This window comes from Sphingomonas sp. CFBP 8760 (assembly GCF_014841615.1).
Classification (GTDB): Bacteria; Pseudomonadota; Alphaproteobacteria; order Sphingomonadales; family Sphingomonadaceae; genus Sphingomonas.
On record NZ_JACYUG010000017.1, the window covers coordinates 1 to 56,781 of the forward strand.

The window sequence follows — 56,781 nt, forward strand, 5'->3', positions numbered from 1 at the left end:
CACGCGATCAGTGGCACTCAATACCAGCACGTCCGCCTGACGACCAACCATCCACGCCTCCCGCCTGCGCAAGAGAGAATACAATGCAGCCTACTTCAGTTCCAGCTGACTAGCGGTCCCCTTCTATCGACCATCCTGTCTCCCCGACCATCGATCGTCGAGTGGATCGTTTCGCCTGCTGATGGCCGTACGATCGATATGCCCCTGCCCCCCCGGTCGCGGGCTTCCATATCGATCCGGGCAGGTATCGCCCCTGTTGCATGGGCTGGCCCGACTGTTGCGGGACACCTCGGCGTGTCGATGCGTTGATGTCGGTCATTCCGGAGAAGCCGATGTCTCATTCCCCGCCCGTTCCGCCTGCCAATCAATCCCCTTATCCGCGGGTCGAACCGCCGCACGAGCATCATGACTCGCCCGTCGCTCCGTCGCCGACGGTCGACCGCGCATCGTCCGAACGTCGGATGCGGACCGGCATCGCCGCCGCCTTGGGCATTGGGGCGATCGCCGCATTGGTGGCCGGTATCGTGGCCGCCAGCCGACAGTCCCCGACGCCACCCGTCCGCAAGCGGAAGCCGAAGGGATCGGGCAAGAAGAAGCGCTGATGATCGCGGCACGGCAGCAGAGGATACCGACATGACCGAACCGACTTCGTCCCGCCCGGACGACCCCCGGGATGACGGTGCCCGGCCGCAGCCGGCCAACGCCTTCGACCGGGATACCGGCTACAGCGGACAGGGTTACCAACGTGATCGCGAAGCGGCGGAAGGTGCCGTGCGACCGAGCGGCCATCCGCTGACCGGCGACCCGGCCACGGTGACGCCACCGGCGGCCGATCCGGAGGAGCGCAACATTCCACCTGAGAATGGTCGGCGTGGCTGGATCGACCCCGCCACCGGCGAGGTCCATGGCAGCGGTAGCGGTGCCGGTGGCGGCAACCCCGGCGAGAATTTCGACGACGAAAGTCCCGCCGGCGGCTGACCGCGATCAGGCGGTGGCGTCACGCATCAGGGGTGCGTGACGATCCACCAGAACCGCGCTCGCCTGGTTCAGGCCGACCACCTCCACGGCGATGCCGTGCCGCCGCATCGCCGCCACGACCTCTTCCAGCGCGCCGACCGCCGTGACATCCCACAGATGCGCGGCGGTCAGGTCGATCCGCACGTGACGGGCATCGTCGCGAAGGTCGAACCGATCAGCGAACATCTCGGCACTGGCGAAGAACACCTGTCCCGACACGATGTAGGTCCGGGTATCGCTGTCCACGTCATGCTCGACCCGGACGGCCATCAGCCGGCTGACCTTGAACGCGAAGAACACGCCGCTCAGCAACACCCCGACCGCGACGCCCATCGACAGGTCGTGCGTCGCCACCGTCACCACCACGGTGGCGAGCATGACGATACCGGATACCCGCGGATGCCGGCGCAGATCGCGCAACGACCCCCAGGAGAAGGTGCTGATCGACACCATCACCATGATCGCCACCAGCGCCGCTACCGGCACCTGCGCGACCCATGGCCGCAGCGGCACCATCACGATCAACAGGAAGACGCCCGCCACCAGCGTCGACAGCCGGCCCCGCCCGCCATAGCGGACATTGCCGACCGTCTGCCCGATCATCCCGCACCCGGCGATGCCGCCGAACAGGCCCGCCGCGACATTGGCCAGACCCAGCCCGGTACACTCGCGCGCCTTGGGACTGGTGGTTTCGGTCAGGTCGTCGACCACCCGCGCGGTCATCATCGATTCCAGCAACCCCACCGCCGCCATCGCCAGCGCATAGGGGGCGACGATCGCCAGCGTCGCCCAGTCGAACGGGATGGCGGGCAGCGCGAAGCCGGGCAGAGCATCCGGCAACCGTCCCAGATCGGCCACCGTCCGCAGCGGCATCGGCACCCATGCGGCGATCGCGGTCAGCGCGACGATGCAGATCAGGGGCGACGGGATCGCGGTCGTCAGCCGTGGCAGCAGATAGATGATCGCCAGGCCCAGCGCGATCATCGCATGGGTATGCCACGTCACCCCCAGCATCTGCGGCACCTGCGCCGAAAAGATGAGGATCGCCAGCGCGTTGACGAAGCCGGTACGCACCGACCGCGACACGAAGCGCATCAGCATGTCGAGCCGCGCCAGCCCGAAAGCGATCTGGAAGATGCCGGCCAGCACCGTCGCCGCCAGCAGATAGGAAAGCCCGTGCGCCTGCACGAGCGCGGCGGCCACCAGCGCCACCGAGCCTGCCGCGCCGGAGATCATCGCCGGGCGCCCCCCGGCAAAGGCGATCACGATGCCGATCACGAACGAGGCGAACAGCCCCACTTCGGGATCGATGCCCGCCACGAAGGCGAAGGCGATCACCTCGGGAATCAGGGCGAAGGTGCCGACCATGCCGGCCAGCACGTCGCGCCGCGCGGCGGCGGGGCCGCTGTACCATTCGGCACGGTAACGGGAAAAGGATGATAGGGTCATGTCGATCGTCCGCAATCATCGCATCGATGCGGCGCCCACCCGGCGATCGGGCGGACGGTGTCAGGGATGCGGTCTGCGTTGTCCGGCGGATCGGCGGCCGGAATAGCCACCCGGAATTGCACCGGGTCCATGCGAATGCCGCCCGCTACCGCCGAACGCGTCGCGATGCAAGTTCGGCGGGGAACACCCCCTCGCCTCATTCGTCCACCAGACGAACCATCAAGGGACCGATATCATGACGATCTTCAACAAGGACATGGTCGACCTGGCGAGCCGCAACGAGCTTTGGCAGAAGGAAGTTTATCGCGACAGCAAGGTCCAAATCGTGCTGATGAGCATCCCGACCGGCGAGGAGATCGGGATGGAGACGCATCCCGCCGACCAGACCACCTTCATCGTCGCGGGCGATGCGCAGGTGGTGATCGACGGCCATTCGACCAAGGCCAGCCCCAACCACCTCGTCGTCGTGCCCAAGGGCTCGCAGCACAACATCATCAACAAGGGCAGCGGCGATCTGAAGCTGTTCTCCGTCTATGCCCCGCCGGCAGAACCCGAAGGCGCCGCCTTCCGGACCAAGGCGGAAGCGGAGGAAGCGGAAAAGGGCCTGCTGGCCAAGGCGGCGGACGCGGTGAAGGAGGCGATCGGGCGATGAGCAGTCACGCCACCCGCGTCGTCATTACCGGCGCATCGAGCGGGATCGGGGCCGCGACGGCGATCGCCTTCGCCCGGACCGGCGCCCGTCTGGTGCTGGGCGCGCGCGGCGAGGCCGGGTTGCAGGACATCGCCCGGCGCTGCCGCGAGGTCGGCGGCATCGCCGATATCCAGGTCGTCGACACGACCGACGCGGCGGCGGTCGCATCGTTCGCGGCATCGGCGCGCGACCTGCTGGGCGAAATCGACCTGTGGTTCAGCTGCGTCGGCGTCGGCGTGGTCGGCCGGTATCACGAGGTGCCGATCGCCGACCATGCCCGCGTGATCGACACCAATCTGCTCAGCCACATGAACGATGCCCATGCCGTGTTGCCGATCTTCCTCGCGCAGGATCGCGGGACGTGGGTCAATATGATCTCGGTCGGCGGCTTCTTCGCCACACCTTATGCCGCCGCCTATGCCGCCAGCAAGTTCGGCCTGCGCGGGTTCAGTGAGGCATTGCGCGGCGAGGTGTCGAAGCGGCCGCATATCCATGTCTGCGACGTCTATCCCACCTTCGTCGACACGCCGGGGATCGATCATGCCGGCAACTACACGGGCGCGAAGCTGTCGCTGCCACCCGGCTCGCTGGCGCCCGAAACGGTGGCGAAGGCGGTGGTGCGGCTCGCGCGGCATCCGCGCAACACGACCGTCGTCGGCGCGCCGGCGATCGCGCTGAAGGTCGGCCAGTTCGCCGCCCCCAATCTGGGCGCGGCGATGATGAACGGCTTCATGGACATATGGTCAGACCGGGCGGAGCCGGGCGAGGACACGCCGGGCACGTTGTTCGCCGCCCCCGGAACGGCGAGTGGCCCGGATGGCGGCCGGCGTCACCCGGAACACCGCCGCAAGGCGACGGTGGCGGCCGGTGCCATCACCGCGGCCGGCATCGCCGGCATCGGTGCGTGGTGGTGGCGGCAGCGGCGGTGAACCCACCCCCGGTCACGCCCGACGGCCGCTACATCGTCGTGCGTGGCCGGCTGTGGCGGCGGGCCGATCCGGCGCTGCCCGATGACGAGCGGCAGCGACTGGTCGACCGCCTGATGGACGCCCGCCGTGCCGTCGCCCGGGCGTTGCGGACGAAAGACGACGCGGCGCTGGCGGCGGCACGTGCCGCCGTCGACGACGCGAAGGTCGCGCTGGGAGAGCGTGGCCCGGTATGGTGGCACGACGGCGACCCCGACCTCAACCGCCGGATGGCGCGCAATACCGTCTATGCGGACTGGTTCGCCGCCATCGGTTGATCGGGCGACTGATCGGGTACCGTCGTACCGATCGCCGCGGCGGCGAGGCCACGCACATCGACCCGCGCCTTCAGCCGCGCGGCCAGCAACGCGGTGCCGCTTACCTTGCGCTGCACGAACAACGTCTCGACGTGCGGGACATGCCAAGTCGTGCGGTCGGCGACCAACGCGCGCGCCTCTTCGCGTACCACCGGCACGAAGGCACGGTCCCCGAAATCGAACGGGCCGGGTCGCGCCATCGCATCGTCGACGGCGGCGATGATCCGGTCGACCGCCGGCCGATGCGCCAGCGCCGCCTGCTCGCCGAGAAAGCCGTTCGCCACCGCCAGATCGCGGATACGATCGCGATCATGCACCAGCCCCGCCTCGATCAGCCCGCGATACGACGCCGCGGTCGCCGCCGGTACGCTGCGGGTCGCCCCGAAATCGAGCAGCACGAGCCGGCCGGTATCCGGTTGCCAGCGGTAATTGGCGAAGTTCGGGTCGGTCTGCATCATGCCGAACGCGAACAGTTCGCGCAGCACCAGATCGACCAGCGCGGTCATGGCGCGGTCGCGGACGTCCTGCGGTTCGTCCGCCAGCGTTTCCACCGGCCGCCCTTCCACGAAGCTCATCGCCAGGACGCGATCGGTGGTCAGCGCGGGATCGAGCGTCGGCACCAGATAGCGCGGATCGTCGCCAAGCCGTTCGCCATAGGCGCGCATCTGTTCGCCCTCGCGCCGGTAATCGGCTTCCTCGGCCAGCTGGCGTTTCGCCTCCGCCAGCAGCGGCGCGATATCCACCGTCGCGGGCAGCAGGTTCGATACGCGCAGCAGGGTCGCGACGTTGTCGACATCGGCGTCGATGCTCTCGCGCACCCCCGGATACTGCACCTTGATCGCCAAGAGACGCCCGTCGGGCAGGGTCGCGCGGTGAACCTGCCCGATCGAGGCGGCGGCGATCGGCGACGCCTCGAAATGCCTGAACCGGCGTCGCCAGTCGCGGCCCCATTCCGCCTTCAGCACGCCGTCGAGCTGCTGGGGCGGCATCCGATAGGCCTGGTTGCGCATCCGCGCCATGATGGTGGACAGTTCGGGCGGCAACAAATCCCCCGCGTCCATCGAGATCATCTGTCCCAGCTTCATCGCCGCGCCGCGCAGATGCGACAGCCGGTCGGCGATCCGCGTCGCGTTCGCCGGGGTCAGCATCATGTTGCCCATCGTCGGGCGCTCACCGGCGGCCAGCCGCCGCGCGCCCTCCGCGAGCATCCCGCCCGCCACACCGCCGGCTAGCCGGCCGAAGGTGCCGAGCCGGGCAATCCGGCCACTGGGTACGGCACGGCCGCGCGGGGCCGGGAGATTGTCGTCGTCATGATCGGGCATGACGGCACAGCGCCCGGCGACCGGCGCCGGTTCCGGCGGGTATGATGGTACGGGATGAAGGTTGACCCATCCTGGTTGCACCGGGCAGCATGACGCCGTAAGCAGCGCGGATCGTCAGGGGCAATGCCTTGGGTATGCACGCCGATCCGGTTCGCCAACCATGCCGGAATTCCTGAAAGGGAGACGGACAGCCGGGTCTAGCGGGATGACCGATGGTGCATAGCCTATGGAAATTGCTGGCGATCGTTTTCCTGATGGTCGCCGCGCCGGCATGGGCGAACGGAATTTCCCTGCGTGACGACGTCTGCACCGCGCCGACCGCATCGGATGCTACCCTCCGCGCGGTGCGCCGGGCCGATTATGTCTGCGGCGATGCGGCACCGCGGGCGGCGAAAGGCTGGCTCTGGCTGAAACTGGATACCGCGCGGCTGTCCTCGCTGCCGCCGGGCTGGCGACTGCTGGTCGATCAGACCCGTTTCGCGCGGATCGCGCTGCTGGTCGATACGGATGCGGGCGCCAGACGGACGATGCTGTCGGCCAGCGAACTGGCCGGATACGGGGCGCCGGGCGGCGTCCTGCGTTTCGAGATACCGGTGGCGGGACACGAGATCCGCGGCCTGTATCTCGGCTTCGACGGGATCGACGACCTGTCGCTGATGCGCAAGCTGCGCGCGATGACCCCGGCCCAGCAGATGGCCGATGCGACCGCGTGGCTCGTCCTGATGGGGATGTTCGCCGGTATCCTGCTGTCCGCGCTGATCTACAACGTCGTCATCCATGCGGGACAGCGATCGGCGTTCCAGCGCTGGTACCTGCTGTGGGTCATGGTCGCCTTCACCTATGGCATGACGTGGACGAACATGGCGGCGCTGCTCGACCCCGCTCTGGTCGGCCCCCTGGCGGTCCGGATCGACTATGTGCTGATCGGCTTGATGGTCGCGGCGGGCGGCAGGTTCTTCCTGACCGTGATCGAGGCGGGGATGATACCGCGTGCGCTGGCGGCAGCGATACGGTGGCTGACCATGCTCGGTGCCGCGGCCGGCGTGGCGGCAGCGGCGGACGGGGTGTTGCCGGTCATGCTCTTCGACCGGGCGTTGACCTTCATGGTCGCCACGTCGTTCGTCGTCCTGGGTGCCGGCTGGGTCACGGCGATGATGCGGGGCAGCCGGGTGGTTTGGCCGTACCTGATCGGCTGGGCGCCGGTGGTCGGCGTGTTCGTGGCGCGGTTGCTGCGCAATCTAGGTGTCATGGGACAGAGCGATGCGATCGACCGCGCCACCTTCGGCGCCTTGGCGTTCGAGGCGCTGGTGTTCTCACTCATCATCGCGAGCCGGTTCCGCCGCCTGCGACGGGAACTGTATCACGCCACCCGTCGAAGCGAGATCGAGCTGGCCGAAACCGGGGCGCTGCGCCGCGCCGCCGAAACCGATTTCCTGACCGGACTGGGCAACCGTGCCTCATACCAGCGCACGGCACAGGGGCTGGTCGAGCGGGGCGACGCGTTCTCGCTGTTTCTGATCGACATCGATCATTTGAAGCTGGTCAACGACCGGCTGGGCCATGCGGGGGGCGATGCGCTGATCGTCGCGCTCGGCGACGCGCTTCGCTCGCTGGACGCGGGCGATGGCTTTCATGTCGCCCGGATCGGCGGCGACGAATTCGCGGTGCTCATGCCCGGCGATGCGATGGCGGAGGCGCGGCTGCTCGACCGGATCGATGCGATGCAGGAACGGCCATGGCAGTTTGCGGGTGGACGGCGAACGCTGTCGGCCAGCATCGGCGTCGCCAGCTTTCCCGGCGATGCCGCCGATATCGACGCATTGTACCAGAACGCCGACATGGCGCTTTATGGCGCCAAGGAAACGGGGCGTGGCCGCCATCGACGCTACGATCCGCTGCTGCGCATCCTGCGCGATCTGCAGACCGATTTTTCCCGTGACGCGGAAAACGCGCTGGCTCGCGGCGAGTTCGTGCTGCATTTCCAGCCGATCGTCACCCTGCCGGACGGTGATTGCCAAGGGTACGAGGCGCTGCTGCGCTGGAACCATCCCGAGCATGGCCTGATGCTGCCCGATCGCTTCGCGAACCTGCTGGTGGCGGATCGGCTCGGTCTGCGGATACAGGATCATGTCCTCGACATGGCGCTCGGCTGGATGCAGCGCCGGCGCGACGTCGCCATGGTCTGCGTCAACGCCACCGCCGCGCAGCTGGGCGATCCGGGTACCGCGCGCCATATCCTCGACCGGCTCAACACCCGTGACATCGCGCCGGACAGGCTGTGCATCGAGGTGACGGAGGCGGCGATGCTCGACCGGGCCGCCGATGCGATCCTCGCCACGCTGACGACCCTGCATCAGGCGGGGGTCGTGATCGCGATCGACGATTTCGGCACCGGCCTCGCCTCGATCGTTCATCTGCGCCGGATGCCGGTCGACCGAATCAAGATCGACCGCTCGTTCATCGCCGGGCTGGACGAGGAGGGTAGCAACGCGACCGCGATCGTGCGCGCGATCGTCGCGCTGGGCGATGGCATGGGCAAGACGATCGTGGCGGAGGGGATCGAAACGGAGGCACAGGCGCGGTTGCTGGCCGACATGGGATGCCCCCTCGGCCAGGGCTTCCTGTACGGCGTGGCGACCGCGGATGGCGAGGCGGTCCGGCATCCCCCGGCCCCGCCGCACCCCGTCTAGGCGCAAGTCGCCCCACGGGATCGACAATCGGCGACGCCGCTGTACGATCTGGTCCGACAAGATCACCGCCGGGAGAGTGAACAATGGACGAGATGCAGCCGAGCCGCCGCCGGGTGCTGGCATCGGGCATCGCCGGGGCGACCGCCGCGATGGTGCGGCCGTCGACGGCGGGGGCGGCGCCGACGGGCGGGCTGCTCGCACCGCGGCCGCCGATGGGCTGGAACAGCTGGAACAGCTTCGCGACCACCATCACCGAAGCGCAGGCCCGCGAAACCGCCGCGATCATGCGCGAAAAGCTGCTGCCGTTCGGCTATGATATCTTCACTGTCGATATCCAGTGGTACGAGCCCGAGGCATCGAGCTACGAATATAACGGCAATCCGGTGCCGGCGATGGACGGTTACGGCCGGCTGATCCCCGCCCCCAACCGCTTTCCGTCGAGTGCCGACGGGTCCGGCTTCACCACGCTGGCCGCCGATGTCCACCGGATGGGGATGAAGTTCGGCATCCATCTGATGCGCGGCATCCCCCGGCTGGCGGTGAAGCGGAACCTGCCGATCCTCGGCACCCGTTACCGCGCCGCCGATATCGCCGACACGGGCAGCATCTGTTCGTGGAACCCCGACATGTACGGCGTCGACATGACGAAACCGGGCGCGCAGGCCTATTATGACAGCGTGTTCCGGCTGTACGCCGGCTGGGGCGTCGACTTCGTCAAGATGGACGATATGAGCCGCCCCTACGACGCCCACGCGCCCGAGATCGAGGGCGCCCACCATGCCATCGCCAACAGCGGCCGCCCGATGTTGCTCAGTCTGTCGCCCGGCGAGACACCGGTGATCCGGGGGGAGCATGTCCGCCGCCATGCGCAGATGTGGCGGATCAGCGACGATTTCTGGGACAATTGGGAGATGCTGGAGGCGCAGTTCACCCGGCTGGAGAACTGGAACCCGTGGCGCCGGGCGGGGGCGTGGCCGGATGCGGACATGCTGCCGCTGGGCCGGCTGGCGCTGGGCAAGCGCGATACGAAATTCACCCCCGACGAACAGCGCACGCTGATGACATTGTGGTCGATCGCGCGATCGCCGCTCATCATGGGCGGCGATCTGCGCCATCTCGATGCGCCGACCCTGGCGCTGCTGACCAATCGCGAGGTTCTTGCCGTCAATCAGGCGAGCACCGACAACCAGCCGCATTTCGTCGACGACGGCGCCCGCCTCTGGTCCGCCCGGCCGGAGGGCAGTCAGGATCGCTACCTCGCGCTGTTCAATCCGACGGACAAGCCACGGCCGGTCGGCATCCCGCTGCGCGATCTGGGCAAGGCGGGCACGGTGCGGGTACGCGATCTTTGGTCGGGGCAGGCGATCGGTGCCGCCACCGACCGCGTCGTCCGCACCATTCCCGCGCACGGCGCCGAACTGCTCCGGCTGAGCTGATCCTTCGCCTTGCCTCCCGCCCTTCAGCGGGCGGGAGGATGCAGGGCGAGGAAGACGGTGCTCCAGAGCTGGGCCGCATTGGATTCGTCGGCATCGCCGCTGGATGCGCCGAACGGTGCGACGCGGTATCGGCCGTCCGCATAGGTCCACGACCAGAGTTCCGACGTGCGGACCTCTCCCGCCGCGTCGATCGCCCGCCACAGGCGGCTGCGCAGGGCCAGCAACGCCGCGCGGGTGGCGGCGGGCAGATCGCCCCGCGCCAGTTGCCGGTCCAGCCCCGCGGCTAGGATCGCCTGCTGCCATGACCAGACCACCGTGCCGTGATAGGCGTTGGCGCCGAACCGCGCCCTTGTTTCCGCGGGAGCGTAGGCGGGATTGGCGACCAGCAGGCCGACATCCGTCATCAGCCCCGCCGGAAACGGTCGCGCGATCGCCGCCACCGAGCGGTCGAGGGCGGCCGGACCGGGGTCGGTGAACAACAGGGCGAAGCCATCGTCGGAATGGATCACCGGCACCGCCCGCCCCCGCGCATCGAGCGACAGCGCATTGAACGACAGCGGCGCCTCGCCGAGCGCCGCCAGTGCCGGGGCGTCTGGTACGCCAACCGCCCGGGCATAATCGGCGACAGCCGTTCGCGCACGCGCGTTGGGCAGCGTCAGCGCGAACAGGCCGGGCGCGCGGTCCCGCCACACCCGCGCCTGCGCCGCCGCGCGGGCGATCGCCGCCCGCTCCGCCGGGGTCCCGTATCGATCGATCAGCGGTGCGAGATCGGCGATCGCCGCCAGCGCGGCGGGCACCCAGACGGCATTCACGTCATAGGCGTAGACGCCCCTGCCCAGCCCCTCCTCGCTGTCGCGCCACTGGCCGGTAAGCCGGCCATCCTTGATCGCGACCAGCCGTTCGTAGCCCGGCGCGGTGGCGAAGGCGGCGGTCCGCTCCACCACCCAGGCGAAGTTGCGCGCCAGCAGGTCACCGCGCCGCGCGCCACCGATGCGACCGCCGAGGAATGCCGATGCACGGCCGCGTCCCCGCTCCAGCAGCCACGCCCGGACCACGGCGGGGAACATGAAATCGTCGTCGACCATCGCGTAATCGTAGATCGGCGTGGCGACGCGGCCACGGCCTTCCTTCGCGTTGCGCAGGACGGCGAACTCGCCGATATCCTCCTCATGGGCGACCTGCCCGTCGGGGGCCAACCGCACGAGCACCGCGCCCAGCCCGTCCTCGACCGCCGCCGGTTGCAGCACCGGCATCAGCAGCCGCAACGACATCAGCGTATCGCGCCCGAAATAGGTATCGAACCGCCACGATCCGGCGAGATATTTCTCCCGGTACGACAGGAATTGCAGCGCGTGGCGCGCGCGGGCATCCGTCCCCGCCGCCCCGGTCAGCAGGGCATCCTCGGCCAGCGGCGTCAGCGGCACCTCTCCCGTGGCGGCCTTGATGGTCAGGCGGATGCGGCCGGACGGCCCGGCGGAAACGCTCCGCTCGGTCATCACCGTGTCGCCCACCGCGCCGACCGACAGCCGGTAACCGGCCGCACCGTCCAGCCGGTCTCGCGCCCATGTCAGCACGGCATCGCCATACATGGGCATGGTCGACACCTCCGGCGGCGCGGTTCGCAGCAATTCGTAATCGCGAAGCACGCGGATCGACGACAGTACCCCCTGCCCGAATGTCAGCGTCCGGGCGTCGATGCTCACCGTGGCGGTGATGCCGTTCAGGCGCCGCCCCTTCGCATCGGTCGTCCGCCACGGTTCGGGCGGCCGGTCGAGCGTCCACGCCACCGGCTGCGCCGTCTTCGCGAACCACAGGGCGACGCCGCTGTTCCCCGCCGGAAAGCCGATCAGGATGCGCGGATCGGTACCCGATCGCAGCAACAGGTGCGCCGCCACCGGCCCCTGCCGCACGAAGGCGTTGATGTTGCGCCCCTCGTCGATGCGGAAGGCGAGCGGTGGCAGGGTCCGCTGCGCGGAACCGGCGGCACCCGCACCGGCCAGCAGGACGAACGCGGCGGCAAGACGGATCATGCAGGCTCCCATGATGACAGGAAGGCGGGGCGTGACCGGCACGCCCCGCCCCGGATCAGAAATCGAACCGCAGCGATGCGACCGCATTGGTGCCGTTGATCGGCCGGGCGAAGTAGAAGTTCGATCCCGTATTCTCGACGAAGCCGCCGCGCGGATTGCCCTCGGTCAGGCCGATCGCGTTGCCGATATTCTCGACACTGGCGTTGAACGTCACGCCCGGCGCGACCCGCAACAGCACCCCGGCGGAAAAGACGCTGTAGCCGGGCAGTTCCAGCGAGTTGGAGATATCCGCATAGATCTTTCCGATCCGCTTCCAGTTGCCGTAGATTTCGCCCAGATCGCCCGGCAGCACGATCGCCGGGGTGACGTTGACGTTGACCGAGGGGGTGCGTTCCGGCCGGTTCCCGTCGAAGGTGTTGACGAGCGCGACGTCGCTGGCGCTCGGCGTCTGCGACACGCCGTTCAGCGCGGCGCCGACGCGGTTCACGTTGATGTTCGAATCCTGGATCACGCCCGACGCCTGCACGCGGAACCATGATACCGGCCTGACCGTCACGTCGAACTCGCCGCCATAGACGTCGATGTTCGAGAACGCCTGCACCTCCACGCCGGTGGCATTCTGGCGGGAGAAGATGAAATCCTTGAACTTGGTGTAGAAGCCGGTCAGCGACGCCTGCAGGAATCCCGACGAATAACGGACGCCGCCCTCGGCGAATTCCAGGTCGGTCGGTGCGTTCTGCTCCTGCGCCTGGAAGCCGGTGGCATAGCGGCCATAGACCGCAAGGCGCGGCGTGATGAGGTAGTTGGCGCCGATCGTATAGGCCAGCTTGTTGAACTCGCGCCGCTGCGACGTGTAGGTGCCGGCGAAGCTGTTGCCGCCGAACTGCGCGATATAGTTGTTGGCGATGATGGTGTCGTTGTCCTGCACGATCGTGCCGTTGACGAAGGTGCCCGCCCCCGCGACCGGGGTCCGACCCACGGTGTCGCCGCCCCGCCGGTTGAACACGAAATGCTCGAACCGGACGCCGCCGTCGATGCGCAGCGCATCCCACAGCGTCAGCTGATCGGTGGCATAGCCGGAGATCGAGGTGAACTTCGCCCGGCTCGGCCCCTCGCCGAAGGTGCCGTAGTTGAGAAAGCCGTTCTCGGTCAGCGATCCGACCACCCCGCCCGCGGCGTTGAGCGCGACCACGTCGACACGCCGCGCCCGGTCCTGCACGTCGGTCAGGAAGGTCGAGGCACCGATCGCGTCGTTGTACCGGCTCGACCGCGTGAACAGGCCGCCGACCGTCAGCGAGTTGCCGGCCGTCTGCCAGGTGATGCCGGTATCGCTGTTGAACTCCTTCACCCGCGCCTTGTTGTCGCCGATCACGCTCTCCGCGATCAGGCCGTTGCCGTTCAGCGCGTTGAGCGCGGCGGTGCCCGCGACGATCTGGCCGGTATCGACGTAGCGCAGCCCGAGCGAGCCGGCGCCGCGCGGCGCGAAGGTCTGCAGCGCCAGCACGCTGGTCGCATTGGGGTTGGCGCCGACCGTGTTGAGCCGTTCCGACGCCAGTTGCAGCGCCGAATTGTCATAGGAGAAGATCGAATTGAAGTTCGTCTTGAACCGCGTGTACCGGCCCCGCGCGAAGAAATTCACCTCCTCGCCGAAATCCTGCGTCAGGTCGTAGCCATAGGCCTGCGCGCGGGTGTGCACGCCGTCCTCCAGATCGATGTCCTCGAACGAGCGCCCGGTGGTGGGCGAGGTACGGGTGCGGATCAGCGAGAAATCGCGGCTCTGCAACAGGCCGTGCGTCGCCGACAGGCCGGGGATCGACTGCGGATCGCCGACACCGGTCACCGGGATCGGCACGTAGAAGGTGTTGTGGTCGTCCACCACCTTGGCCGACAGCGTCAGCTTGCCGGTGTTCCATCGCTGCGCCACCGCGCCGCGGAAGATGAAGCCGTGATTGGCGTCATAGCCCGGATCGCGGATGCCCTCGTCCCGGCGGTAGAAACCGCCCAGCGAGATCGCGGTGTTCTCGCCGATCGGCCGCGTCATGAACGCATCGACCCGCGCGGTGGCGAAGGACGAGGTGGTCAGCTGGAACGTGCCGCCCGCCTTGTCGAAATCGGGCTTGCGGGTGATGAAGTTGATCGTCGCGCCCGCGCCGTTGACGGTCAGGATGCCCGACGAGCCGGAGCGCACCGCCTCCAGCCGGTCGATCGACACCTCTTGCTTCAGCAGCGTGTCCGACAGCGCGTTGATGTAGAAGATCGGCAGGCCGTCTTCCTGCAACTGCACGAACTGCTGCCCGCCCCCGGCGAGACCCCGGACCGAGAAGTTGTTCGACACCTCGCCGCCCGAACCCTCGACATAGATGCCCGGGATCAGTTCCAGCGCCTGCGCGGTCGATCGCGGCGCCTTGCGATCGAGATCCTCGCGGGTGGCGACGGTGATCGCGGACGAGGAGGTCAGCACCGTCGCGCCGCGGGCGCGGGTGCCAGTGACGATGATCTCGTCCAGTTCGTTGTTGGCCTGTTCGGTCGGCGCCTCGCCCGGCTGGTTGACGTTGTCCGTCTGCGGGGCGGCGGGGTTCGCGGCAGGATCGGCCGCCTGCCCCTGCTGCGGCCTGACCGCGAGCGACAGGGGGCGGACCGGCATGGAGCCGGCGGCGAGCACGGCGGTGCGCCCGTCGAACGACACGACCCGCAGCCCCGCCATCGCGGTCAGCCGGCGCAGGCCATCGGCGATCCGCATCGTGCCCCGCAGGTCCGCCGTCCGCCGGCCCCGGGTCGCCGCCTCCGGCGCGATGATCTGGATGCCGGCCTGGCGCGCGAACGCGACGATGCCGGTGGCGGCCGGCTGCGCCGCCACGTCGAAGCTGCGAGACTGGGCATAGGCGGCGGCGGGACTGGCGGTGACCATCGCGACGATGGAGGCCGTGACGAGCGAGGCTTGAAGGCGCATGATTTCGTTCTCCCCAATGATCGGGCACGTCTTCGGCGTGCCTTGCGATCAGGAGATACGCGGCGATGGTTTTTCCGTCGCGATCCGGCCCGATTTATTCGACGATGCGGATCGCATCCCCGTCGCGCTCGATCCGGGCGCCCGTCATCGTCGCGGCGGAGCGGGCGAAGCCCTCCACGTCGTCGGTGCGGAACCAGCCGACGATACGCCGTTCGGCCAGCGGTGCCTCCACCGCCAGCTGGCGCGTGTTGTAGCGGTTGAACTCGGCGGCGGCGTCGCCCAGCGTCATCCCCTCCAGCACGATCTCGCCCCGCCGCCAGGCCAGCGCATCGGCCACGCCACCGTCGGTCACCGCCGCGCGGCCGACGCCCGCCTGTTCCGGCACGGACGCCCGTCGCCCGGCATCGACGAACAGGAACCGGGCGGGATCGGCGGTCGACCACACCCGGACGCGGCCCGCCGTCACCAGCACCTCCGCCAGCCCGGCGCGACGACGGACGGCAAAGGCGGTGCCCACCGCCTCGACCCGTATCGCCCCGGCCACGACCACGAACGGCCGCCGACGGTTGTGGGCGACATCGAACCACGCCTCGCCCCGGTCGAGCATCACCTGACGGTGCGCCGGGGTGTAGGCGATGCGCGACCGGGTGTCGGTGTTGAGCAGCATCGTCGACCCGTCGGCCAGTCGTGCCCGGCGCTGTTCGCCATGCGCGGTCGCCACCGCCTGATCGCGCTCGCCGTCCAGCCACCACGCGGTGCCTGCCGTGGCAATCGCGGCCAGCCCGGCGGCGGCCAGCCATCGTCGCCGCGCCGGGCTGGCCGGCGCATCGTCCGCGATCACCGCCGGCACCGCCACCACGTCGAGCGCGGCCCATGCCGCCTGTGCCCGGATCAGCGCACCGTGTCGCCGCGGGTCCTCCGCCAGCCACGCGTCGAGCGCCGCCTGCATGGCGTCATCGCGCGGCGCCCCTTCCAGCCGCACCGCCCACATCGCGGCGGCATCCATGGTTGTATCCGTCGCCATGTCAGCGGGGGGTGCCAGGACGGCGGGCAGGATCGACCCTGCCGTTGCCGGTGCCGGCGGGTCGGGTCCGGGCGGGACGAAGCGGCAATTCGTCGCGCTCGCCGTCGCTGAGACCGGCCAGCAACGCCCGCAGCCCGCGCGACAGATCGTTCTCCACCACCGCCTCGCTCACCCCCAGCCGCTCGGCGATCTGCCGCTGCGACAGGCCGTCCAGCTTGCGCAGCCGGATCGCGGTGCGGGCCCGTTCCGGCAACCCGGCGAGCAGCACGTCGACATGGGCGAGCAGCCAGCGACCGCCCACGATCCGGTCGGGCGACAGTTCGTCCGCCGCCAGCACCCCCTCCAGATCGGCGGCGGACCCCGCCGCCTCGATCCGCACGACGCGGGCGCGCCGCAATTCGGCCAGCACGACGTTGCGCGCGGTCTGGAACACGTACCGGCGCGGGTCGTCGATCCGGTCGAAATCGGTCATGCCCGCGATCCGGCAATAGGTTTCCTGCACCACGTCATCGACATCGCATCCCGGAAAGGCACGACGAAGCCACCGTCGCAGACCGGGTTCGGCCGGCAACACATGCCGCGCCACCCACGCCACCAGGCTGGTCATCGTCGCCATCGCATCCCCTGTCTCCCATGCCTTGATGCATGGCGCCAGCGGTTCCGTCCGGCGTCCTATCCGTCGGCCATCGCGTCCATCGCCACCGGCCGTGTCGCAGCGGGCAGGCGCAGCGTCAGCCGGTCCTGGTCGATCGTCAGTTCGCCGCCCAGTTCCGCGGCCAGATTGCGCGCCAGCCGCAGCGTGAAGCCGATGCCCAGCAATGGCGCGCCCTCGCCGCCGTCATCTGCCAGCGCGTCGGCTACGCCGTCCAGCGTGAACAGCGGTTCGCCCGGCATGGTGGCGATCGCGCGCGGCCGGGTGCTGGTCACCACCACGTGCCGACCGGCGGTGTGGACCGCCACGTCGATCCGCTCCCCCGCCTCGGCCGCCGCGATCAGGGCGGCGAGCAACCGGTTGACCAGCCGGTCCGCCGCGCGGTCGTCCACCACCGCCACCGCGTCGCCCGATGCGGCCAGTTCCACGCCCCGCGCCCGTGCCAGCGGCGTCAGGTCGGTCACCGCCCGGCCGATCAGCGCGCCCAGCGGCACCTCCGCCGGGCGCAGGTCGAGCGCCCCGCCCTCGATCCGTGCCGCCACGTCGAGATCGTCGATCGCCGCGAGCAGGCTGGCGGCCTGCACCCGGATCACATGCGCCCGCTCGCGATACGGATCGGAGACGGGGCCCAGCAACTGGGTTTCGATCAGTTCGGCAAAGCCCATCACCGCATTGGCGGGGGTACGCAGTTCGTGGACCAACTGGCGCAGGCCATCCGACATCGCCGCCCGTGTGCCGGTGGCGGGCGCCGGTTCGCGGGCGGCAGGTCGCTGGCCGGTGCCGGCATAGCCGATGAAGCGCCCCGTCGCCGGATCGAAGCGCGGCACGGCGCCGATCCGCCACGATCCCGCCGCATTGGACAGCCCCTCCACCTCCAGCCGGATATCGGCGAAGCGGGCGCGACGGCGAAGCGCCGCCGCCGCTCCGGCATCGATCCGCACCAGCCCCTGCGGCCCCGGCATCGCCAGCGACGCACCCACCAGCGCAGCACGGCCGACCCCGTCGACCCACCGGATCGTGCCCGCGGGATCGGTCACGAACCGGAACCCGCCGGTGGTGGCGGGCGGCGGATCGCGGAACCGCTCGCTCCAGCCGTGGCGATAGGCGTCGATCCGGGCGATCAGGTCGGCGATCGGAAACGTGATGCCGACTGGGCCGGCGAATCGGGGGGCATCCCCGAATGGTGCCGCCGTGGCCGGTTGGGGTGGGGGGCAGGCCGCACCGTCATCGGCATCGGCATCGACCGCCACCGGCGGATCGGTTGCCGTGATCGGCGCGGCGATCGCCCGGTCAACGCTGCCCAGGCTATCGAGACCCCGCCGCACCACCGCCGGCAGGTCGTTGCGCCGCCGCAATATCCCACGGCTTGCCGGCCCCAGTCGCGGCAACAGCCCCAGCCAGCCGGTCGCCGCCAGTCGCACCCCGCCCAGGACGGGTTCCGCCACCGCAGGCTCGTCCTCGCCGAATAACCCGACCAGCGGGGCGGACGGCCATGCCCCCGCCAGCCCGCGCCCGGACGACATCCGCACCGCCATCGGCACCTGCCCGCGCAGATCGCGCAGCCGCCCGATCAGCGCCGCCTCGTCGGCAAAGCGTTCACGCCCCATCAGGTCGACGAGCTGCCGCCACGTCGCCTGCGCGCCCAGCCCGGGCGTCTGCCCGGCTGCCAGCACCGTATCGAGGCGGTCGTCGAAGCGCACGCGAATAGCTCCCATCGGCCCCGCATGGGATACGGGGTCGCAACGATGCCTTAATGGACCCGGAACGGGCTCGATACCGGCTTTCTGCGATCGTCACTCTATGGGACAATTGCCTTATCCGGCAATTATCTTATGTGCCGACCCCCTAGGCTGAACGGTCATATCTCCAGGAGATGGAACACGATGGCGATCGATCGAATCGACCGGCAGATCCTGTCCTTGTTGCAGGACGACGGACGGATGACGAATGTCGATCTGGCCGAACGGGTCGGGCTGACCGCTCCACCCTGTCTGCGCCGTGTCCGGGCGCTGGAGGAAGCGGGGGCGATTCGCGGCTATCATGCCGATCTGGACGCCGCGCGCCTCGGCTATCCGATCACGGTCTTCGCGATGGTGTCGCTGCGCAGCCAAGCCGAGCGCGATCTCGCCGCGTTCGAGGACCATGTCGCCGCGATTCCCGAAATCCGCGAATGCCACATGCTGAACGGCGAGATCGACTTCATCCTCAAGATCGTGGCGTCCGACCTCAAGAGCTTTCAGGAAATCCTGACGACGCACCTGACGCCGGCACCCAATGTCGCCAGCGTGAAGACGTCGCTGACGATCCGGACCGCCAAGGCGGTATCCGGCATCCCGGTCCGCCTCGAATAGAAAACCCCTCCCCCGTCGCCAGGGGAGGGGTCGCCTTCTTATGCGGTCGGTGCCGCCAGATAGGCGTTCCACAGGCCGGCAATCCCGGCGCGCGGCGTGCCCTTCACGGCATCGAACGCCGCCTTGGCGCCGGCCTTGTCGCCCGACTTCGCCAGCGCGATGCCAAGGTGCGTGTTGACCTCGTCCGCGTCGACGCCGCCCTTTTGCAGCGCGACGCGATAGAGCGCGGCCGCCTCGGTGTAGTTGTCCTGACCCAGATAGGCGTCGGCGGTGCCGGCGGCGAGCTTGCCGGTCGCCGCGGCGTTGGCCTTCGTCTTCAGCGGCGCCAGCGATCCCTCGGCGGCGACCTGACGCGTGGCCTCGGTCACCATCGTCTTGGCCAGCGTGTTGGATGCCGGGATCTTGCCGGCAGCCTGACCTTCCTTGATGACCGCCAGTGCCTCGGCCGGCAGGCCGCGGCGCTGCACGTCGTCGGCATATTCCAGATAATCGTTCTGGTCGGCCAGCGCCTTGTTCTGGCGGAGCAGGCGGAACAGGTCGATCTTCTGCGCATCGTCCAGCTTGGCCATCGAGTTGCTCGACAGGCCATAGGTCACCACCACGTCGCGCCAGTTCTTGGGCGTGGGATAGGCGGAGACATAGGATTGCAGCCACGTCATCGTCGTCGGCAGCTTCGCCTGGTTGGAACGCGCGATGCCATAGCGATAGATGTCCTCGGGCGCCTTCTGGCCGCTCGCGTTCATCTGCTGCACCGCAGCCTGCAGGTCGGTCAGGCCACCCGCCACGTCGCCGCCGCCGACCTTCGCCTGTGCGGTCTGCACGACGAGGTTGGGGTCGGAATAGCCCAACTGCTTGGCCTGCTCGAAGAACTGGACCGCGACCGGGAACTGCTTGCCGTTATAGGCCAGCAGGCCGCGCTGATAGGCCAGCTTGCCCTTCTCGGCGACGGGCGTGTTCGGGCTGGCCATCAATGCCTCGATCGGCTTGGCCAGCACCGTCTCGTCGACCGGCGCGTTCGGGTTGGCGGTGCGTGCGGCCTGGATCTTGATCTGCTCCAGATTGTACCGCATCGCCGCCGCGAAATACTTCTCGTCGTCCGACTTGGCGACGGTTTCCAGCTGCACGATCGCCGGTTCGGCGGTGGCGGCGTCCTTGGCGGCGAGCGCGGTCTGCGCCGTCTGCGCGGCCTTCAGCGCCTCCGGGCTCATCTTGGGGCCGGGCTTCTCGTCCTTCTTCTTCTGGGCGAAGGCGGGTGGGGTCAGGACGACCCCGGTCGCACCGGTGGTCAGCGCCAGCGCGATGGCAAGCTTCGAAATCGTCTTCATGGTCGTGGAATTCTCCTGTTGCCCGGTGGCATCGACATGTCGGGTGGCATCTACCGCCGCAGCCTGCCGCCATCAAGCGAGCCCGGGCGTTATGGTTCCATGTCGCCGCCGCGCTGAACCGCGATTGAACCGCCCCGCCGCCCACGCTACCCGGCGCGGACCATGATTGCCGTGATCTCCCCCGCCAAGACGCTGGATTATGACAGCGCCCTGCCCCCGCTCGATCCCACCGAGCCGCGCCTCGCGGACGACGCGGCGACGCTGGCGAGGACCGCCGCGCGGCTGGGGCCAAAGAAGCTGGGCGAACTGATGAAGATATCGCCCGCGCTGGCGACGCTCAACGCGCAACGCTTCCGCGATTTCGCCGACGCCCCCGCCCGCCCCGCGATGTTCGCGTTCGCCGGCGACGTCTATACCGGGCTGGACGCCGCCACGCTGGAGGCACCGGCGATCGCCTTTGCGCAGGACCATCTGCGGATGCTGTCGGGCCTGTACGGCCTGCTCCGCCCGCTCGATGCGATGCGGCCCTACCGGCTGGAGATGGGCACGCGCTGGGCGCCGCGTAAGGATCGCCTGACCGACTGGTGGCAGGGCCGCATCGCCGACCTGCTCGCCGGCGACGTGGCGGCGGAGGGATCGGGCACGATCCTGAACCTGGCCAGCAACGAATATTGGGCGGTGGTCGGCGGGCGGCTGCCCGCCGGCGTCCGCACCGTCGCGGTCGATTTCCGCGATGGCGGCCGCTTCGTCAGCTTCCATGCCAAGAAGGCACGCGGCATGATGGCGCGCTGGCTGGTCGAACACCGGGTGGAGAAGATAGAGGACATGAAGGCATTCAACAGTGACGGCTATGCCTTCATGGCCGCCGACAGTGACGACCTACGCTGGACCTTCGCGCGATGAAGCCGGCGATCGTCATCGGCGCGTCGGGCGGCATCGGTGCCGCGCTAGTGCAGGCGCTGGCGGAGGAGGACGTGCCGGTGCGCGGCCTCGCCCGCTCCTTTGCCGGGCGCGACCATCTCGACCTGACCGACGAGGCGAGCATCGCCGCCGCCGCTGCCGGCCTCACCACCGCGCCCGATCTGGTCGTGCTGACCACCGGGCTGCTGCACGAGGGCGAGCGTGGTCCCGAAAAGAGCATGGCCGCGCTCGATGCCGACTGGCTGATGCGCCAATATGCGATCAACGCGATCGGCCCCGCGCTCGTCGCCAAGCATTTCCTGCCGCTGATGCCGCGCACCGGGCGCTGCGTGTTCGCGGTGCTGTCGGCGCGCGTCGGCTCGATCGGCGACAACAAGCTGGGCGGCTGGTACGGCTATCGTGCCGCGAAGGCCGCCCTGAACCAGCTGATCCGCACCCTCGCGATCGAGGAACGCCGCCGCAACGATCGGGCGATCGTCGTCGGTCTTCACCCCGGCACCGTCGATACCGGCCTGTCCCGGCCGTTCCAGGCGAATGTCCGCGCCGACCAGCTGTTCACCGCCGATCGCGCCGCGGTGCAGCTGCTCGACGTGATCGAGGGGCTGAAGGCGCCCGACAGCGGCCGGCTGTTCGATTGGGAAGGCAAGGAAATCACGCCCTGACGAAAAGCGGCGCACGCGTGACTTTGCCCGCCACAGGGCATAGAGGGCAAGTCACACCCCTGTAACGAACCGGAAAGCTGACCTTGGCCGACGACACCGTCCTCGCCGAACCTTCTGACATTTCGACGATCTCGATCGTCGACGAGATGAAGTCGAGCTATCTCGACTATGCGATGAGCGTCATCGTCGCCCGCGCGCTGCCCGACGTGCGCGACGGGTTGAAGCCGGTGCATCGCCGCATCCTGTATTCGGCCTATGAAAGCGGCTTCGTCGCGGGCAAGGCGTATCGCAAGTCCGCGCGCATCGTCGGTGACGTGATGGGTAAATACCATCCGCACGGCGACAGCGCGATCTACGACGCGCTCGCCCGGATGGCGCAGGACTGGTCGATGCGGGTGCCGCTGATCGACGGCCAGGGCAATTTTGGCTCGATGGACCCCGATCCCCCCGCCGCGATGCGCTACACCGAAGCGCGGCTGGCGAAGGTCGCCAACTCGCTGCTCGACGGGCTCGACAAGGATACGGTCGACTTCACGCCCAACTATGACGGGTCGGAACGCGAGCCGTCGGTGCTGCCCGCGCAGTTCCCCAACCTGCTGGTCAACGGCGCCGGCGGCATCGCGGTCGGCATGGCCACCAACATCCCGCCGCACAATCTGGGCGAGGTGATCGACGCCTGTTTCGCCTATCTCGACAATGGCGCGATCACGTCGGAAGAACTGACCGAGATCGTTCCCGGTCCCGATTTCCCGACCGGCGCGATCATCCTCGGCCGGGCCGGCGCCCGGTCGGCCTACAGCACGGGTCGCGGCTCGATCATCGTCCGCTCGCGCCACAGGATCGAAACCGGTCGTGGCGATCGCCAGTCGATCATCCTGACCGAGATCCCGTTCCAGCAGGGCAAGAACGCGCTGGTCGAGAAGATCGCCGACGCCGCCAAGGAAAAGCGGATCGAAGGCATCAGCGACATCCGCGACGAATCGAACCGCGAAGGCGTCCGCATCGTCATCGAGCTGAAGCGCGATGCGACCGCGGACGTGGTGCTGAACCAGTTGTGGCGGCACACCCCGGCACAGGGGTCGTTCCCCGCCAACATGCTGGCGATCCGGGGCGGCCGCCCCGAACTGCTCAACCTGCGCGACATCATCCAGGCGTTCATCCAGTTCCGCGAGCAGGTCATCACCCGCCGCTCGAAGTTCGAGCTGAACAAGGCGCGTGAGCGCGCGCACCTGTTGCTCGGCCTGGTCATCGCGGTCACCAACCTCGACGAGGTGGTGAAGATCATCCGCGGGTCGGCCAGCCCGGTGGCGGCGCGGATGGCGCTGCTGACCCGCGAATGGCCCGTTGCCGAGATCGCGCCCTATCTGGCGTTGGTCGAGGCGGTCGAGAACACCGGCGACAGCGACGTCTATCGCCTGTCCGATGCGCAGGTCCGCGCGATCCTCGACCTGCGGCTCCACCGCCTCACCGCGCTCGGCCGCGACGAGATCGGCGACGAGCTGAAGACGCTGGCCGAATCGATCACCGACCTGCTCGACATCCTCGCCGACCGCGTGAAGCTGTACGAGGTGATGCGCGGCGAGCTGAAGGCGATCCGCGACCAGTTCGCGACGCCCCGCCGCACCGAGATCGTCAACTTCGCCGGCGGGATCGAGGACGAGGACCTGATCGAGCGCGAGGACATGGTCGTCACCGTGACCATGGAAGGCTATATCAAGCGCACCCCGCTCGATACCTTCCGTGCGCAACGCCGCGGCGGCAAGGGCCGCGCCGGCATGACGACGAAGGACGAGGATGCGATCACCAGCCTGTTCGTCACCTCGACGCACACGCCGGTCCTGTTCTTCTCGACGCACGGCAAGGTCTATCGCCTGAAGGTCTGGCGCCTGCCGGAGGGCGGCCCCGCCACCCGCGGCCGGCCGATGGTGAACCTGCTGCCGCTGGCGGCGGGCGAGACGATCTCGACCGTGCTGCCGCTGCCCGAGGACGAGGCGAAATGGGGCGACCTGCACGTCATGTTCGCCACCGCCAAGGGATCGGTGCGCCGCAACTCGATGGATTCGTTCGCGAACATCCGCACCTCGGGCAAGATCGCGATGAAGTTCGAGGAGGGGTCCGACGATCGCCTCGTCGGCGTGTCGCTGTTGACCGAAACCGACGACGTGCTGCTGGCGACCCGGATGGGCCGGGCGATCCGCTTCTCGGCGACCGACGTGCGCGAATTCCAGAGCCGCGATTCGACCGGCGTGCGCGGCGCGCGGCTGGCGGACGGCGACGAGATCATCTCGCTGTCGGTCCTGCGCGGCACCCCCTTCACCGTCGAGCAGCGCGAGGCGTATCTGAAGGCGGCGCCGTGGAAGGAAGGCGAGCGCGAACGCACGCTGGACGAGGCGACGATGCACGAGATGGAGGCGGCGGAGGAATTCATCCTCACCGTCACCGCCAACGGCTATGGCAAGCGCACCTCCGCCTATGAATATCGCCGCACCAATCGCGGCGGTCAGGGCATCACCAACATCGTCTCGTCCGATCGCAACGGCCCCGTCGTCGCCAGCTTCCCCGCCCATTCGGGCGAGCAGCTGATGCTCGTCACCGATCAGGCGAAGCTGATTCGCCTGTCGGTCGGCGACACCCGCGTCACCGGCCGCAACACGCAGGGCGTCACGCTGTTCAGCGTTGCCAAGGGCGAACACGTCGTCTCCGCCGCGCGCATCGACGAGGAGGAAAACCCCGAGAACGATGCCGAGGCGATCGTCGCCGCCGAGATCACCGAAGCCCCGCCCCTCGCGGCGCAGGACCAGTTGACCCTCGACGACGGCACCGGCCCGCAGACGATGAACGAAGACCTCGACACCGATGGGGACGATGCATGACCGATCGTCCCCAGACCGCGTACAAGGTGCTGACCGCCGACCAGATGGCAACGCTGGAACGCGACGGCAGTTTCGCCGGCGCGCCAGTCGATCTGGCCGATGGCTATGTCCACCTGTCGACCGCGACCCAGCTCACCGAAACGGTCGACAAGCACTTCGCCGGGCAGACGGATCTGCACGTCGCCGCGGTGGATCTGGGCAGTTTCGGCGGATCGCTGAAATGGGAGGAAAGCCGGGGCGGCCAGCTCTTCCCGCACCTCTACGGCCCGCTATTGCTGGAAACGGTGATCGCCTACGGCCCGTTGGAGCGGGACGAGGACGGTACGGTGAAGCTCCCCGTCGCGGGGTAACGCCACATCCATCAATGCCTCGTAACAAATTTCGCTGAGCACGACCCGTCATCATTCGTCATTGCGAGGGTAGCAAAGCAATCCAGGGCAGCGCGCGGGACACTGGATTGCTTCGCAACGCTCGCAATGACGGCAGGGTCAAACTACTGGAATCCGGTATCAGTCCGCGGGCACGCCCGACAACAGGACCCATGGCATCATATAGTCGACATACTCCCTCTCGCTGACCTTGCCGTCACGATCATTGTCCAGCTTGGCCATCCATTTGCGCTCCGCTGCGGGATCGGGCGATCCTGCGGTGGGCGCCGGGGGCAGACTGGAGTCGCGATTGCTGTCACGCGGCTCCATCGCGGACGTCTCGCGCACGTCGAGATACCCCGAATGGTCGGTGTCCTTGATCCGGAAGTCCTGCCGGATGTGAGCTGCGGCCTCATCCATCCCGACCTTTCTCGCGGCCACGACCTCGCCTTTTCCGTTCGTCATCTGTGGCGTGTAGACGTCCGGGGTAGGCACGTCCTGTACGAGGGCCGCGACAAACAATGCTGCGAGCATGATCGATCCTTTATGGAGTGACGGCCGTTCCACCACCCAGATCGGGGACAGCGCGACGGTAGTGTCCTCCACGCGATCACCGCCGGCCGACAGGTCCGGCGATCCGGGTACCAGTTGCTGGTACCCCTCCGCCGCTGCCAGCATCCGCGCGGCGGTCAGCGATGATGATTGGCCCAGCTTCGCCCGTGCCATCTTCAGCCGCTTCTCCACGGCATGCGGCGAGATGCCGAGATCGATGGCCATCTCCTTGGCGGTCTGGGGCAGCAGACGGCGGCGCAGGCATTCCTTTTCGTTCTCGGTCAGTCGGGCGATGGCCGGATCAGGCATAGAGATCGATCACCTCACACCCCTGCCCCACCGCCTCCAGCAACAAGGTGCGGTGACAGTGGCAGGGGTCGCGTTCGTAGCAGACCAGCGCCGATGGCATTTCTTCGGCCAGCGCCAGCATCCGCGCCGCCTGCGCCATCGCCTCGGGCAGTTCGAGTTGCTCGTCATACACCGCGCGCAGTGTCGCGACGTCGCCCTTCTTCGCCGCATCGCGCCCGCGCTTCGGCGTGCCCAGCGCCTTCAGATGGACGTAATCGATCTCCACCTCCTTCAGCGAGGCGGCGAGCGGCGATTTCGAGAAGCCGGGCCGGCGCGACAGCGGCAGGGCGCGTATGTCGATCACCCGTCGTACCCCCGCGCCCTGCAGGGCCGCGATGAAATCGGCCATCGTCGTGGCTTCGTAGCCGATAGTGAAGATCGTCGTCATCGCCGGTACTTGCCGCATCGCCCGCCGAACCGCTAGGCCGGGGCATGACCCATGACATCCATATCGTCGGCGGCGGCCTCGCCGGTTCGGAGGCCGCGTGGCAACTGGCCGAGGCGGGCTTCAAGGTCCGCCTGTCGGAAATGCGCGGATCGGGCGAGTCGACCGCCGCGCACCAGACCGATGGCCTCGCCGAACTCGTCTGCTCCAACTCGTTCCGCTCCGACGATGCGGAGGCCAACGCCGTCGGCCTGCTGCATCAGGAGATGCGCACGCTCGGCTCACTGATCCTGACCCAGGCGGATGCCCACCGCGTCCCCGCCGGGTCGGCGCTGGCCGTCGATCGCGACGGTTACTCGCACGGCGTCACGCAGGCGCTGGCCGACCACCCCAACGTCACGCTGGTGCGCGAGCGGATCGACGCGCTGCCCGATGGCCCGGCGATCCTCGCCACCGGTCCGCTCACCGCGCCGTCGCTGGCCGCCGCGATCGGCGACGCCACCGGGGCGGAGGCGCTCGCCTTCTTCGATGCGCTCGCTCCCATCGTCCACCGCGATTCGATCGACATGGACGTGGCGTGGTTCGCGTCGCGCTGGGACAAGGGCGAGACCAAGGATTACATCAACTGCCCGATGGACAAAGATCAGTATCTGGCCTTCCACGCCGGGCTGGTCGAGGGCGAGAAGACGCCGTTCAAGGAGTGGGAAAAGGACACGCCCTATTTCGACGGATGCATGCCGATCGAGGTGATGGCGGAACGCGGCGTCGATACGCTGCGCTATGGGCCGATGAAGCCGGTCGGCCTCGACAATCCGAAGACGGGGCGCTGGCCCTATGCCGTCGTCCAGTTGCGGCAGGACAATGCGCTGGGCACGTTGTGGAACATCGTCGGGTTCCAGACCAAGCTGAAGCACGCCGAACAGGTCCGCCTGTTCCGCACCATCCCCGGCCTGCAGAATGCGGAGTTCGCGCGGCTGGGCGGGCTGCACCGCAACACCTTCATCCGCTCGCCGGAATTGCTCGACGGTACGTTGCGGCTGAAGAACCGGCCGAACCTGCGCTTCGCCGGGCAGATCACGGGGTGCGAGGGCTATATCGAATCCGCCGCGATCGGGATGCTCGCAGGCCGCTTCGCCGCCGCCGAACTGCGCGGGGAGACGCTGGCGCCGCCACCGCCCGAAACCGCGCTGGGTGCCCTGCTGGGGCATATCACCGGCGCGGCGGTGGCGGAGACGTATCAGCCGATGAACGTCAATTTCGGCCTGTTTCCGCCGATCGAGGTCCGCACCAAGAAGGCGGATCGCAAGCGGATGTACACCGATCGCGGCCGTGCCGCGCTGGCGGGGTGGATCAGCCCTCCTCCGCCGGGGCAGCCGGTGGCGGACAGGGTGTCGGGCGAGCCGGCTTCCGCTTGACCGCGGTAGTGGCGAATTCGGCGGCTGACATGGCGCCGGATTTGTCACGGTCGGCGACGGCGAACTTGGCGGTCGTCTTCGCCGCCCATTCGTCGAACGACAATTGCCCGTCGCCATTGGCGTCCAGCTTCGCATAGGCCTTGCGGCGCGAGACGAGATATTCGTCGCGGGTGATCTGGCCGTCGCGATCCTTGTCATACCGGCCGAAACGCTTTTCCTCACGGGTTCTGGCGGTGGCCTCCGGCACGCGTTCGGGCAGCGGCTCCTCGATGCCGGGCGCCGCCTCCACCGGCCGCTGGGGCAACGCCGCGGCGGGAGCGGCGTCGCGTGCCGACCACAGCATCATTCCCGCCGCAACCGCCGCCACCCCGGCACCACCGCCCGCCGCATATCGCCACATCGTCATCATTCCCCCCTTTGTCGATGTTTCGAATTATCGTCCCGTCAGACGATTGACCATCAGCCGGCCGACCCTGGCGGGATGGCCCGGCGGCCTGGGCCGGTCGGATACGTCCATCCGGGCCGCCAGCGCCATCGCACTCAACGACCGGACCGGTCGGCTCCAACGAACCGCCCCTATCGTCGCCAACCGTTCCTTCGCGAGCGATGCCGCCAGCGACCGTGATTCCGGTGCGGACAGATTGGCGCTCAGGTCGGCCAGCGCCCATCCCTCCCCCGTCACGGCCAATGGTTCGGCGGCAGCACCGAACAGCCGCCCGGCCAGGGTGAACAGGATGCCGCCCCGCGCCGCCGCATGGCGCAGCATCGCCGGAGCATCGAGCACGTCGGCGTCGATCAGCGCTTCCCAGCCGTCGATCATCGCCGCCAGTTCATCGCCCGCGATCCCCCGGGTCAGAACCTCGCCAGCCAAGGCCTGCAGCACCGGTTCCGCCGGTGGCCGATCGTCGGTCAGCCCGATTAGCGCCTCATACCACCAGGTCAGCCGCATCTGCCCCACCAGCGGCTCCCGCGTCGATCGCAGGATCGATCCCAGCCGCTCGTCCAGCGCTAGCAAGGCGGCGAAGCCCGCCCGCGCGGTCGGTGGCGCATAGCCGACGATCAATTGTCGTTCGGCCGCAACGGCATCGGGGTCATGGGTAGGAATATTAACCGTCATCAGGGCATCGCCTGTACCGCGTCGCACGATCGTGCGCCACGCCGGTAGCCGGGATTGCGTGATGGGTTTTCGTTTCGCGTGGACGACGGGGATGATGCCGTCGTTTCTAGTTCGCCTTCGACGGGACGTTCGCGGCAACACACTGGCATTGATGGCGGCGGCGATGATGCCTCTCTTGGGCATGGTCGGCTCGGGAATCGACATGAGCCGCGCCTATATGGCGCAGAACCGGTTGCGACAGGCGTGCGATGCCGGCGCGCTGGCGGGTCGGCGTCTGCTGAACGGATCGACGATCGACGATCCGCTGAAGACCGAAACGACGAAATATTTCAGCTTCAATTTCGCGCAGCGTCAGTTCGATACCGCACCCTATACGCTCGACATCACGGTTCCCGCCCCCGGCACGCTGAAGGTCGATACCAGAACGACGATCCCGACGACGATCATGGGCCTGTTCGGCATCGCTTCGCTGCCGCTGTCCGCATCGTGCTCGGCGACGCAGGATTTCATCAACACCGATATCGTGATGGTATTCGACCTGTCGGGATCGATGAACTGCCCGGTCACCCGCCCGAACGATGGCTGTGGCAACGTCAACCAACCCAATTCGAAGCTCGACGCCCTGAAGGATGCGGCCAAGGCATTGTACACGACGCTCGAACCCGCGCAGAACAAGCTGGCGGCCAACAATCTGCGAATGCGATACGGTTTCGTGAATTATGCGAACAGCGTGAATGTCGGCGCTGCGGTCTATGATAAGAATTCGGATTATTTCGTCAGGAGGTGGACCTATCAGTCACGTCGGCCCGCGGACGACGCGACAGCCGATTCGTCCACCTGTGCCGCCTATGACGGTGTGCGCTATTATGATTACGACAGATCGCGATGGCTCTGCCGCTATCCGGTGTCGAACTGGACCGGAAAGTTCCTGTACCGGCCCGTCGTCTACGACACCACGTCATATCTTGCCGGTGCCAGACCCGCGGTCCTCGCGCAGCGCTATGGCTCGGATGCTTGGGAAGGCTGTATCGAGGAACGGGACACCGATGCCACCTTGATCGACGGCGGCGCATCGACAGCGGCGCCGCCCTCCGCGCTCGATCTCGATATCGACCTGATTCCGAACAGCGACGCCAACCGCTGGCGCCCGGCGTGGCCCGATGTCGAATTCTTCCGGAACGATGCCATCACGGGCGCGAGGAACTATTCGGATACGTACTGCCCCACGGCGGCGCGACGGCTGAAATCCTATTTCAACGACAAATCGGGTTTTGACGGATACGTTAACTCCCTGATCGCCAAGGGTGGCACCTATCATGACCTCGGCATGATCTGGGGCGCGCGGTTTCTGTCCCAGGACGGGATATTCCGTGCCGTTCCGTCGGACACCAACGATAATACAGTTGCCGACAACCCTAAGAAGATCAAGGGATTTGCCGTCCGCCAATACATGATCTTCATGACCGATGGCGACATGTCGCCCACGGCGGACGTCTATTCCAGCTACGGGATCGAAGAACTGGACAATCGCGTGACGGCCGGCGCCTCGAATCAGCTCGACCGCCATCTCCAGCGGTTCCGCATGGCGTGCAACGCGGCGAAGGCGAAGGGGATCGATGTGTGGGTCATCGCCTTCTCCACCACCCTGACGGCCGATATGACGAATTGCGCGAGCAAGCCCGAACAGGCAGCCGGTCTGGCCACCAATGCCGCGCTGATCGACAAGTTCAAGGAGATCGGGTCGAAGATTGGATCGCTGAGGCTCAGCCAATGATGCGGTCGCAGCATTCGGTCATCATCGATCGCCGCGGGGTGACGGTGCTGGAGTTCGCACTGATCCTGCCCGTGATGCTGACCCTGATCTTCGGTGGGCTGGAACTGGGCTATCGTGCCTATCTGGGGGCGGTGATTCAGGGCGCCCTGCTCGAAGTCGCGCGCGTCGCCAGTGTGGGCAACAAGACTGAGGACCAGATCGACACGCTGATCAAGGGGCGGATCGGCGTGCTGACCGCCATCGGCAACGTCAAATCGATCCAGAAGGAAAGTTTCTTCAACTTCTCCAATGTCGGCAAGCCTGAAAAGATCACCTCCGACACCGATCCGATCGGCGTCTACAACGCCACCGACTGTTACGAGGATGCCAACAACAACAACCGCTACGATACCACTCTGAACAGTGGGATCGGGACGGCCGACGATATCGTCCGCTACAAGGTGACCGTCACCTATCCCGATCTGCTTCCCGCCAAGGGCTTTCTGGGATGGGGCAACGAGCAGACCATCGTCGCCAGCACCGTCTTGCGCAACGAACCCTTCGCCGGGCGCTCGCAGCCGACGATCCGGTGTCCCTGATGAACCGCATCCTCCTTCGCGACACCCGTGGCCTTGCGGCGATGGAGTTCGCCCTGACGCTGCCGATCCTGCTGACGATCATCATATCGGGCATGGAAACCGCCAATTACGCGATAGCGACGCTGCGCGTCAGCCAGATCGCCGCGACCACTGCGGACAACGCCGCGCGCGTTCGCGACAGCATCGGCGAGGCGGACGTGAACGAGGTGCTGCAAGGCGGGCGTATCGTCGGCGAGCCGATGGATTTCGCGGCGCGGGGTCGCATCGTGCTGTCGGATGTGATGCCCAATGGCCTGACGGGGTCGTTGGCTGGGCAGAAAATCCTGTGGCAACGCTGTACCGGGGCGCTCAACACGACGGAATCGGCCCCCCGTTACGGTGTTCAGGGCAAGGGGGGATCGGATGGTACGTTACCCGCGATGGGGCCGGCCGGCCGGACGCTGGCCGCCAGCGCCAGTTCGGCCATGATCTTCGTCGAAGTAACGTATCAATACAAACCACTCGTATCGACGCTCGTCTTCGGCACCCCGATCATGCGGTCCGAGGCAAGCTTCACGGTGCGCGAACGCAAAAGCGAGACGTTGACCGCCGGCGCCAGCGGAACGGCGACGAGCACCTGTTCACGCTACGATCTATGAAACGCCCTCGCGGGGGACGAAAAAAAGTCTCGGTGAGCCATAACCCCCTCCCGCGAACGGGAGGGGGGTCGACCGGTCAGCCCTTGTAGCAGACCTTCTTGACCGCCTTCACGATCCGCGCGGTATCGATCAGCGCCAGCTTTTCGAGATTGGCGGCATAGGGCATCGGCACGTCCTCGTTGGTGACGCGCAGGACCGGGGCGTCGAGATCGTCGAAACCCTCTTCCATGCAGATCGCCATGATCTCCGACGACACCGAGCACACCGGGAAGCCCTCCTCGACCACGACGAGCCGGTTGGTCTTGGCCAGGCTGGCCAGCACCGCCTGCTTGTCGAGCGGGCGCAGCGTGCGCAGATCGATGACCTCCGCCTCGATCCCCTCGCCCGCCAGCAGTTCGGCGGCCTCCAGCGACAGGCCGACGCCGATCGAATATGACACGATCGTCACGTCCTTGCCCTCGCGCATCGTCCGCGCCTTGCCGATCGGCAGGACCCAGTCGTCCAGCTTGGGCACGTCGAAGCTGCGGCCGTACATCAGTTCGTTTTCGAGGAACACGACCGGATCGCTGGTCCGGATCGCCGCCTTCAGCAGGCCCTTGGCATCCGCCGCATCATACGGCGCGATCACGATCAGGCCGGGGACGGACGCGTACCATGCGCCGAAATTGTGCGAATGCTGCGCACCCACCCGGCTGGCGGCGCCGTTCGGCCCGCGGAACACGATCGGGCAGCGCATCTGGCCACCCGACATGTAGTTGGTCTTGGCCGCCGAGTTGATGATGTGGTCGATCGCCTGCAGGGCGAAGTTGAACGTCATGAACTCGATGATCGGCTTCAGGCCGCCCATCGCCGCGCCCGAGCCGATGCCGGCGAAGCCGTATTCGGTGATCGGCGTATCGATGACGCGACGGTCGCCGAACTCGTCGAGCAGCCCCTGCGTGACCTTGTACGCGCCCTGATACTGCGCGACCTCCTCGCCCATCACGAAGACGCGGTCGTCGGCGCGCATCTCCTCGGCCATCGCATCGCGCAACGCCTCGCGGACGGTCGTCTTGACCATCTCGGTGCCCTCGGGGATCGCGGGGTCCTGCGCACCGGTCTTCTCGGCGGCGGCGACCAGCTGCTGCGTGCCGCTTTCCTGCTCGGCGGCGGCGGCGCCCTCCGGCATCGGCGGCGCGGCATGGTCGGTCGCCTCGTTCTTCGGCTGGGCGTTGGCGTCCTCGCCCGACCGGCTCTCGGTCGCGGCATCGGCGCTCTCGCCCTCTTCCAGCAGGGTCGCGATGACCGCGCCGACCTTCACGTTGTCGGTCCCCTCGGCGACGACGATCCTGCCGATCGTGCCTTCGTCGACCGCCTCGAATTCCATCGTCGCCTTGTCGGTCTCGATCTCGGCCATGATGTCGCCGGACTTCACCGTATCGCCTTCCTTCACCAGCCACTTGGCGAGCGTACCCTCTTCCATCGTCGGGGACAGGGCCGGCATCTTGATCTCGATCGGCATCTCAGTAACGCTCCACCAGCACGTCGGTATACAGGTCGGCCGCATCGGGCTCGGGGGTCTGCTCGGCGAAATCCGCCGCTTCGTTCACCTGCTTGCGGATCACCTGCTCGACCGACTTCAGTTCCTCGGCGGTGACGCCCTGCTCTTCCAGCAGCTTCTTCACATGCTCGATCGGGTCGGACTTGTCGCGGACGCCCTGCACCTCCTCGCGGCTGCGATACTTGGCGGGATCGGACATCGAATGGCCGCGATAGCGATAGGTCTTCATCTCCAGGATGATCGGCCCCTTGCCCGCGCGGACCCATGCCAGCGCTTCCTCGGCGGCGCCGCGGCAGGCCAGCACGTCCATGCCGTCCACCTGGATGCCGGGGATGCGGAAGCTTTCGCCGCGCTTGTAGAACTGGTCCTCGGACGCGGCCCGGCTGACGCTGGTGCCCATCGCATACTGGTTGTTCTCGATCACGAAGATGATCGGCAGGCCCCAGAGCTGCGCCATGTTGAAGCTCTCGTACACCTGACCCTGGTTCGCCGCGCCATCGCCGAAATAGGCGAGGCAGACGCCCCCGTCGTTGCTGTACTTGTGCCCGAACGCGAGACCGGTGCCGAGCGACACCTGCGCGCCGACGATGCCGTGGCCGCCATAGAATTTATGCTCGGTCGAGAACATGTGCATCGACCCGCCCTTGCCGCGGCTGATCCCGGCGCCACGGCCGGTCAGTTCGGCCATGATGACCTTGGGATCGATGCCATAGGCGAGCATGTGCCCATGGTCGCGGTACCCGGTGATGACCGAGTCCTTGTCGCCGTCGAGCGCCGACTGGAGGCCGACCGCCACCGCCTCCTGCCCGATATACAGATGACAGAAGCCGCCGATTAGGCCCAAGCCATACAATTGCCCTGCCTTTTCCTCGAAACGACGGATGAGCAGCATATGCTTGTAGAAGTCGAGCAGTTCGTCCTTCGTCGCGTCATATGGTTGCGGTTCGCCGGGACGCTCCCGGTTCGGCAGAGGCGGTTCGGCGATCGCGCGGAGAGCTTTGGCCACAGGTAACCCTTGTTTCCGTAGGGAAGATGCCCCGCCTATAGTCCCGGTTTGCCACGGACTGCAATTGCCTCGCGGACGCGTGGTTGCCCTGCCCCCGCCCGGCCGGTTAAGGCCCGGTCGTCATGGACCGCCCGCCGCATCCCTTCCGCATCGCCAATTTCCGCGCCTATTGGGCCGCCCGCTTCGCGATGACGCTGGCGCAGAACGCGCTGATCATCGTGGTCGGCTGGCAGACCTACACCATTGCGCGGGCCACGATGTCGCCGTCCGCCGCCGCCGCGCAGCTGGGGCTGATCGGGTTCCTGCAGTTCGTGCCGCTGTTCCTGACGACGCCGGTGACCGGACTGGTCGCCGACCGGTTCGACCGCCGCTGGATCGCGCGGATCACCGTGACGTTGCAGCTGATCTGCGCGATCACGCTGGCCCTGGTGACGGCGGAAGGCGCGATGACGCTGCCGGTGCTGTTCGGGGTGGCGATCCTGCTAGGGATCGCGCGCGCCTTTTCCGGCCCGGCCTTTTCCGCGCTCGCCCCTAATCTGGTGCCGCGCGATGTGCTGCCGACCGCGATCGCGCTGTCCTCGATCTCGTGGCAGGTGGGTACGATCATCGGCCCCGCGCTGGGCGGCTATGCCTATGGCCATGTCGGGCCGGCGGCGCCGTATTTCCTCGCCACCGGGTTGTTCGCGGTGGCGCTGCTGTGCCTGTTCCTGATCGGGCCGGTACCGCGCGCCAACCAGGTCGGGCGGGCAAAGCCGCTGCGCGCCATCATCGACGGCTTGGCCTATGTCGGCCAGAACAAGCTGGTGCTGGGCGCGATCACGCTCGATCTGTTCGCGGTGTTCCTCGCGGGCACCAGTGCGCTGCTGCCGATCTATGCCGCCGACATCCTGAAAGTGGGGCCGACCGGCCTCGCCGAACTGGCCGCCGCGCCGGCGGTGGGGGCGGCGATCATCGCGCTGATCTTCTCGATCCGGCCGCTCAAGACCAATGTCGGGCCCAAGATGCTGGTCGCCGTCCTGATCTATGGCACCGCCACCGTCGTGTTCGGCCTGTCGACGTGGTTGCCGCTCAGTCTGGCCGCGCTGGCGGTGGCGGGGGCGGCGGACATGTTCTCCGTCTATATCCGCCAGTCGCTGATCCAGCTCTATACGCCCGACGAGATGCGCGGGCGGGTCGGCGCGGTGTCGCAGCTCACCATTTCCGCCTCGAACGAACTGGGGGAGGCCGAATCGGGCTTTCTCGCGTCCGCGCTCGGCCCGGTCGGCGCGGTGATGGTGGGCGGCGGCGGCGCGATCGTCGTCACGATCCTGTGGACGTTCCTGTTCCCCTCGATCCGCCGCGCACGGACCTTCGACCCGCCACCGACGTTGATCGACCCGGCGCCCCTTCCCCAACCGGAGAGAGTCTCATGAAGGCCAACACGATACTCGATACGATCGGCCAGACGCCGCACATCCGCGTGCAGCGGCTGTTCCCGGGGTCGGAGGTGTGGATCAAGTCCGAACGGTCCAACCCCGGCGGATCGATCAAGGATCGCATCGCGCTGGCGATGGTCGAGGCGGCGGAGGCTTCCGGCGACCTGAAGCCCGGCGGCACCATCATCGAACCGACCAGCGGCAACACCGGCATCGGCCTCGCCCTGGTCGCGGCGGTGAAGGGGTATCGACTGATCCTCGTCATGCCCGAATCGATGTCGCTGGAACGCCGCCGGCTGATGCTGGCCTATGGTGCCACCTTCGACCTGACCCCGCGGGAGAAGGGGATGAAGGGCGCGATCGAACGCGCGCACGAACTGGCCGGCGAAACGCCGGATGCGTGGATTCCGCAGCAGTTCGAGAACCCTGCGAACATCGACGTGCATGTCCGCACCACCGCACAGGAGATCCTGAACGATTTCCGTGATACGCCGATCGACGTCATCATCACCGGCGTCGGCACCGGCGGCCACATCACCGGCGTCGCCGAGACGTTGAAGAAGGAATGGCCGGGCCTGAAGGTCTTCGCGGTCGAACCAGCCGCCTCGCCCGTGATCGGCGGCGGCCAGCCGGGGCCGCACCCGATCCAGGGCATCGGCGCGGGCTTCGTGCCGAAGAACCTGCACACCGCCGCGATCGACGGGGTGATCGAGGTCGATGCCGCCGTCGCCAAGGACATGGCCCGCCGCGCCGCGCGCGAGGAAGGGATGCTGGTCGGCATCTCGTCGGGTGCGACGCTGGCGGCGATCCTGCGCAAGCTGCCCGACCTGCCCGACAATGCCCGCGTGCTCGGTTTCAACTACGACACGGGCGAGCGGTATCTGTCGGTGCCGGACTTCCTGCCGGAACAGTGACACCTGTCCAGCGGCCCGGCCCCCGCGTCCGGGCGACCCTGATCGCGATCGGGGCGGCGGCGATCGCCGTCCCGGCCTATATCGCGACCCATGCACCCGCACCGGTGCGGCAGCCGGTCCGGTTGCCGCACCGTACGCCGCCGCGCGTGGTGCCCGCCACCGTCGTGCCGCCGGTCGAGGCGGTCGAGTTCGTCGACCTCGCGCCGGACGATGCGCGCACCTTCAACGCCGGTGTCCCCTTCGTCACCGGGCCCAATCCCGCCGCGCGTCGCTTCGTGCTGCGCGATGCGGCGGAGGATATGGCCCGCGCGACCGACTGCCTCGCGACGGCGGTGCTGTACGAGGCGGGGAACGATCCCGCCGGGCAGAAGGCGGTGGCGCAGGTCGTGCTCAACCGCGCTCGCCATCCCGCCTTTCCCAAGACGATCTGCGGCGTGGTGTTCGAGGGGCAGGAGCGGCGCACCGGTTGCCAGTTCAGCTTCACCTGCGACGGCGCACTCACCCGATGGACCCCGCCGCCGGCGCTGTGGACGAAAGCGCGGGCGGTGGCGGAGGCGGCGTTGAAGGGCGCGGTCTATCGCCCGGTCGGCTATGCCACCCATTACCATACCGACTGGGTCGTTCCCTATTGGCAGTCCAGCCTCGACAAGATCGCCGCGGTTCACAGCCACCTGTTCTTCCGCTGGTCCGGCTGGTGGGGCACCCCGCCCGCCTTCGCCCGCAACGTCGATCCGCACGAGCCGGTGATCGAAAAGCTCGCCGCCTTCTCCGACGCGCACCGCACCGGCGAGGTATTGGCAGAGGCGGCGGCGGCAAGCGCCGAAGCCGCCGTCCTGACCGAAACGATGGCCGCCAGCGACGTCGCCGCCCCGATCCTGTCCGGCCAGCCCGATGAACTGCGCGTCGCGCTGCCGGCGGGCGTGTCGCCGGACACCTATCCCCAGCTTGCCGCCAAGGCGTGCGGCACGCGCGACCGGTGCAAGTATCTCGGCTGGGCGGACGCGAAGGCGCTGCCGAAGACCGCGGCGCTCGATGCCCCGCAACTGGCGACGATGGCGTTCAGCTACCTGCGCGACCGTCCGGGCGGACTGGAGCGGACGCTGTGGAACTGCACGCTCTATCCCAAGACGCGTCCGGGCGGCTGCATGCGCCGCCAGCCTGTACCCGCCGCCTCGCCCACGCCGACGCCGCTCAGAACGCCCTCATCCAGCCTGAAACCGCTGGAGGGCGTGCGGCGACCCTCACCTGCGCCGATCGCGCGCCCATCCCCCACCACCGGGGCCGATCAAACCTCCTAGGTGTTTGGTCCGGGCATTTGATGGTGCGGGTTTGATGTAAAGCGATCTGGCTCGTTTTGCCATGTTTTGCAGATGGCCTCGTACGAGGTGAGGCCCCTGAGGGTTTTGAGCCTGCGGCCGAAATTGTAGGCAGCGACGAAGTCGCCGAGGTGCTGCCGGAGAGGCGCTGCCGGAACTGATCATGGCTGTCATAATGGTAGCGTTTGACGGTGGCTTCCTTGATGGTCCGGTTCATCCGTTCGACCTGCTCGTTGGTCCACGAATGCCTTGCTTTGGTCGGGTGGTGCTCAATGCCGTTCTCGTCGCAGATGCGGTCGAAGATATGGTGGAAGGCGTATTTGTGATGCGCGATGTTGGTGAACTGGATGCCGTTATCGGTGAGTATGATGTGGATGGTGTAGGGAATAGCCGTGACCGGATTGCGCAGGAACTGGGCCGCGATCATCTTGCCAGCCTCTTGGTGCAGCTCGACGAACGCGAACTTGGCGGGTAACGGTCTATCAACGTCAGATTCCCGAACGCACGTTCGGGAATGTCTGGCGGATCATCTACCCGACGAACGTCGACATCAACTGGTGGGGATGCTGGAAGCGGCCTGATAACCGCGATCATGTCGTTTGAATGGGGATTTTAGGGCCCGCGGGGACCACTCTTACGAGTGTGCCCCGCGTGTACCGACCCAAATGGCGAATCTCCAGAAGAGATCTGCCCCACCGCTAAACCACTGAAATAGTGGTGCGCCCGGAACGATTCGAACGTCCGACCCTCAGATTCGTAGTCTGATGCTCTATCCAGCTGAGCTACGGGCGCCCGGTGGAAGCGCGCTATTAACAGGGTTCTCGGAGGGCGCAAGTGCGTTGCGTCGAAAAAATGCAGGTCGTAGGGCCGATCCATGCAGAAAGTCGTCCTGATCGCCTCCGTCGCGCTGTTCGTCCCCGTCACGGTGGCTGGCTGTTCGCGGGATACCAATACCTATCCTTCGCTGGCGCAGCGGCCTGCGGAGACGCGCGGATTCGCCGAGCCCGCGGCGCCCGCGCCAGAGCCGATCAGGGCCGATCCTGCCCTCGACACCGCGATTGCCGGCCTGACCACGCGACTGGCCGCGATAAAGGTGGGCTTCGACCGCGACGCCGGGCAGACCGAACGGGCAGCGGCGGCGGCACAGGGGCGGGCGGTGGGCAGCGATGCCTGGCTGACCGCCCAGACCGCACTGGCGGCGCTCGACGACTGGCGGGCGCAGGCGTCGTCGCTGGCGAGCGATGCGGGCGAACTGGCCAGCACGCGCGCGGCAACGCTGGCGCCCGCCTATCCGGCGCTGGACGATCTGCAGGCAGCGCTGACGGCGGAAGTGGCGCGGCAGGATGCCACGATCGATCGTATCCAGGCGGCATTGCCCGGCGCCTGACCGGTCAGAACCCCTTCAGCAGCGGCAGCGTCGTCGCGTAATCGTCGGTCCACGCCGTCATGCCCGGCCGCCCCCGCAGCGGTCGCCAGCCCACCTCGTTCGCGGTCAGCTCCGTCAGCACCGCCCTGTCCCGCGAAAGCGCCACCCAGATCGAAGAAGACGCCTCTACATCGAGGGTCGACGGACGATAATCGAACTGCGCCGCATGCCAGCCGCCGTCACGCGCCACCGCCGCGACGACGGGTTCGAGATCGAGGAACCGGTTGGAGATATGGACGAGCAACAGTCCACGCGGGCCAAGCACGCGGGCATAGGTGGCGAACGCCTCTCGCGTCATCAGGTGCATGGGCACCGAATCCGACGAAAAGGCATCCAGCGCGAGCAGATCCAGGTCGCCGGTCGCTTCCCGGTGCAGACTGAGCCGGGCGTCGCCCATGCGGATCACCGGATCGGGCAGGCACCGACGCAGATAAGTGAACTGGCCGGTGTCGCGGGCCAATCGTACCACGGCGGGGTCGATCTCGTAGAAGCGCCACGCCTGCCCCGGCCGTGCATAGCAGGACAGCGTTCCCGTCCCCAGCCCGACCACGCCGACCCGCGCATCCGGGCCGTAGAGCCGGGGCAACACCGCCATCGCCTGCCCTATCCCGGAACCGCGTGCATAATAGGTGGTCGGCATCCGCTCACGGGCGGGGCTGCCGCGCAGCTGGATGCCGTGGACGGTGGTGCCGTGGTCGAGGGCGCGTAGGCGATCGCCGTCGCGGATCGTGTAGACGCCGAAATAACTGCGGGTCCGGGCACCCGGTTCGGCGGAAAGGATCAGCGAGCGATAGCCGCCGAACAGGATCAGCGCACTCGCCAGCACCGCCAGATAAGCCCATCGCGCGCCGATCGCGACGAAGCCGGTGGCGGCGATGACCAGGAACGACAACCCCTGCATCCCACTGCCACCCGGCCCCCCGTCACGGCCGAAGCCGATCACGAAAAGGGCGGCGAGCGCCAGGATCACGCCACCGAACGCGAAAGGCCGGCGGCGACCCATCCACCAGTCGCGGAACAGCGCGAGCAGATAGGTCTGCGGCACCAATGCCCCCGCCGCCAGGATCAATAGCGGATATTCGTAGGTCCAGTCGAACACCACCGGCGCGACCAGTCCGGCGAATACCCCGCCCAGTGCGCCACCCGCCGACATCGCGAGGTAGAAGCCGGTCAGCCGATCGGGGGCGGGTCGCCGCCGGTACATGGTGGTATGCAACGCCACCGACACCACGAACAGCAGCGCCAGCGCCACGCCGAGATTGAACCATGGCCGCTGCTGATAGCCGCCCATGATGACGCCGCCGAACAGCAGGATCGTGATCGGCGCCATCCGGGTGATGAAATCGGCCATCTCGCGACGCTCGGCAAAGGCCACGGTGAAGCTCAGCAGATAGAGGCCGAGCGGCAGGACCCACAGCAGCGGCATCGCGACGATGTCGGTCGTGATGTAGGTGGAGGTCGCCAGCATCAGCCCGGACGGGACGAGCGCCAGCATGATCCAGTGCCAGACCAGCCGCCGTGCCGGCGCGGCGCTGGCGACAGACTCGGCCACCGGCATCGGCACGGCCCCGGCGCGCGGGAGCATCGCCACGCAGGCGATCACCAGCGCGATCAGCAGCACATAGCCGCCACTCCACAGCCAGCTTTGCGCATGGACGGGCAGCAACGGCTCGACCAGCAACGGATAGGCGATCAGGCCGGCGAAACTGCCGAGATTGGACGCTGCATAGAGCGCATACGGGTCCTGACCGCCGCTTGCGAGGCTGAACCAGCGCTGCACCAGCGGTGCCTGCGCCGATACCGCGAAGAACAGCGGCCCGATCGATCCCAGCAACAGCCACGGCACCCAGATGGCGGGAGAGACGGTGACGGGTGGCTCCATCGCCATCAGCCCGATCGGCAACCACAGACAGGCCAGCGCCAGCACGCCGAGATGGATCATCCCCTGCGCCAGTGGCCGTACCCGACCCAGCCAGTGGGCATAGGCATAGCCGCCGAGCAGCAACGCCTGATAGACCAGCATCGCGGAATTCCACACCGCCGGCGCCCCCCCCAGCCGGGGAAGCGCCATGCGCGCGACCAGCGGCTGGACCAGGAACAGCAGGAACGATCCGGTCAGGATCGTCGCGACGAACAACCCGCGGCGGACGCTGCCCGTCCGCTTGTCCCCGCCCATGCCGGCCTCAGGCATCGGCGACGCGACGCTCGACCGCGTGGGTGATGATCCGGTGGAGCGGATGCCCCGCCGGGAAATCGGGATGCTCGAAATCCAGATCGGGCCGCCGGATCATGCCAAGCCGGATCATCAGCCCCCATGAGGCGGTGTTGGCCCGCACCGTCCATCCCTCGATCCGGTCGCAACGCGTATTCGCCCAGCCCCAGGCCAGGCTCGCTTCCGCCGCCTCGCGGGCATAGCCCTGCCCCCACATCGATCGGGCGAGCCGCCAGCCGATCTCCAGTTCGCCATGCGCGCCGCCCATTCGCAGGCCGCAGAAGCCCAGGAAGCGCCGGTCGCTGCGGCGCTCCAGCGCCCAGAAACAATGGCCGCGTTCGTCCTGCAACGCCGCCTGCCCATCCATCCAGTCGGCAACGGCGGCACGGCTGCGCGCGCCATCGAGATGGCGCATCACCTCCGGATCGGCGCACAGCGCGGCCAGCGGATCGAGATCGGCGGCGCGCCACGGTCGCAGCGTCAGCCGCTCGGTTTCGATCATGCGCCCAGCAACCGGGCGGCGTGTGCGGCATGATAGGTCAGGACACCCGAACAACCGGCCCGCTTGAACGCCATCAACGTTTCCAGCACCAGCGGATCGCGCTCCCCCGCGCCCACCGCCACCGCCGCCTCGATCATCGCATACTCACCGGACACCTGATAGGCGAACACCGGCACCTCGAACCGCCGCTTCACCGTCGCGACGATGTCGAGATAGGGCAGCCCCGGCTTCACCATGATGCTGTCGGCCCCCTCGGCCAGATCGAGCGCGACCTCGCGCAGCGCCTCCTCGGCATTGGCGGGGTCCATCTGATAGGTCTTCTTGTCGCCCTTCAGCAGCCCGCGTGTGCCGACCGCGTCGCGGAACGGCCCGTAATAGGCCGATGCGTATTTCGCGGCATAGCTCATGATCTGGACGTTGGCATGGCCGCCGCGTTCCAGCGCGCCACGGATCAGCCCGATACGGCCATCCATCATGTCCGACGGAGCGACGATGTCGGCGCCGGCCGCCGCCTGCACCAGTGCCTGTCCGACCAACTGCTCGGCGGTCGCATCGTTGACGACATAGCCGGCGGCATCGACCAGTCCGTCATGGCCATGCGTGGTATAGGGATCGAGGGCCACATCGGTCAGCACGCCGACCTCCGGCACCGCATCCTTCAGCGCGCGCACCGCGCGGCACATCAGGTTGTCGGGGTTCAGCGCCTCGCGTCCGTCGTCGCTGCGCAGATGGGCGGGCGTGTAGGGGAACAGCGCGATGCAGGGGATACCCAGATCGCGCGCCTCCCGCCCCCGCGCGACGATGCCGTCCAGCGACCAGCGCGACACACCCGGCAGGCTGGCGACCGGTTCCTCCACCCCCTGCCCCTCGACGACGAACAACGGCCAGATCAGGTCGGCGGGGGTCAGCACGGTTTCGGCGTGGAGCCGGCGGCTCCAGGCGGTGGCGCGGCTGCGCCGGGGGCGGATCGCGGGATAGGTGGACATGCCATGGTCCTTGCGGGATCGTGCCCGGTCCCGCAAGCGTTAGGGCGACGGTTACGGGAGTGTACCGAATGCGCGAGATCAAGTCGGCGGCGATGGTCATCAATGCCAAATCGCGTAAGGGGCAGAAGCTGTACAAGCGTGCCTGCGCGGCGATGAAGGGGCTTCCCTACGAAGTGGACGCCCGCGCGATCGAGGATCCGAAGCAGCTGGAAGCGGCGGTCCGCGACGTGCTGTCGGCGAAACCCGACCTCGTCATCCTCGGCGGCGGCGACGGGACGATCAGCGGGCTGGTCGACCTGCTGGTCGGGCATGACGTGGTGCTGGGCGTGCTGCCGCTGGGCACCGCCAACAGTTTCGCCCGCACGCTGGGCATCCCCCTGACCGTGGAGGGCGCGGTGGAGGTGATCCGGGCGGGATACCGGCGGCGTATCGATCTGGGCATGATCGATGGCGATTATTTCGCCAATTGCGCCGCGATCGGGATCAGCCCGCAGATCGCGGAGACGGTGCCGCACGGCCTGAAGAAAGTGTTGGGCATGGTCGGCTATCTCGGCTGGGCCAGTTACCAGTTCGGTCGGTTCAAGCCGTTCACGCTGCACGTCGACAACGGCACGACGAAGCGCAAGCTGCGCGTGGTCGAGGTTCGCATCTCCAACGGCCCCTATCATGGCGGCACCTGGCTGGTCGACGAGGCGGCGGTCGATTCAGGCGAGATCGTGGTGCAGGCGGTGCGCGGGCACTACAAGCGCAAGCTGGCGTACAACTGGGCGGCGAGTTTCTTCGGGCTGAAGGAACGCCATCACGACACGATCAGTTTTTCGGGGCGCAAGGTGACGGTGGATACCGATCCGCCGATGCCGATCTCGATCGATGGCGAGGTGCTGGCGAAGACCCCGGTCACCGCGCGGGTGGCGGCGGCAGTGATCGAAGTGATGGCACCGCCGCCGCCTCAGGTCGTCGACCCCGCCGGAACCGCCTCGTCGGGCTGAGGCACGCGAAGCGCGCCCCGCCGCCAGGGGCCATAGCGATAATAGAGCGCGGCCCCCACCAGCGTGGCGAGCGATCCGGCCGGAAAGCTCCACCACAGCGCATCGGCCCCCAGGGCGGGGCGCAGCCACAAGGACAGGCCGAGACGGATCGGAAACATCGCGACGAACAGGATCAACAGCGGCCCCCACACCGCGCCGTTGGCGCGAACCGTGCCGAACAGCACCATCGTCACGCCGAACAGGATGAAGCTCCAGCTGGCGATCATGCTGATCCGCTGACCGATCGGGATCGCGGGACTATCGGGCGCCAGGAACAGGCCGAGCGTGGTCCGATCGAACCACAGCACCGCCACCACCAGCACCCCGGTCAGCGCGATGTTGTAGACGATGCCGATCCGCGTCACCTGCCCTACCCGGTCCCACCGGTCGGCGCCGATATTCTGCGCCGCCATCGCGCTGACCGCCGCACCGATCGCCAGCGCCGGCATCTGGATGTACCCCCATAGTTGCAGCGTGATCCCGTACGCCGCCGTGGTCGCCACCCCTTCGCGGTTGACGAGGCCGACCATCGCCAGGCCCGCCAGCGAGATGACCAGCATCTGCGCCCCGATCGGCAACCCCTTGGCGAGGATCGTCTTCGCCAGCGCCCGTTGCGGGCGGAGATAGGCGAGTTCGGCCCCCCGCAGCCGGATCGGCAGATCGCGCAGATTGATCCAGACGACCAGTGCCACGATCGAGACGGTGCCGGAGATCAGCGTGGCGAACGCCGATCCGGCGATACCCATCCGTGGAAACGGCCCCACCCCCAGGATCAGCAGCGGATTGAGCCCCGCATCGAGGATCACGCCCAGGATCATGAACCACAAGGGCGTCATCGCATCGCCGGTGCCGCGCAGCCCCATCATCACCAGCACCAGCATCATCGACGCGGGCAGCCCCAGAAAGATGACGCGCAGATAATCCTCCGCCAGCGGCAATGCCTGTGGCGGCGTGGCCAGCAGGATGAGGATGTCGTGGGTGGCCGCCCATCCCACTAGCGCCGCGACGACCGAGGCGGCCAGCACCAGCCCGATCGCGGAACCGAACGCGCGCCGCGCGCCCTCCACGTCGCGGCGGCCCCAGCTCTGCCCGATCAGGATGGTCGCCGCCATGCCGAACCCGAACACGGCGCCGAACATCAGGAACATGATGATGTTGGCGTTGGACGTGGCGGCCAGCGCATCCTCGCCCAGGAAGCGCCCCACCCAGATGGCGTTGATCGAGCCGTTGAGCGACTGGAGCACGTTCGACCCCAGCGTCGGCAGCGCGAACGCCATCAATGTGGGGCCGATCGGGCCGGTGGTGAGATCACGTCGGGGATTCGTCACCGTGCCGCTCCTGTTGGGACGGCCGCTATGCCCGATCGACGCGGCCGGGAACATACCCTGTCGCCCCTGCCTGTGCAGGGGCGACGGACGTTCAGCCCAACCGGCCCAGCGCCGCGTGCAGGCGTGCCGCTTCCGCCATCTTGTCGGCATGATCGGCCCGTGCCTTCTCCACGGCCTCGGGCTTCGCGCGCTCGACGAAACTGGCGTTGGACAGCCGCCCGCCCAGTGCGTCGCGCTCCTTTTCGGTGGCGGCGATCGCCTTGGCCAGTCGCGCACGCTCGGCATCGAGGTCGATCACGCCTTCCAGCGGCAGGACGAAGGTCGCCTCGTCCACCACCACCTGCGCCGCACCGCCGTTCGCCTCGCCCTCCGCCAGATCGACCCGCGCCAGTCGGGCAAGTACCGGCTGCTGCCGGGCCAGCCGCGCCGTCGTTTCCTCACCCGCATCGCGGACGTGGAGCGGCAGGCGGGCGCCCGGCGGCACGTTCAGTTCGGTGCGCGCCGCCCGGATTTCCGACACGAGACGGATCAGCCAGTCGACTTCCCTGCTCGCTTCCGGGTTCAGCGCACGGGCATCGGGCATCGGCCACTGGCCGACGATCAGGTCGTGCGTCCGCGGCGCCAGACCGTGCCACAGTTCCTCGGTGATGAACGGCATGAACGGATGGAGCATCACGAGAATCTGGTCGAGCGTCCAGCCGGCGACCGCGCGCGTCTCATCATCGATCCGGCCCCGTTCGTCCGCGGCGGGCACCGCCCCCTCGGCCCGGTTCACCACCGGCTTGATGAGTTCGAGATACCAGTCGCAGAACCGGCTCCAGACGAACTGGTAGATGGCGTTGGCGGCGGCATCGAACCGGTATTCGGCCAGCGCGAGGTCGACCGCCTGCACCGTCGCGACGCATTCGGCGATGATCCACTGGTTCACCGCCTGGGTGGCGACGGGCGGTTCCAGCGAGGTCGACCCGCCGATGCCATATCCTTGCGCGAAGCGGCAGGCGTTCCACAGCTTGGTCGCGAAGTTGCGATACCCCTCGACCCGGCGTTCATCCATCTTGATGTCGCGGCCCTGGCTTTCCATCGCCGCCATGAAGAAGCGCAGCGCATCGGCGCCGTATTTGTCGATCAACCCCAGCGGATCGACGGTATTGCCCTTCGACTTCGACATCTTCGCGCCGTCCGCCGCGCGGACGAGGCCATGGAGATACAGTGTCCTGAAGGGCACATCGCCCATGAACTCGATGCCCTGCATCATCATCCGGGCATTCCAGAAGAACAGGATGTCGAAGCCCGAGATCAGCACGTCATTGGGATAACGGCGGCCGAGCGTCGGATCGCCATTCTCCGGCCAGCCCAGCGTCGCGAACGGCCAGAGGGCGGAGGAGAACCAGGTATCCAGCACGTCGGGATCGCGGGTCAGGACGACGCCCTCCCCCGCTTCCGCCTGCGCCTCGCCTTCGGTTTCGGCGACGAAGATGCGGCCGTCGTCGGCGAACCACGCCGGGATCTGGTGGCCCCACCATAGCTGGCGCGACACGCACCATGGCTGGATGTTCTCCATCCAGTTGAAGAAGGTCTTCTCCCACGTCTTCGGCACCAGCCGGATCGCGCCGCTGCGCACCGCCTCGATCGCGGGGGCGGCCAGCGTCTTGGCATCGACATACCATTGGTCGGTCAGCCAGGGCTCGATCACCACGCCGGACCGGTCGCCATACGGCGTCTGGATCACGCGGTCCTCGACCCGTTCCAGCACACCGGCCTCCTCCAGCATCGCGACGATGCGGGTCCGCGCCTCGAACCGGTCGAGCCCGATAAGGTCAGCGGGCACACCGCCGCAATCGACGATCCGCGCCTTGGCATCCAGCATGTTGAGCATGTCGCGCGCTTCGATCCCGGCGCGACGGCCGACCTCGAAGTCGTTGAAGTCATGCCCCGGCGTGATCTTCACCGCGCCCGACCCCAGTGCCGGATCGGCGTGTTCGTCGGCGACGATCGGGATCAGCCGGCCGGTGATCGGCAGGCGCACCTGCGCCCCGATCAGCGTGGTGTAGCGGTCGTCCGCCGGGTTCACCGCCACCGCCATGTCGGCCAGCATCGTTTCCGGCCGGGTGGTCGCGACCGAGATCGTCCCGCTGCCGTCCGCCAGCGGATAGGTCAGGTGCCAGAACTTGCCCTGCACCTCGCGCGTCTCGACCTCCAGGTCGCTGATCGCGGTGCCCAGCCCGGCATCCCAGTTCACCAGCCGCTTGTCGCGGTAGAGCAGGCCCCGCCGGTGCAGCTCGACGAACACCTTGATGACCGCCGCCGAAAAACCCTCGTCCATCGTGAAGCGTTCGTTGGACCAGTCCATCGAACAGCCCAGCCGGCGCAACTGCCGGGTGATCTGCCCCCCCGATTCCGCCTTCCACGCCCACACCTTGTCGATGAACGCTTCGCGGCCCAGCTCGGTGCGCTTCACGCCCTCCTTCGCCAGATTGCGCTCGACCACCATCTGCGTGGCGATCCCGGCATGGTCGGTGCCGACCACCCACATCGCATCCTTGCCCTTCAACCGGGCATGACGGGTCAGGATATCCTGCAACGTGTTGTCGAGCGCGTGGCCGATGTGCAGGCTACCCGTCACGTTGGGCGGCGGGTTGACGATCGTCCACGGCTCCGCCCCCGGCCGGTCGGGGCGGAACAGGCCGTTCGCCTCCCAGTGCGCGTACCAGTGGCGTTCGATGGCGGCGGGGTCGAAGGTCTTGGGAAGCTCGGTCATATGCGAACCCTTAGCCGCGCTGCCCCCGTCTCGTCACCCCTTCAGGGTCGACGTGTCCACCGGTCCATCCAGCCCAGCACCTCGCCATACCATTGCCGCGAGTTCTTCGGCTTCATCACCCAGTGATTCTCGTTGGGAAACACCAGCAGGCGCGAGGCCACGTCGCGGCGCTGGAGCGCCGTGAACGCCGCCAGCCCCTGCGTATAGGGGATACGGAAATCCTTCTCGCTGGTGATGACCAGCATCGGCGTCTTCCACCGATCGACGAGGTTCACGGGGTTCCATTTCTCGAACGCCTGCGGGTCCTGGAAATAGGTCTTGCCGCCATGTTCCCACTCGTCGAACCACAGTTCCTCGGTTTCGTAGGCCATCGCGCGCGCATCGAACACGCCGTCGTGCTGGACGATGCACTTGAACCGGTCGGGCCACATCCCCTCGATCCAGTTCATCATATAGCCGCCATATGACGCACCAAGCGCACAGGCGCGGTCGGCATCCAGCCAGTCGTGCTTCGCGGTCGCGGCGGCGAGTCCCTTTTGCAGGTCCTCCAGCGGCCAGCCGCCCCAGTTGTTGCGGATCGCATCGGTGAAGCCCTGCCCGTATCCGGTCGATCCGTGGAAATCGACCGTGACCAGACCGTACCCCGCCCCGGCGAACACGGCGGGATTCCATCGATACGACCAGCTGTTGTTGCTCGACCCCTGCGGCCCGCCATGCACCATGTACGCGATCGGCACCTTGCCGCTGCTGCCCACCGGGCGCACCGCATAGCCGTGGACGGTGTCGTTATTGGCACCGGCGAACGAAAAGCGCGACACGGTCGGCATATCGATGCCCGCCAGCTTCGCGGCATTCACATTGGTCAGCCGGTCGGCCCGGCCGGGACGGGTGACCCGGTAGTAATCGTCCGGCGCGGTCAGGCTGTTCAGGGCGACGACCGCGCCTTTCGGCAATATCGCGACCGCGCTGACATGTCCCTCACCGGTCAGCCGCGTCACCCGGCCGCCGGCGGCGTCGACCCGGAACAGCGGCGTTTCCTGAACATCGTCGGCGGTGACGTACAGCGACCGGCCATCGGGCGCCCAAGCGATCGATGCGATCGACCGGTCCCACGCTTCGGTCACCGCCCGCACCTGCCCCGTGGCGAGATCGCGGATCATCAGCACCTGTCGATCCGCTTCGTAGCCGGGCCGTTTCATCGCGACATAGGCGAGGCGACGGCCATCCGGCGACACCGCGGGCAGCGTGTCGGTCGCGTCGTTCGCATCGGTCAGGTTGACCGGCGCGGCCGATCCATCCGCCGATGCCGCGAAGATATCGAGATTGGTCGAGGTCGCCTCGATCCGCCCCGCTTCCCGCAGCGCGAAATAGACGGTGCGGCTGTCGGGGCTCCATGCCACCTCTTCGGCCCCGCCGAACGGCTTGGACGGCGTATCCCCGATCAGCGTACCACCGATCGCGACACCATCGCCGGTCGCGCCCTGCGCCGTCAGCGGCAGCACGAACAGTTGCGACCGGGTGCCGTCCGCCCATGTATCCCAATGGCGGACGAACAACCGGTCATAGGTGCGGCCGCTGCCCGCATCGGCCGCCCTTTTCACCACCGCCGGTACCAGGCTGGGTGCGCCGGGCCGGCGATCCGCCCAGATCACCAGGCGACTGGCGTCGGGCGATACCTTGAACCCGTTGAACCCGCCGCCGAATGCGGTGATCGCGCGCGGGGTGCCACCCGTAACCGGGATTGCCCATACGGCGCCGTCGCCACCGCCCTTGCTGGAGGTAAAATACACCGTGTCGCCCACGATCTGCGGATCGTTCTCGTCGACATCGGGTTCGGCGACCAGTTTCTCCGGCGCGGCGCCCCGTCTGGTCAGGTCGAGCCGCCAGAGGTCGTAGCGCCCCCGGTCCTGCGCCAGATCGGTTTCGCGCTGCGCCCAGACCATCCAGTGCCCGTCCTTAGAGGCGACCGGCGCGCCGATCCGCGACAGCATCGTCACGTCGTCGATCGTCAACTGCCGGGCGGCGGCGGGGCTGGCGGCAAGGGCCGCCCCGATCAGGAAAAGATGCTTCATGACGGACAGTGCTAGAACAGCCGGGGGCCGGATCAAAGCCCCCGACCGTTTCCGCAAGCCGGTCAACCGATCAGGTGCGCGCGCCCGGCCTGTCGAGCACCTGCCGGATGCGCTCGTTCAGTTCGGCCCGACGATAGGGCTTGCGGATCAGTTCGTAGGACCGCGCGCCCTCGTCGATCGCTTCGTCGGCGAAACCGGTGGTCAGCAGCACCGCGGTATGCGGGTAATCGCGCTTGATCGCATTGGCCAGCGCGACCCCGTTCATGCCGCCCGGCATCAGGATATCGGTGAACAGCAGCTGATAATCCCGGTCGGCCTGCATCACATCCAGCGCAGCCCGCCCGCTGCTGCACAGCGTCACGTCATACCCCAGATCGCGCAGCATCTCGCGTCCCAGTTCGCCGACCTCGGGCTGATCCTCGACCATCAGCACCCGCTCACGTCCGCCGGCATCGCGCGCGGGCGACGCGGTGGGCCGCGACGCGACCGAGCCGCTGGCGCGCGGGAAGTAGAGCGAAAAGATCGCCCCGCCATCCTCGCCGTTGCGCGCGGTCGCCAGTCCGCCCGACTGGCGCATGAAGCCATACACCATCGCCAGGCCCAACCCGGTGCCCTTGCCCATTTCCTTGGTGGTGAAGAACGGATCGAAGACCTTGTCGAGAACGGCGGCCTCCATGCCCGGTCCGTCGTCCGTCACCGTCACCACGACATATTCGCCCGCATCCAGCCGGGGCGGAGCATCCGCCTCGTCCCCCGGCAGCACGGCGTTGCGCGTCGTCAGCGTGATCGTGCCGGTGCCGCCCGCCGCGTCGCGCGCGTTGCCGATGATGTTGAGCAACGCCATTTCCGCCTGCACCGGATCGATGCGGCAGTTCCACAGATTGTCGTCGAGCTGCCGCCGAACGGTGGCACCCTCCCCCGCCGTGCGATCGATGATCGGCCGGAAATCGCCGATCAGCGAATTGAAGTTGAGCAGTCGATCCCGCAATTCCTGCTTGCGCGCGAAGGCCAGCAATTGCTGCGTCAGCATCGCGCCACGATTGGCGGAGGTGGCGATCGCCTCCACCGCCCGTCGCGCGGAGCGATCGTCCGGGGCGACGCGCGCCTCCAGGATATCGACATAGCCCAGGATGACCTGCAGCAGATTGTTGAAATCATGGGCGATGCCGCCGGTCAGCTTGCCGACCGCCTCCATCTTCTGCGCCTCGTGCAACGCCTCTTCCGCCTCACGACGGCGCGAGATGTCGAGCTGCGATCCGAAGAAGTATAGAAGATTCCCCGCCTGATCGAGGACGGGCGACACGAACAACGCATTCCAGAAGGTCGAGCCGTTCTTGCGATAGTTCAGGACCTCGACCGCCACCTCTTCCCGCTTCTCGATCGCGGCGCGGACCTGCGCGATCATCTCGCGGTCGGTTTCCGGCCCTTGCAGGAAACGGCAGTTGCTGCCGACGATCTCATGCTCGGCATAACCGGTCATGAACGAGAAGGCGTCGTTACAGAAGATGATCGGATTGTCGGGCTGATGCGGATCGGTGACGACCATCGGCATCCGCGTGGTCTTCACCGCCGCGAAGAAGATATCGCTCGGTGCATCGTGCGGAGGACGGTCATCGCTGATCCGTGACGGCAAAACGGTACCGGCCTCGAATTCGGCGGTCGGCGTGGTGTGGTCGTTCATGCCGCCAACAACCGGACACGGCGACACCCGTTCCCGACCCTGATCGACCGCATCAACGGCCGCCGGTGATACGCGCGATCTCGGCCGCCACATGTTGCTCGACGATCGCCGGCAACCGGCTGTCGAGCCAGTCGCGCAGCATCGGGCGCAACATCTCCCGGACCAGCCCTTCCAGACTGGCGTCCGCCGTCGGCGCACCGGCCGGCGTCGGCGCGGGTGCCGCGGCGCTCAGGGTGCGGGTCAACTGGTCGATCGCCTGCCGGCTTGCCGCCGCCACCCGGTCCGACACGAGCGGCTCGACCGCGTCGGCATCGGGTTCGGACACCGCCGGACGCGGTGGCGATGGCGGCGTCGGTGCCGGCTCGTCGGCTTCTTCCGCCACCGGTCCGTGACGGGGAATGGAGGCCGTGGTCATCGGGCGCGGCGGAGCCACCGGCTCGGGCGAGATGCGCGGCATCGGCACGATCGGGTCGTCGAGTTCGAGGATCGAGTCGCCTTCATCGTCATAGGGCATGGCCGACGCGCTCGTCGCGATCGGACGCGCCGGGCGCCGCGACCGCACCGGCCCTTCGCCCTCCTCGGCCATGATCCGCTTGATGGACGACAGAATCTCTTCCATCGACGGTTCAGCGCTGATGTCACCCATTCCAGCTAAGTCCTGTACAAGCCGTCTTATTGGCGGTTCGGTGAGGCCGCACCTGTCGTCAACGCCGGGGTCCTGTCAACATCCGTCTTGAGCAGCGGGTCCTGCGGGCGGACGACGCGGGCATTCTGCGCGGGGCTGCCCGCGGTGGACGTTCCGACCGGCACCGGCTCCGGATCGCTGTCGAAATCGTTGATGCTGTGGCGGACGCGACGATAGTTGAGCGTCGGGTCATACAGCGCGCCGCCCTCCAGCCCCAGGTCGCGCGCCTCCGCATCGCCCATCGCGGCGAGCAGGGCGAACCCGGCGACATAGGCATCGCGCCGCGCGCTGACTAGCGTGACCTGGCTGTTCAGCAGTTCCTGCTCGGCATTGAGGATATCGAGGATCGTCCGCGTGCCGACGCTGTTCTCGGCACGCACCCCTTCCAGCGACAGTTTGTTGGCATTCACCGCCGTCTCGGAAGAGGCGATCACCTCCAGCGAGGATCGCCAGATCGCATAGGCGGAACGCGCCTGCGCGATCACGTTGCGTTCGATCGCGGTGACGTTCTCGATCGCCTGGCTCTGGAGCGCCTGCGCCTGACGCACCTGCGCGGCGGGGCGCCCGCCCTGGAACAACGGCAGCGTCAGCTGCAGCCCGGTGGTCGCGGTCCGCTGCGAATTGGGCTGGGCGATCCCGGTGACGGATGCAGGCGCCGATCCCAGATAGTTGAAGTAGTTGCCCTGCGCGACGGCGGATACCCGCGGCAACCGGTTGGCGCGGGCCACCCCGACATCGAAGCGGCTGGCATCCCGTGCCTTCTGCGCGGCCAGGATCTGGGGGTTGCTCTGCAACGCCTCGACCACGGCGGCATCGGGGGTGGCGGGCAGATTGGGCAGCGTCGGCGGCTCTTCCAGCACACCCGGTGGTGCGCCGACGAAATTCAGGTAGTTCTCGCGGCTCGAAACCAGCTGCGCCTGTGCCGACTGAAGCTGCGCCCGGGCCTGTGCCAGCCGTGCCTCCGACTGGGCGACATCGGTTCGGGTCAGGTCGCCGACCTGAAACCGGTCGCGACTGGCGTTCAGGTTCGTTTCCAGCACGCGCACGTTCTGCGTGTTGAGCCCGACGATCGCTTCGTCGCGGATCACGTTCATGTACGAGCCGACGACGTTGGTGAACAGGTTCGCCTCGGTCCCGCGCAGGTTGGCGCGTCCTGCCTCGACCCGCGATTCGGCGGCACGGACGCCGTTGCGGACCGCCCCGCCCTGAAAAAGCGGCACCGACAATTGCGCGATGCCGGTTGCCGACCGCTCCGGATTGAAGAAGGCGTTCGACGCCTGCACCGCATTCTCGGTGAACTGCCCGGTCAGATTGGCGCTGGGCAGACCGCTTGCCCGGGCGATCGGCACGTTCTCGTCCGTCGCGCGCAGGGCGGCCCGCTGCCCGGTCAGGGTCGGGTTGCTGGCATAGGCGCGCGCCAATGCCTCACGCAGCGTATCCGCCGAGGCGGGCGCGGCAACAAGCATGATGCCGCCAAGCGCGGCAACCCGGAACCGGCGGGGGGCCATCGGATCAGAAGCGGAATGCGGCGGGGCGCAGGAAGCCCGGCAGGACCACGCACTCGCTATCCGCGAACGGCACGGCGGCATGGCCACCCGCCGTGCGCCGGCCGACCGCGAGTCGGGTCACGCCGTTCTGCGCGACGCCCATCGCGATCCGGCCGTCGACGCGCAACTGTTCCAGCAACGCGGTCGGCAGTTCGTCGATCGCGCCATCGATCAGCAGCACGTCGTAGGGCGCACCGGCGGAATGCCCCGCCGCCATCGCCCCCTCGACCAGTTCCACGCCGGGAACATCGGCCAAGGTCGTCCGTGCGATCGCGACCAGCGCCGGATCGCTTTCCACCGCCGTCACCCGTGCACCGAGCAGCGCCAGGATCGTGGCGGTATAGCCCGTCGCGGCACCGATCAGCAGCACGCGATCCTCGCGCACGATCTCCGCTTCGGTCAGCAGGCGCGCGGTGGCGAGCGGGGGGTTCTGGAAACGTCCGCCGCCCAGCGGCAGCGCCCGGTCGCGATAGGCCAGATCGGGCGCGGTGCCCGGCACGAAATCCTCGCGCGCGATGGTCGCCATCGCGGTGACCACGCGGGCATCGTTGACGTCGTTGGGGCGAAGCTGGCTCGCCACCATCGCCTGGCGGAAGACCGAGGTATCGGCGGCTGCGGGGGTGCTGATCGTCGTCATCCCTGACCTTCTGGCACGGGCGTCTTACCCATGCAATACACTAGTTGTCATCATCATCTACCGCGCCTGCGGAAGCACGCCAAGCACCAATGCCACGCCATCGCCGCGAACGGATAATTCGCCGCAGGTCAAAGCGATGGCGATGCCTAATTTCAGGGCCTGTTTTCGGGGATTGCGGCACCAGCCCTTAACAGGCAGTTGACCGCGCCGCCAAAACCCCCCATTGGCGCCGCCTCAACGCGATCGAGGCCCGATGGCGGAGTGGTGACGCAGAGGACTGCAAATCCTTGCACCCGGGTTCGATTCCCGGTCGGGCCTCCAATATCCTGTCGATTTTCACGCCAATCTGCTCAATTTTTCGCATTGAGCAGTGTCGATGATCAATACGACTACTCATTGTGAGCTGATGAGTAGTATTATGTCGGGCTCTCGGGGCAGTATGAAGCGTCAACGCTGCCTCCGGCACACGAAGATAAAGGCCGCGACTTGCGCCGCGCCCCCCTAGAAAGAGCATTAACATCGTGTGCCCAGCGATGGCTTCACGTCGAGCCGACATCGAAATGCAGTTGGTTCCTTTGGCGGATGCGGCAACAGCCGACCGACGTCGAAGGTGAACGACGACATCTCGCCTACTTGTCGTCTTCTATAATTTGGCCATTGCCACCTCTGCGAAGGCGAGGCTGCTCAAAACATGCCTTGGACCGAGTGCATCGCCCGGCTGACGATCAGTGGGTGAATGGTGGAAGATGGCTCCGCCTGAGATAGGGGGGTACGCAGCCCTAAGGCGAAGTTTCGAACAGAACGACCCTGCCACTGGTTTCGGCTCATATCAGCGCGTGCCGTTGGCCACAGGCGTCGCCCATCAACTCGTCGATACAATGACCTGACCAACGTCGAACTCTATGGCCGTGCCGCCATCTAAATGCTCGGCTCCTGTGACGATGTAATCTCGATCAGCGAACAGCGGATGCGCGACGAGCGAATCAAGTCGCCGCCCCACGCAGGCAGACACTACAGTCGCCGGCAACCGCGCCGTCAGCAAGACTTTTGCCCGCCCCGCCACGGTGGAGAGTTCGAACGATCCACCCCGCATAGTGACTTCGAGCGATGGTCCGGAGACCGCGACCTGCACCCAGTCCGCCAAGGCGCCGTCGCTGACGATGGCGTCGCCGATCCGGTACGGCAGCGCGTATGCGTCCGTCCGCGGTCCACGGGGTCGCCCCCTCCTCCCGCCGAACGTCGGAATGCGCCACTCCAGCAGGGGGATCGGCCTCCTGTCGCGCCCCGCGAGGGACGGCCAAGCCTGGGACGGCCGCAGGCTGTGCAGCGCGCTTGCCACGTCCGACCCGACCATCGCCAGCACGTCGGGCACCGGCGTCGACATCGACTGCACGGCGACCTCCAGATAGTCGCGGAACGAGGCGAGGTGCATCGAGTCGGCGAGACGGTCGATCGTCTGCATCTCCTGCCGCGCCCTGACGCCCGCCAGATGGAAGGGGCTGCGGTCGCGATCACCGCCATCGTCAGCGCCTGCCTCGGTCATGACGGCCATCCCCCGCCCTCCAGCACGAGGGTAAGGAGATGCTGGGTCAGCGCGGAGGCGCCCCTCTCGTACGCGAGCCGCGTCCAGTCATCCCAGCGATCGACGCGCCCGGCGAGCCATCCGAAGAAGTCATCGCGCGCCGGCGACGCGGCGAAGGGATGCGACCACATGACGGAACGGGTGGGCATTCGCGCAGCCGTCGCCATCCCCGTCAACGTCACGACGTGCGATCCCCCGATCCTCTCGCGGGCGAACACGTGCGGGCGGCGGGCGACGCTGCGTTCGAAGGCCCGCAGCGCCGTCTCGCGGGCGATGCCGGGAGCGTCCCGATCTGC

General features: G+C 67.6%; 47 protein-coding genes, 2 tRNA genes, 1 pseudogene and 1 other annotated feature (1 of these 51 only partly in view). Of the genes and pseudogenes, 22 read left to right on the forward strand and 28 right to left on the reverse strand.

Going from position 1 to position 56,781, the window contains the following annotated elements:
- Window positions 1-461 precede the first annotated feature (461 nt).
- Window positions 462-602 (forward strand): hypothetical protein, encoded by a 141-nt coding sequence (locus IFT82_RS16520; RefSeq protein WP_192128864.1) that lies wholly within the window; start codon window positions 462-464, stop codon window positions 600-602.
- 31 nt (window positions 603-633) lie between these two features.
- A complete protein-coding gene (locus IFT82_RS16525; protein WP_192128866.1) occupies window positions 634-978 on the forward strand; it encodes a hypothetical protein in 345 nt (114 codons plus the stop codon).
- 6 nt (window positions 979-984) lie between these two features.
- Here the strand turns inward: IFT82_RS16525 and IFT82_RS16530 are convergent, their stop codons facing one another.
- The gene (locus tag IFT82_RS16530; RefSeq protein ID WP_192128869.1) at window positions 985-2,466 is read right to left on the reverse strand and encodes a SulP family inorganic anion transporter; all 1,482 of its coding nucleotides are present in this window, start codon (window positions 2,464-2,466) and stop codon (window positions 985-987) included.
- 76 nt (window positions 2,467-2,542) lie between these two features.
- Window positions 2,543-2,598: a sequence feature (sul1 is cis-regulatory element that is thought to sense ions involved in sulfur or methionine metabolism; They are found in Alphaproteobacteria), on the reverse strand.
- Window positions 2,599-2,701: 103 nt separating this feature from the next.
- On the opposite strand from IFT82_RS16530, the gene IFT82_RS16535 reads away from it, so the two are divergent.
- From IFT82_RS16535 to IFT82_RS16545, 3 genes are read left to right on the forward strand one after another with little or no spacing between them, the layout of a single operon-like run.
- On the forward strand, window positions 2,702-3,118 hold the full coding sequence (locus tag IFT82_RS16535) for a cupin domain-containing protein (protein WP_192128871.1): 417 nt from the start codon (window positions 2,702-2,704) through the stop codon (window positions 3,116-3,118).
- On the forward strand, window positions 3,115-4,086 hold the full coding sequence (locus tag IFT82_RS16540; RefSeq protein ID WP_192128872.1) for an SDR family oxidoreductase: 972 nt from the start codon (window positions 3,115-3,117) through the stop codon (window positions 4,084-4,086). The genes IFT82_RS16535 and IFT82_RS16540 overlap by 4 nt, the downstream gene beginning before the upstream one ends.
- Entirely contained in the window at window positions 4,083-4,400 is a 318-nt protein-coding gene (locus IFT82_RS16545) for a hypothetical protein (protein WP_192128874.1), read from the forward strand. Before IFT82_RS16540 ends, IFT82_RS16545 begins: the two co-directional genes overlap by 4 nt.
- Here the strand turns inward: IFT82_RS16545 and IFT82_RS16550 are convergent.
- A complete protein-coding gene (locus tag IFT82_RS16550; protein WP_192128876.1) occupies window positions 4,370-5,761 on the reverse strand; it encodes an ABC1 kinase family protein in 1,392 nt (463 codons plus the stop codon). The genes IFT82_RS16545 and IFT82_RS16550 overlap by 31 nt on opposite strands.
- Window positions 5,762-5,973: 212 nt before the next feature.
- On the opposite strand from IFT82_RS16550, the gene IFT82_RS16555 reads away from it, so the two are divergent.
- Both IFT82_RS16555 and IFT82_RS16560 read left to right on the forward strand, forming a co-directional pair.
- Complete coding sequence (locus tag IFT82_RS16555) at window positions 5,974-8,451, forward strand: putative bifunctional diguanylate cyclase/phosphodiesterase (RefSeq protein WP_192128878.1); 2,478 nt, start codon at window positions 5,974-5,976, stop codon at window positions 8,449-8,451.
- Between the two features lie 83 nt (window positions 8,452-8,534).
- Complete coding sequence (locus IFT82_RS16560) at window positions 8,535-9,887, forward strand: glycoside hydrolase family 27 protein (protein WP_192128880.1); 1,353 nt, start codon at window positions 8,535-8,537, stop codon at window positions 9,885-9,887.
- 23 nt (window positions 9,888-9,910) lie between these two features.
- Here the strand turns inward: IFT82_RS16560 and IFT82_RS16565 are convergent, their stop codons facing one another.
- The 5 genes from IFT82_RS16565 to IFT82_RS16585 all read right to left on the reverse strand — a co-directional run bounded on the left by IFT82_RS16565 (window position 9,911) and on the right by IFT82_RS16585 (window position 18,243).
- Window positions 9,911-11,917 (reverse strand): hypothetical protein, encoded by a 2,007-nt coding sequence (locus tag IFT82_RS16565; RefSeq protein ID WP_192128882.1) that lies wholly within the window; start codon window positions 11,915-11,917, stop codon window positions 9,911-9,913.
- A gap of 55 nt (window positions 11,918-11,972) precedes the next feature.
- Window positions 11,973-14,867, reverse strand: coding sequence for a TonB-dependent siderophore receptor (locus tag IFT82_RS16570; protein ID WP_192128884.1), 2,895 nt, complete (start codon window positions 14,865-14,867; stop codon window positions 11,973-11,975).
- 94 nt (window positions 14,868-14,961) lie between these two features.
- Complete coding sequence (locus IFT82_RS16575; protein ID WP_207105818.1) at window positions 14,962-15,891, reverse strand: FecR family protein; 930 nt, start codon at window positions 15,889-15,891, stop codon at window positions 14,962-14,964.
- Window position 15,892: 1 nt separating this feature from the next.
- Window positions 15,893-16,507, reverse strand: a complete 615-nt coding sequence (locus IFT82_RS16580; RefSeq protein WP_244646868.1) for an RNA polymerase sigma factor — start codon at window positions 16,505-16,507, stop codon at window positions 15,893-15,895.
- A 56-nt stretch (window positions 16,508-16,563) separates the two neighbouring features.
- Entirely contained in the window at window positions 16,564-18,243 is a 1,680-nt protein-coding gene (locus tag IFT82_RS16585) for a sensor histidine kinase (RefSeq protein ID WP_342355139.1), read from the reverse strand.
- Window positions 18,244-18,426: 183 nt separating this feature from the next.
- On the opposite strand from IFT82_RS16585, the gene IFT82_RS16590 reads away from it, so the two are divergent.
- A complete protein-coding gene (locus IFT82_RS16590; RefSeq protein WP_192128890.1) occupies window positions 18,427-18,894 on the forward strand; it encodes an Lrp/AsnC family transcriptional regulator in 468 nt (155 codons plus the stop codon).
- A 38-nt stretch (window positions 18,895-18,932) separates the two neighbouring features.
- On the opposite strand, the gene IFT82_RS16595 is transcribed toward IFT82_RS16590, so the two are convergent.
- Window positions 18,933-20,219: a hypothetical protein gene (locus IFT82_RS16595; protein WP_192128892.1), complete on the reverse strand. Its 1,287-nt coding sequence runs from the start codon at window positions 20,217-20,219 to the stop codon at window positions 18,933-18,935.
- Window positions 20,220-20,381: 162 nt separating this feature from the next.
- Between IFT82_RS16595 and IFT82_RS16600 the strand changes: the two genes are divergently transcribed.
- The 4 genes from IFT82_RS16600 to IFT82_RS16615 all read left to right on the forward strand — a co-directional run bounded on the left by IFT82_RS16600 (window position 20,382) and on the right by IFT82_RS16615 (window position 25,025).
- The gene (locus IFT82_RS16600; RefSeq protein WP_192128893.1) at window positions 20,382-21,122 is read left to right on the forward strand and encodes a YaaA family protein; all 741 of its coding nucleotides are present in this window, start codon (window positions 20,382-20,384) and stop codon (window positions 21,120-21,122) included.
- Window positions 21,119-21,802 carry an SDR family NAD(P)-dependent oxidoreductase gene (locus tag IFT82_RS16605; RefSeq protein WP_192128895.1) on the forward strand — a complete coding sequence of 228 codons (684 nt, stop codon included), beginning with the start codon at window positions 21,119-21,121 and terminating at the stop codon, window positions 21,800-21,802. Before IFT82_RS16600 ends, IFT82_RS16605 begins: the two co-directional genes overlap by 4 nt.
- Window positions 21,803-21,885: 83 nt before the next feature.
- Window positions 21,886-24,675: a DNA gyrase subunit A gene (gene gyrA, locus IFT82_RS16610; protein ID WP_192128897.1), complete on the forward strand. Its 2,790-nt coding sequence runs from the start codon at window positions 21,886-21,888 to the stop codon at window positions 24,673-24,675.
- Window positions 24,672-25,025, forward strand: coding sequence for a DUF952 domain-containing protein (locus tag IFT82_RS16615; protein ID WP_192128899.1), 354 nt, complete (start codon window positions 24,672-24,674; stop codon window positions 25,023-25,025). Before gyrA ends, IFT82_RS16615 begins: the two co-directional genes overlap by 4 nt.
- A gap of 159 nt (window positions 25,026-25,184) precedes the next feature.
- Here IFT82_RS16615 and IFT82_RS16620 read toward each other — a convergent pair whose 3' ends face one another.
- Both IFT82_RS16620 and IFT82_RS16625 read right to left on the reverse strand, forming a co-directional pair.
- Entirely contained in the window at window positions 25,185-25,904 is a 720-nt protein-coding gene (locus IFT82_RS16620; protein WP_192128901.1) for an EF-hand domain-containing protein, read from the reverse strand.
- Complete coding sequence (locus tag IFT82_RS16625) at window positions 25,897-26,331, reverse strand: DUF488 domain-containing protein (RefSeq protein WP_192128903.1); 435 nt, start codon at window positions 26,329-26,331, stop codon at window positions 25,897-25,899. Before IFT82_RS16625 ends, IFT82_RS16620 begins: the two co-directional genes overlap by 8 nt.
- Window positions 26,332-26,375: 44 nt before the next feature.
- Here IFT82_RS16625 and trmFO point away from each other — a divergent pair, with 44 nt between their 5' ends.
- Window positions 26,376-27,743, forward strand: a complete 1,368-nt coding sequence (gene trmFO / locus IFT82_RS16630) for a methylenetetrahydrofolate--tRNA-(uracil(54)-C(5))-methyltransferase (FADH(2)-oxidizing) TrmFO (RefSeq protein ID WP_192128905.1) — start codon at window positions 26,376-26,378, stop codon at window positions 27,741-27,743.
- On the opposite strand, the gene IFT82_RS16635 is transcribed toward trmFO, so the two are convergent.
- On the reverse strand, window positions 27,679-28,143 hold the full coding sequence (locus tag IFT82_RS16635; protein ID WP_192128975.1) for an EF-hand domain-containing protein: 465 nt from the start codon (window positions 28,141-28,143) through the stop codon (window positions 27,679-27,681). The genes trmFO and IFT82_RS16635 overlap by 65 nt on opposite strands.
- 33 nt (window positions 28,144-28,176) lie before the next feature.
- Window positions 28,177-28,860 (reverse strand): squalene/phytoene synthase family protein, encoded by a 684-nt coding sequence (locus IFT82_RS16640; RefSeq protein WP_192128907.1) that lies wholly within the window; start codon window positions 28,858-28,860, stop codon window positions 28,177-28,179.
- Between the two features lie 94 nt (window positions 28,861-28,954).
- Here IFT82_RS16640 and IFT82_RS16645 point away from each other — a divergent pair, with 94 nt between their 5' ends.
- Genes IFT82_RS16645 through IFT82_RS16655 form a run of 3 tightly spaced genes read left to right on the forward strand, consistent with a single transcriptional unit; the run spans window position 28,955 to window position 31,850 of the window.
- Window positions 28,955-30,634 (forward strand): TadE/TadG family type IV pilus assembly protein, encoded by a 1,680-nt coding sequence (locus IFT82_RS16645; protein ID WP_274602262.1) that lies wholly within the window; start codon window positions 28,955-28,957, stop codon window positions 30,632-30,634.
- Window positions 30,631-31,212, forward strand: coding sequence for a TadE/TadG family type IV pilus assembly protein (locus tag IFT82_RS16650; RefSeq protein ID WP_192128911.1), 582 nt, complete (start codon window positions 30,631-30,633; stop codon window positions 31,210-31,212). The genes IFT82_RS16645 and IFT82_RS16650 overlap by 4 nt, the downstream gene beginning before the upstream one ends.
- On the forward strand, window positions 31,212-31,850 hold the full coding sequence (locus tag IFT82_RS16655; protein WP_192128914.1) for a TadE/TadG family type IV pilus assembly protein: 639 nt from the start codon (window positions 31,212-31,214) through the stop codon (window positions 31,848-31,850). The genes IFT82_RS16650 and IFT82_RS16655 overlap by 1 nt, the downstream gene beginning before the upstream one ends.
- A gap of 76 nt (window positions 31,851-31,926) precedes the next feature.
- Here IFT82_RS16655 and IFT82_RS16660 read toward each other — a convergent pair whose 3' ends face one another.
- Both IFT82_RS16660 and pdhA read right to left on the reverse strand, forming a co-directional pair.
- The gene (locus tag IFT82_RS16660; RefSeq protein ID WP_192128916.1) at window positions 31,927-33,351 is read right to left on the reverse strand and encodes a pyruvate dehydrogenase complex E1 component subunit beta; all 1,425 of its coding nucleotides are present in this window, start codon (window positions 33,349-33,351) and stop codon (window positions 31,927-31,929) included.
- Window position 33,352: 1 nt separating this feature from the next.
- Window positions 33,353-34,396: a pyruvate dehydrogenase (acetyl-transferring) E1 component subunit alpha gene (pdhA, locus tag IFT82_RS16665; RefSeq protein ID WP_425567195.1), complete on the reverse strand. Its 1,044-nt coding sequence runs from the start codon at window positions 34,394-34,396 to the stop codon at window positions 33,353-33,355.
- 122 nt (window positions 34,397-34,518) lie between these two features.
- Here pdhA and IFT82_RS16670 point away from each other — a divergent pair, with 122 nt between their 5' ends.
- The 3 genes from IFT82_RS16670 to IFT82_RS16680 are packed head-to-tail and all read left to right on the forward strand — an operon-like array spanning window position 34,519 to window position 38,023.
- Window positions 34,519-35,808, forward strand: a complete 1,290-nt coding sequence (locus IFT82_RS16670) for an MFS transporter (protein WP_192128918.1) — start codon at window positions 34,519-34,521, stop codon at window positions 35,806-35,808.
- On the forward strand, window positions 35,805-36,725 hold the full coding sequence (gene cysK / locus IFT82_RS16675; RefSeq protein ID WP_192128920.1) for a cysteine synthase A: 921 nt from the start codon (window positions 35,805-35,807) through the stop codon (window positions 36,723-36,725). Before IFT82_RS16670 ends, cysK begins: the two co-directional genes overlap by 4 nt.
- On the forward strand, window positions 36,722-38,023 hold the full coding sequence (locus IFT82_RS16680; RefSeq protein WP_192128922.1) for a cell wall hydrolase: 1,302 nt from the start codon (window positions 36,722-36,724) through the stop codon (window positions 38,021-38,023). The genes cysK and IFT82_RS16680 overlap by 4 nt, the downstream gene beginning before the upstream one ends.
- Here the strand turns inward: IFT82_RS16680 and IFT82_RS16685 are convergent.
- Window positions 38,020-38,510 (reverse strand): annotated as a pseudogene (locus tag IFT82_RS16685) (integrase core domain-containing protein); the annotation flags it as partial. The gene IFT82_RS16680 and the pseudogene IFT82_RS16685 sit on opposite strands and share 4 nt — an antisense overlap.
- 246 nt (window positions 38,511-38,756) lie before the next feature.
- Window positions 38,757-38,833, reverse strand: a tRNA-Arg gene (locus tag IFT82_RS16690).
- Window positions 38,834-38,915: 82 nt separating this feature from the next.
- Here IFT82_RS16690 and IFT82_RS16695 point away from each other — a divergent pair.
- On the forward strand, window positions 38,916-39,428 hold the full coding sequence (locus tag IFT82_RS16695; RefSeq protein ID WP_192128924.1) for a hypothetical protein: 513 nt from the start codon (window positions 38,916-38,918) through the stop codon (window positions 39,426-39,428).
- A gap of 4 nt (window positions 39,429-39,432) precedes the next feature.
- Here IFT82_RS16695 and IFT82_RS16700 read toward each other — a convergent pair whose 3' ends face one another.
- Genes IFT82_RS16700 through hemB form a run of 3 tightly spaced genes read right to left on the reverse strand, consistent with a single transcriptional unit; the run spans window position 39,433 to window position 43,167 of the window.
- Window positions 39,433-41,658 carry a spermidine synthase gene (locus IFT82_RS16700; RefSeq protein WP_244646870.1) on the reverse strand — a complete coding sequence of 742 codons (2,226 nt, stop codon included), beginning with the start codon at window positions 41,656-41,658 and terminating at the stop codon, window positions 39,433-39,435.
- Entirely contained in the window at window positions 41,651-42,181 is a 531-nt protein-coding gene (locus tag IFT82_RS16705) for a GNAT family N-acetyltransferase (protein ID WP_192128928.1), read from the reverse strand. Before IFT82_RS16705 ends, IFT82_RS16700 begins: the two co-directional genes overlap by 8 nt.
- Window positions 42,178-43,167 (reverse strand): porphobilinogen synthase, encoded by a 990-nt coding sequence (hemB, locus tag IFT82_RS16710; protein ID WP_192128930.1) that lies wholly within the window; start codon window positions 43,165-43,167, stop codon window positions 42,178-42,180. Before hemB ends, IFT82_RS16705 begins: the two co-directional genes overlap by 4 nt.
- 68 nt (window positions 43,168-43,235) lie before the next feature.
- On the opposite strand from hemB, the gene IFT82_RS16715 reads away from it, so the two are divergent.
- Window positions 43,236-44,156 (forward strand): diacylglycerol/lipid kinase family protein, encoded by a 921-nt coding sequence (locus IFT82_RS16715; protein ID WP_192128937.1) that lies wholly within the window; start codon window positions 43,236-43,238, stop codon window positions 44,154-44,156.
- On the opposite strand, the gene IFT82_RS16720 is transcribed toward IFT82_RS16715, so the two are convergent.
- The 7 genes from IFT82_RS16720 to IFT82_RS16750 form a co-directional block, all read right to left on the reverse strand.
- A complete protein-coding gene (locus IFT82_RS16720) occupies window positions 44,117-45,523 on the reverse strand; it encodes an MATE family efflux transporter (protein ID WP_342355140.1) in 1,407 nt (468 codons plus the stop codon). The two genes, IFT82_RS16715 and IFT82_RS16720, sit on opposite strands and share 40 nt — an antisense overlap.
- 91 nt (window positions 45,524-45,614) lie before the next feature.
- Window positions 45,615-48,281 (reverse strand): valine--tRNA ligase, encoded by a 2,667-nt coding sequence (locus IFT82_RS16725; RefSeq protein WP_192128947.1) that lies wholly within the window; start codon window positions 48,279-48,281, stop codon window positions 45,615-45,617.
- A 41-nt stretch (window positions 48,282-48,322) separates the two neighbouring features.
- Complete coding sequence (locus tag IFT82_RS16730; RefSeq protein ID WP_192128949.1) at window positions 48,323-50,353, reverse strand: S9 family peptidase; 2,031 nt, start codon at window positions 50,351-50,353, stop codon at window positions 48,323-48,325.
- A gap of 70 nt (window positions 50,354-50,423) precedes the next feature.
- A complete protein-coding gene (locus tag IFT82_RS16735; RefSeq protein ID WP_192128951.1) occupies window positions 50,424-52,034 on the reverse strand; it encodes a histidine kinase famiy protein in 1,611 nt (536 codons plus the stop codon).
- Between the two features lie 52 nt (window positions 52,035-52,086).
- Window positions 52,087-52,680 carry a DUF2497 domain-containing protein gene (locus IFT82_RS16740; protein ID WP_244646871.1) on the reverse strand — a complete coding sequence of 198 codons (594 nt, stop codon included), beginning with the start codon at window positions 52,678-52,680 and terminating at the stop codon, window positions 52,087-52,089.
- A 26-nt stretch (window positions 52,681-52,706) separates the two neighbouring features.
- A complete protein-coding gene (locus tag IFT82_RS16745; RefSeq protein ID WP_192128953.1) occupies window positions 52,707-54,227 on the reverse strand; it encodes a TolC family outer membrane protein in 1,521 nt (506 codons plus the stop codon).
- Between the two features lie 4 nt (window positions 54,228-54,231).
- Complete coding sequence (locus tag IFT82_RS16750; RefSeq protein ID WP_192128955.1) at window positions 54,232-54,903, reverse strand: protein-L-isoaspartate O-methyltransferase family protein; 672 nt, start codon at window positions 54,901-54,903, stop codon at window positions 54,232-54,234.
- Window positions 54,904-55,150: 247 nt separating this feature from the next.
- On the opposite strand from IFT82_RS16750, the gene IFT82_RS16755 reads away from it, so the two are divergent.
- A tRNA-Cys gene (locus IFT82_RS16755) sits at window positions 55,151-55,224 on the forward strand.
- A 541-nt stretch (window positions 55,225-55,765) separates the two neighbouring features.
- Here IFT82_RS16755 and IFT82_RS16760 read toward each other — a convergent pair.
- Together IFT82_RS16760 and IFT82_RS16765 are read right to left on the reverse strand one after the other, a co-directional pair.
- Window positions 55,766-56,455, reverse strand: a complete 690-nt coding sequence (locus IFT82_RS16760) for a hypothetical protein (protein ID WP_192128957.1) — start codon at window positions 56,453-56,455, stop codon at window positions 55,766-55,768.
- On the reverse strand, window positions 56,443-56,781 hold the end of the coding sequence (locus tag IFT82_RS16765; protein WP_244646873.1) for a hypothetical protein. Its footprint extends 387 nt past the window's final position; the window shows 339 of its 726 coding nt (coding positions 388-726); its start codon lies beyond the right edge, outside the window; the stop codon is at window positions 56,443-56,445. Before IFT82_RS16765 ends, IFT82_RS16760 begins: the two co-directional genes overlap by 13 nt.

What these genes read in the sequence shown, in the direction of transcription:
- IFT82_RS16520 (WP_192128864.1), top strand. Translation starts at nt 462, where the DNA reads ATGCGGACCGGCATCGCCGCCGCCTTGGGCATTGGGGCGATCGCCGCA.
- IFT82_RS16525 (WP_192128866.1), top strand. Translation starts at nt 634, where the DNA reads ATGACCGAACCGACTTCGTCCCGCCCGGACGACCCCCGGGATGACGGT.
- IFT82_RS16530 (WP_192128869.1), bottom strand. Translation starts at nt 2,466, where the DNA reads ATGACCCTATCATCCTTTTCCCGTTACCGTGCCGAATGGTACAGCGGC.
- IFT82_RS16535 (WP_192128871.1), top strand. Translation starts at nt 2,702, where the DNA reads ATGACGATCTTCAACAAGGACATGGTCGACCTGGCGAGCCGCAACGAG.
- IFT82_RS16540 (WP_192128872.1), top strand. Translation starts at nt 3,115, where the DNA reads ATGAGCAGTCACGCCACCCGCGTCGTCATTACCGGCGCATCGAGCGGG.
- IFT82_RS16550 (WP_192128876.1), bottom strand. Translation starts at nt 5,761, where the DNA reads ATGCCCGATCATGACGACGACAATCTCCCGGCCCCGCGCGGCCGTGCC.
- IFT82_RS16555 (WP_192128878.1), top strand. Translation starts at nt 5,974, where the DNA reads ATGGTGCATAGCCTATGGAAATTGCTGGCGATCGTTTTCCTGATGGTC.
- IFT82_RS16560 (WP_192128880.1), top strand. Translation starts at nt 8,535, where the DNA reads ATGGACGAGATGCAGCCGAGCCGCCGCCGGGTGCTGGCATCGGGCATC.
- IFT82_RS16565 (WP_192128882.1), bottom strand. Translation starts at nt 11,917, where the DNA reads ATGATCCGTCTTGCCGCCGCGTTCGTCCTGCTGGCCGGTGCGGGTGCC.
- IFT82_RS16570 (WP_192128884.1), bottom strand. Translation starts at nt 14,867, where the DNA reads ATGCGCCTTCAAGCCTCGCTCGTCACGGCCTCCATCGTCGCGATGGTC.
- IFT82_RS16575 (WP_207105818.1), bottom strand. Translation starts at nt 15,891, where the DNA reads ATGGCGACGGATACAACCATGGATGCCGCCGCGATGTGGGCGGTGCGG.
- IFT82_RS16580 (WP_244646868.1), bottom strand. Translation starts at nt 16,507, where the DNA reads ATGGCGACGATGACCAGCCTGGTGGCGTGGGTGGCGCGGCATGTGTTG.
- IFT82_RS16590 (WP_192128890.1), top strand. Translation starts at nt 18,427, where the DNA reads ATGGCGATCGATCGAATCGACCGGCAGATCCTGTCCTTGTTGCAGGAC.
- IFT82_RS16595 (WP_192128892.1), bottom strand. Translation starts at nt 20,219, where the DNA reads ATGAAGACGATTTCGAAGCTTGCCATCGCGCTGGCGCTGACCACCGGT.
- IFT82_RS16600 (WP_192128893.1), top strand. Translation starts at nt 20,382, where the DNA reads ATGATTGCCGTGATCTCCCCCGCCAAGACGCTGGATTATGACAGCGCC.
- IFT82_RS16605 (WP_192128895.1), top strand. Translation starts at nt 21,119, where the DNA reads ATGAAGCCGGCGATCGTCATCGGCGCGTCGGGCGGCATCGGTGCCGCG.
- IFT82_RS16615 (WP_192128899.1), top strand. Translation starts at nt 24,672, where the DNA reads ATGACCGATCGTCCCCAGACCGCGTACAAGGTGCTGACCGCCGACCAG.
- IFT82_RS16620 (WP_192128901.1), bottom strand. Translation starts at nt 25,904, where the DNA reads ATGCCTGATCCGGCCATCGCCCGACTGACCGAGAACGAAAAGGAATGC.
- IFT82_RS16625 (WP_192128903.1), bottom strand. Translation starts at nt 26,331, where the DNA reads ATGACGACGATCTTCACTATCGGCTACGAAGCCACGACGATGGCCGAT.
- trmFO (WP_192128905.1), top strand. Translation starts at nt 26,376, where the DNA reads ATGACCCATGACATCCATATCGTCGGCGGCGGCCTCGCCGGTTCGGAG.
- IFT82_RS16635 (WP_192128975.1), bottom strand. Translation starts at nt 28,143, where the DNA reads ATGTGGCGATATGCGGCGGGCGGTGGTGCCGGGGTGGCGGCGGTTGCG.
- IFT82_RS16640 (WP_192128907.1), bottom strand. Translation starts at nt 28,860, where the DNA reads ATGACGGTTAATATTCCTACCCATGACCCCGATGCCGTTGCGGCCGAA.
- IFT82_RS16645 (WP_274602262.1), top strand. Translation starts at nt 28,955, where the DNA reads ATGCCGTCGTTTCTAGTTCGCCTTCGACGGGACGTTCGCGGCAACACA.
- IFT82_RS16650 (WP_192128911.1), top strand. Translation starts at nt 30,631, where the DNA reads ATGATGCGGTCGCAGCATTCGGTCATCATCGATCGCCGCGGGGTGACG.
- IFT82_RS16655 (WP_192128914.1), top strand. Translation starts at nt 31,212, where the DNA reads ATGAACCGCATCCTCCTTCGCGACACCCGTGGCCTTGCGGCGATGGAG.
- IFT82_RS16660 (WP_192128916.1), bottom strand. Translation starts at nt 33,351, where the DNA reads ATGCCGATCGAGATCAAGATGCCGGCCCTGTCCCCGACGATGGAAGAG.
- IFT82_RS16670 (WP_192128918.1), top strand. Translation starts at nt 34,519, where the DNA reads ATGGACCGCCCGCCGCATCCCTTCCGCATCGCCAATTTCCGCGCCTAT.
- cysK (WP_192128920.1), top strand. Translation starts at nt 35,805, where the DNA reads ATGAAGGCCAACACGATACTCGATACGATCGGCCAGACGCCGCACATC.
- IFT82_RS16695 (WP_192128924.1), top strand. Translation starts at nt 38,916, where the DNA reads ATGCAGAAAGTCGTCCTGATCGCCTCCGTCGCGCTGTTCGTCCCCGTC.
- IFT82_RS16700 (WP_244646870.1), bottom strand. Translation starts at nt 41,658, where the DNA reads ATGCCTGAGGCCGGCATGGGCGGGGACAAGCGGACGGGCAGCGTCCGC.
- IFT82_RS16705 (WP_192128928.1), bottom strand. Translation starts at nt 42,181, where the DNA reads ATGATCGAAACCGAGCGGCTGACGCTGCGACCGTGGCGCGCCGCCGAT.
- hemB (WP_192128930.1), bottom strand. Translation starts at nt 43,167, where the DNA reads ATGTCCACCTATCCCGCGATCCGCCCCCGGCGCAGCCGCGCCACCGCC.
- IFT82_RS16715 (WP_192128937.1), top strand. Translation starts at nt 43,236, where the DNA reads ATGCGCGAGATCAAGTCGGCGGCGATGGTCATCAATGCCAAATCGCGT.
- IFT82_RS16725 (WP_192128947.1), bottom strand. Translation starts at nt 48,281, where the DNA reads ATGACCGAGCTTCCCAAGACCTTCGACCCCGCCGCCATCGAACGCCAC.
- IFT82_RS16730 (WP_192128949.1), bottom strand. Translation starts at nt 50,353, where the DNA reads ATGAAGCATCTTTTCCTGATCGGGGCGGCCCTTGCCGCCAGCCCCGCC.
- IFT82_RS16735 (WP_192128951.1), bottom strand. Translation starts at nt 52,034, where the DNA reads ATGAACGACCACACCACGCCGACCGCCGAATTCGAGGCCGGTACCGTT.
- IFT82_RS16740 (WP_244646871.1), bottom strand. Translation starts at nt 52,680, where the DNA reads ATGGGTGACATCAGCGCTGAACCGTCGATGGAAGAGATTCTGTCGTCC.
- IFT82_RS16745 (WP_192128953.1), bottom strand. Translation starts at nt 54,227, where the DNA reads ATGGCCCCCCGCCGGTTCCGGGTTGCCGCGCTTGGCGGCATCATGCTT.
- IFT82_RS16750 (WP_192128955.1), bottom strand. Translation starts at nt 54,903, where the DNA reads ATGACGACGATCAGCACCCCCGCAGCCGCCGATACCTCGGTCTTCCGC.
- IFT82_RS16760 (WP_192128957.1), bottom strand. Translation starts at nt 56,455, where the DNA reads ATGGCCGTCATGACCGAGGCAGGCGCTGACGATGGCGGTGATCGCGAC.